47 protein-coding genes and 1 pseudogene (1 of these 48 running past the window's edge) are annotated in these 57671 nt (G+C 44.5%); 30 read left to right on the plus strand and 18 right to left on the minus strand.

Translation table 11 applies throughout. The features are described 5' to 3' along the window. Together C8N29_RS16780 and C8N29_RS14150 are read left to right on the plus strand one after the other, a co-directional pair. The coding region (locus C8N29_RS16780; protein ID WP_239987176.1) for a YDG domain-containing protein at nucleotides 1–2147 on the plus strand (2147 nt) is incomplete at its 5' end. Between the two features lie 63 nt (nucleotides 2148–2210). Beyond that, entirely contained in the window at nucleotides 2211–3884 is a 1674-nt protein-coding gene (locus C8N29_RS14150) for a ShlB/FhaC/HecB family hemolysin secretion/activation protein (RefSeq protein WP_107866725.1), read from the plus strand. Nucleotides 3885–3960: 76 nt separating this feature from the next. Here C8N29_RS14150 and C8N29_RS14155 read toward each other — a convergent pair whose 3' ends face one another. Together C8N29_RS14155 and C8N29_RS14160 are read right to left on the minus strand one after the other, a co-directional pair. Continuing rightward, on the minus strand, nucleotides 3961–6252 hold the full coding sequence (locus C8N29_RS14155; RefSeq protein WP_107866726.1) for a FecR family protein: 2292 nt from the start codon (nucleotides 6250–6252) through the stop codon (nucleotides 3961–3963). 94 nt (nucleotides 6253–6346) lie between these two features. Then, complete coding sequence (locus C8N29_RS14160) at nucleotides 6347–7660, minus strand: surface lipoprotein assembly modifier (protein ID WP_107866727.1); 1314 nt, start codon at nucleotides 7658–7660, stop codon at nucleotides 6347–6349. Nucleotides 7661–8072: 412 nt separating this feature from the next. Here C8N29_RS14160 and C8N29_RS14165 point away from each other — a divergent pair, with 412 nt between their 5' ends. From C8N29_RS14165 to C8N29_RS14180, 4 genes and pseudogenes are all read left to right on the plus strand, one after another. After that, nucleotides 8073–10388, plus strand: a complete 2316-nt coding sequence (locus C8N29_RS14165) for a putative bifunctional diguanylate cyclase/phosphodiesterase (RefSeq protein ID WP_107866728.1) — start codon at nucleotides 8073–8075, stop codon at nucleotides 10386–10388. Nucleotides 10389–10470: 82 nt separating this feature from the next. Continuing rightward, complete coding sequence (locus tag C8N29_RS14170) at nucleotides 10471–10932, plus strand: hypothetical protein (RefSeq protein WP_107866729.1); 462 nt, start codon at nucleotides 10471–10473, stop codon at nucleotides 10930–10932. Nucleotides 10933–11041: 109 nt separating this feature from the next. Beyond that, nucleotides 11042–11305 (plus strand): annotated as a pseudogene (locus tag C8N29_RS14175) (hypothetical protein); the annotation flags it as partial. 5 nt (nucleotides 11306–11310) lie between these two features. Next, a complete protein-coding gene (locus C8N29_RS14180; protein ID WP_107866731.1) occupies nucleotides 11311–11664 on the plus strand; it encodes a hypothetical protein in 354 nt (117 codons plus the stop codon). A 235-nt stretch (nucleotides 11665–11899) separates the two neighbouring features. On the opposite strand, the gene C8N29_RS14185 is transcribed toward C8N29_RS14180, so the two are convergent. The 3 genes from C8N29_RS14185 to ovoA all read right to left on the minus strand — a co-directional run bounded on the left by C8N29_RS14185 (nucleotide 11900) and on the right by ovoA (nucleotide 15911). Next, on the minus strand, nucleotides 11900–12424 hold the full coding sequence (locus tag C8N29_RS14185; protein WP_107866732.1) for an REP-associated tyrosine transposase: 525 nt from the start codon (nucleotides 12422–12424) through the stop codon (nucleotides 11900–11902). 212 nt (nucleotides 12425–12636) lie between these two features. After that, entirely contained in the window at nucleotides 12637–13800 is a 1164-nt protein-coding gene (locus tag C8N29_RS14190; protein WP_107866733.1) for a MalY/PatB family protein, read from the minus strand. Next, nucleotides 13797–15911, minus strand: coding sequence for a 5-histidylcysteine sulfoxide synthase (gene ovoA, locus C8N29_RS14195; RefSeq protein ID WP_239987177.1), 2115 nt, complete (start codon nucleotides 15909–15911; stop codon nucleotides 13797–13799). The genes C8N29_RS14190 and ovoA overlap by 4 nt, the downstream gene beginning before the upstream one ends. 153 nt (nucleotides 15912–16064) lie before the next feature. On the opposite strand from ovoA, the gene C8N29_RS14200 reads away from it, so the two are divergent. Next, on the plus strand, nucleotides 16065–16559 hold the full coding sequence (locus C8N29_RS14200; RefSeq protein WP_107866735.1) for a DNA-deoxyinosine glycosylase: 495 nt from the start codon (nucleotides 16065–16067) through the stop codon (nucleotides 16557–16559). On the opposite strand, the gene arsJ is transcribed toward C8N29_RS14200, so the two are convergent. The 6 genes from arsJ to C8N29_RS14230 form a co-directional block, all read right to left on the minus strand. Beyond that, on the minus strand, nucleotides 16543–17754 hold the full coding sequence (gene arsJ, locus C8N29_RS14205) for an organoarsenical effux MFS transporter ArsJ (protein WP_107866736.1): 1212 nt from the start codon (nucleotides 17752–17754) through the stop codon (nucleotides 16543–16545). The two genes, C8N29_RS14200 and arsJ, sit on opposite strands and share 17 nt — an antisense overlap. Nucleotides 17755–17756: 2 nt before the next feature. Then, nucleotides 17757–18761, minus strand: coding sequence for an ArsJ-associated glyceraldehyde-3-phosphate dehydrogenase (locus tag C8N29_RS14210; protein WP_107866737.1), 1005 nt, complete (start codon nucleotides 18759–18761; stop codon nucleotides 17757–17759). 14 nt (nucleotides 18762–18775) lie between these two features. Then, the gene (locus C8N29_RS14215) at nucleotides 18776–19099 is read right to left on the minus strand and encodes an ArsR/SmtB family transcription factor (protein WP_107866738.1); all 324 of its coding nucleotides are present in this window, start codon (nucleotides 19097–19099) and stop codon (nucleotides 18776–18778) included. A 159-nt stretch (nucleotides 19100–19258) separates the two neighbouring features. Beyond that, nucleotides 19259–22351, minus strand: coding sequence for an efflux RND transporter permease subunit (locus C8N29_RS14220; RefSeq protein WP_107866739.1), 3093 nt, complete (start codon nucleotides 22349–22351; stop codon nucleotides 19259–19261). A gap of 12 nt (nucleotides 22352–22363) precedes the next feature. After that, nucleotides 22364–23446: an efflux RND transporter periplasmic adaptor subunit gene (locus tag C8N29_RS14225; protein ID WP_107866740.1), complete on the minus strand. Its 1083-nt coding sequence runs from the start codon at nucleotides 23444–23446 to the stop codon at nucleotides 22364–22366. Next, nucleotides 23436–24119 (minus strand): TetR/AcrR family transcriptional regulator, encoded by a 684-nt coding sequence (locus C8N29_RS14230; protein ID WP_107866741.1) that lies wholly within the window; start codon nucleotides 24117–24119, stop codon nucleotides 23436–23438. The genes C8N29_RS14225 and C8N29_RS14230 overlap by 11 nt, the downstream gene beginning before the upstream one ends. 229 nt (nucleotides 24120–24348) lie before the next feature. Here C8N29_RS14230 and C8N29_RS14235 point away from each other — a divergent pair, with 229 nt between their 5' ends. Both C8N29_RS14235 and C8N29_RS14240 read left to right on the plus strand, forming a co-directional pair. Further along, nucleotides 24349–25746, plus strand: coding sequence for a WS/DGAT/MGAT family O-acyltransferase (locus C8N29_RS14235; RefSeq protein ID WP_107866742.1), 1398 nt, complete (start codon nucleotides 24349–24351; stop codon nucleotides 25744–25746). A gap of 211 nt (nucleotides 25747–25957) precedes the next feature. Next, complete coding sequence (locus C8N29_RS14240; RefSeq protein WP_107866743.1) at nucleotides 25958–26377, plus strand: BLUF domain-containing protein; 420 nt, start codon at nucleotides 25958–25960, stop codon at nucleotides 26375–26377. Between the two features lie 35 nt (nucleotides 26378–26412). On the opposite strand, the gene C8N29_RS14245 is transcribed toward C8N29_RS14240, so the two are convergent. From C8N29_RS14245 to C8N29_RS14255, 3 genes are all read right to left on the minus strand, one after another. Then, complete coding sequence (locus C8N29_RS14245) at nucleotides 26413–27210, minus strand: crotonase/enoyl-CoA hydratase family protein (protein WP_107866744.1); 798 nt, start codon at nucleotides 27208–27210, stop codon at nucleotides 26413–26415. 185 nt (nucleotides 27211–27395) lie between these two features. After that, nucleotides 27396–29057, minus strand: a complete 1662-nt coding sequence (gene ettA, locus C8N29_RS14250; protein ID WP_107866745.1) for an energy-dependent translational throttle protein EttA — start codon at nucleotides 29055–29057, stop codon at nucleotides 27396–27398. Between the two features lie 145 nt (nucleotides 29058–29202). Then, nucleotides 29203–30054 (minus strand): metal-dependent hydrolase, encoded by an 852-nt coding sequence (locus C8N29_RS14255; protein ID WP_107866746.1) that lies wholly within the window; start codon nucleotides 30052–30054, stop codon nucleotides 29203–29205. A 277-nt stretch (nucleotides 30055–30331) separates the two neighbouring features. On the opposite strand from C8N29_RS14255, the gene C8N29_RS14260 reads away from it, so the two are divergent. From C8N29_RS14260 to ribD, 5 genes are all read left to right on the plus strand, one after another. Then, nucleotides 30332–30853, plus strand: a complete 522-nt coding sequence (locus C8N29_RS14260) for a C40 family peptidase (protein ID WP_107866747.1) — start codon at nucleotides 30332–30334, stop codon at nucleotides 30851–30853. Between the two features lie 242 nt (nucleotides 30854–31095). Beyond that, nucleotides 31096–32349, plus strand: coding sequence for a serine hydroxymethyltransferase (gene glyA, locus C8N29_RS14265; RefSeq protein ID WP_107866748.1), 1254 nt, complete (start codon nucleotides 31096–31098; stop codon nucleotides 32347–32349). A gap of 128 nt (nucleotides 32350–32477) precedes the next feature. Beyond that, the gene (gene paeA, locus C8N29_RS14270) at nucleotides 32478–33770 is read left to right on the plus strand and encodes a polyamine export protein PaeA (protein ID WP_107866749.1); all 1293 of its coding nucleotides are present in this window, start codon (nucleotides 32478–32480) and stop codon (nucleotides 33768–33770) included. 2 nt (nucleotides 33771–33772) lie between these two features. Beyond that, nucleotides 33773–34237, plus strand: coding sequence for a transcriptional regulator NrdR (gene nrdR / locus C8N29_RS14275; RefSeq protein ID WP_107866750.1), 465 nt, complete (start codon nucleotides 33773–33775; stop codon nucleotides 34235–34237). Then, nucleotides 34234–35325: a bifunctional diaminohydroxyphosphoribosylaminopyrimidine deaminase/5-amino-6-(5-phosphoribosylamino)uracil reductase RibD gene (gene ribD / locus C8N29_RS14280; RefSeq protein WP_107866751.1), complete on the plus strand. Its 1092-nt coding sequence runs from the start codon at nucleotides 34234–34236 to the stop codon at nucleotides 35323–35325. Before nrdR ends, ribD begins: the two co-directional genes overlap by 4 nt. 42 nt (nucleotides 35326–35367) lie before the next feature. Here the strand turns inward: ribD and C8N29_RS14285 are convergent, their stop codons facing one another. Continuing rightward, on the minus strand, nucleotides 35368–36738 hold the full coding sequence (locus C8N29_RS14285; RefSeq protein WP_107866752.1) for a PA14 domain-containing protein: 1371 nt from the start codon (nucleotides 36736–36738) through the stop codon (nucleotides 35368–35370). 373 nt (nucleotides 36739–37111) lie between these two features. Between C8N29_RS14285 and C8N29_RS14290 the strand changes: the two genes are divergently transcribed. The 14 genes from C8N29_RS14290 to mutY all read left to right on the plus strand — a co-directional run bounded on the left by C8N29_RS14290 (nucleotide 37112) and on the right by mutY (nucleotide 50326). Continuing rightward, nucleotides 37112–37774, plus strand: a complete 663-nt coding sequence (locus C8N29_RS14290; protein ID WP_107866753.1) for a riboflavin synthase — start codon at nucleotides 37112–37114, stop codon at nucleotides 37772–37774. 154 nt (nucleotides 37775–37928) lie between these two features. Beyond that, entirely contained in the window at nucleotides 37929–38966 is a 1038-nt protein-coding gene (gene ribBA, locus C8N29_RS14295) for a bifunctional 3,4-dihydroxy-2-butanone-4-phosphate synthase/GTP cyclohydrolase II (RefSeq protein WP_420836674.1), read from the plus strand. Nucleotides 38967–39031: 65 nt separating this feature from the next. Further along, nucleotides 39032–39493, plus strand: a complete 462-nt coding sequence (ribH, locus tag C8N29_RS14300; protein WP_107866755.1) for a 6,7-dimethyl-8-ribityllumazine synthase — start codon at nucleotides 39032–39034, stop codon at nucleotides 39491–39493. Further along, nucleotides 39493–39942 (plus strand): transcription antitermination factor NusB, encoded by a 450-nt coding sequence (nusB, locus tag C8N29_RS14305; RefSeq protein WP_239987178.1) that lies wholly within the window; start codon nucleotides 39493–39495, stop codon nucleotides 39940–39942. Before ribH ends, nusB begins: the two co-directional genes overlap by 1 nt. A gap of 107 nt (nucleotides 39943–40049) precedes the next feature. Next, a complete protein-coding gene (gene thiL, locus C8N29_RS14310; protein ID WP_107866757.1) occupies nucleotides 40050–41000 on the plus strand; it encodes a thiamine-phosphate kinase in 951 nt (316 codons plus the stop codon). Nucleotides 41001–41148: 148 nt separating this feature from the next. Beyond that, a complete protein-coding gene (locus C8N29_RS14315; protein WP_107866758.1) occupies nucleotides 41149–41646 on the plus strand; it encodes a phosphatidylglycerophosphatase A family protein in 498 nt (165 codons plus the stop codon). Then, nucleotides 41610–42257: a retropepsin-like aspartic protease family protein gene (locus C8N29_RS14320; protein ID WP_107866759.1), complete on the plus strand. Its 648-nt coding sequence runs from the start codon at nucleotides 41610–41612 to the stop codon at nucleotides 42255–42257. Before C8N29_RS14315 ends, C8N29_RS14320 begins: the two co-directional genes overlap by 37 nt. A gap of 184 nt (nucleotides 42258–42441) precedes the next feature. Next, complete coding sequence (gene ribA, locus C8N29_RS14325) at nucleotides 42442–43032, plus strand: GTP cyclohydrolase II (RefSeq protein ID WP_107866760.1); 591 nt, start codon at nucleotides 42442–42444, stop codon at nucleotides 43030–43032. 227 nt (nucleotides 43033–43259) lie between these two features. Next, nucleotides 43260–43502, plus strand: coding sequence for a FeoA family protein (locus C8N29_RS14330; RefSeq protein ID WP_107866761.1), 243 nt, complete (start codon nucleotides 43260–43262; stop codon nucleotides 43500–43502). Beyond that, the gene (gene feoB / locus C8N29_RS14335; RefSeq protein WP_107866762.1) at nucleotides 43499–45334 is read left to right on the plus strand and encodes a ferrous iron transporter B; all 1836 of its coding nucleotides are present in this window, start codon (nucleotides 43499–43501) and stop codon (nucleotides 45332–45334) included. The genes C8N29_RS14330 and feoB overlap by 4 nt, the downstream gene beginning before the upstream one ends. After that, entirely contained in the window at nucleotides 45331–45609 is a 279-nt protein-coding gene (locus tag C8N29_RS14340; protein WP_107866763.1) for a DUF6587 family protein, read from the plus strand. Before feoB ends, C8N29_RS14340 begins: the two co-directional genes overlap by 4 nt. A gap of 168 nt (nucleotides 45610–45777) precedes the next feature. Continuing rightward, nucleotides 45778–48522 (plus strand): AsmA family protein, encoded by a 2745-nt coding sequence (locus C8N29_RS14345; protein ID WP_107866764.1) that lies wholly within the window; start codon nucleotides 45778–45780, stop codon nucleotides 48520–48522. 65 nt (nucleotides 48523–48587) lie between these two features. Continuing rightward, nucleotides 48588–49085: an Lcl C-terminal domain-containing protein gene (locus C8N29_RS14350; protein ID WP_107866765.1), complete on the plus strand. Its 498-nt coding sequence runs from the start codon at nucleotides 48588–48590 to the stop codon at nucleotides 49083–49085. A gap of 203 nt (nucleotides 49086–49288) precedes the next feature. Next, nucleotides 49289–50326: an A/G-specific adenine glycosylase gene (mutY, locus tag C8N29_RS14355; RefSeq protein WP_107866766.1), complete on the plus strand. Its 1038-nt coding sequence runs from the start codon at nucleotides 49289–49291 to the stop codon at nucleotides 50324–50326. On the opposite strand, the gene C8N29_RS14360 is transcribed toward mutY, so the two are convergent. The 3 genes from C8N29_RS14360 to C8N29_RS14370 form a co-directional block, all read right to left on the minus strand. Continuing rightward, the gene (locus C8N29_RS14360) at nucleotides 50283–51551 is read right to left on the minus strand and encodes a GGDEF domain-containing protein (RefSeq protein ID WP_107866767.1); all 1269 of its coding nucleotides are present in this window, start codon (nucleotides 51549–51551) and stop codon (nucleotides 50283–50285) included. The two genes, mutY and C8N29_RS14360, sit on opposite strands and share 44 nt — an antisense overlap. A 55-nt stretch (nucleotides 51552–51606) precedes the next feature. Then, nucleotides 51607–52893: a GGDEF domain-containing protein gene (locus C8N29_RS17340; RefSeq protein ID WP_107866768.1), complete on the minus strand. Its 1287-nt coding sequence runs from the start codon at nucleotides 52891–52893 to the stop codon at nucleotides 51607–51609. A 143-nt stretch (nucleotides 52894–53036) separates the two neighbouring features. Beyond that, the gene (locus tag C8N29_RS14370) at nucleotides 53037–54302 is read right to left on the minus strand and encodes a diguanylate cyclase (RefSeq protein ID WP_146164476.1); all 1266 of its coding nucleotides are present in this window, start codon (nucleotides 54300–54302) and stop codon (nucleotides 53037–53039) included. A gap of 409 nt (nucleotides 54303–54711) precedes the next feature. Between C8N29_RS14370 and C8N29_RS14375 the strand changes: the two genes are divergently transcribed. Next, a complete protein-coding gene (locus tag C8N29_RS14375) occupies nucleotides 54712–56949 on the plus strand; it encodes a YgiQ family radical SAM protein (protein ID WP_107866770.1) in 2238 nt (745 codons plus the stop codon). Between the two features lie 283 nt (nucleotides 56950–57232). Further along, on the plus strand, nucleotides 57233–57671 hold the 5' portion of the coding sequence (locus C8N29_RS14380; RefSeq protein WP_107866771.1) for a TonB-dependent receptor plug domain-containing protein. It continues 1745 nt past the right edge of the window; 439 of the gene's 2184 nt are visible here — the first part of the coding sequence; it begins with the start codon at nucleotides 57233–57235; its stop codon lies off the right edge, out of view.

Here is a 57671-nt window from a genome sequence, read left to right on the forward strand (position 1 = left end):
CGGGTCAGTTCAGTGATAAACAGGTTGGTCAAGGAAAAACGGTCACGTTAAGCAACAGCATTTCAGGGATAGATGCACAAAACTACAGCATCCAGTTAAATGACACGGCAACGGCCGACATCACGGTGAAAACGATTAGCGGGATGGTGACGGCAGAAAACAAAGTCTACGACGGAAAAACGAATGCCACGGTCAGCGGCAGTTTATTGGATGTGATTGCGGGTGATGACGTACAGCTAAGCAGTACGGGTCAGTTCAGTGATAAACAGGTTGGTCAAGGAAAAACGGTCACGTTAAGCAACAGCATTTCAGGGATAGATGCACAAAACTACAGCATCCAGTTAAATGACACGGCAACGGCCGACATCACGGTGAAAACGATTAGCGGGATGGTGACGGCAGACAACAAAGTCTACGACGGAAAAACGAATGCCACGGTCAGCGGCAGTTTATTGGATGTGATTGCGGGTGATGACGTACAGCTAAGCAGCACAGGTCAGTTTGCTACGAAGGATGTCGGAAGCAATAAAACGGTCACGTTGACGAATCAATTCAGCGGTGCCGACTTGAATAACTACAGCATCCAGCTAAATGACACGGCAACGGCCGACATCACGGTAAAAACGATTAGCGGGACGGTGACGGCAGAAAACAAAGTCTACGACGGAAAAACGAATGCCACGGTCAGCGGCAGCTTATTGGATGTGATTGCGGGTGATGACGTACAGCTAAGCAGCACAGGTCAGTTTGCTACGAAGGATGTCGGAAGCAATAAAACGGTCACGTTGACGAATCAACTCAGCGGTGCCGACTTGAATAACTACAGCATCCAGTTAAATGACACGGCAACGGCCGACATCACGGTAAAAACGATTAGCGGGATGGTGACGGCAGAAAACAAAGTCTATGACGGAAAAACGAATGCCACGGTCAGCGGCAGTTTATTGGATGTGATTGCGGGTGATGACGTACAGCTAAGCAGTACGGGTCAGTTTACTTCTAAGAATGTCGGGGTGGGTAAAAGTGTCAATCTCATCCATACCATTTCGGGTGCAGATGCTGGAAACTATGACATCACTATCAATCGTACAACCCGTGCTAACATCATAGCCAAAGAGATTAGTGTGCAATTACAAGCGCAAGATAAAATATATGATGGCAGTACGTCAGCACTGATTACGGGTAACTTAACCGATATTATTGCAGACGATAATGTCACTTTATCAACACGAGGTATATTTGACGATAGAAACGTTGGCCAAGATAAAACGGTTACGATTACGCGCGCCCGCCTGACTGGCGCAGATGCTACCAATTACAGGCTCGTTAACAACACGACAACTACGGCCAGTATTAGTCCCCTCGAATTGCGTGCGACGATTACTGCCGAAAATAAAATTTATGACGGCACGCAAAGCGTCATCTTAAGCGCGTCCTTAGATGGGGTGTTTAATGGCGATGAAGGACAGCCAGCAGATACTGTTTACTTACTGACACAAGGCGCTTTTGCCGATAAAAATGCGGGACAAAATAAAATAGTCAACGTATCTGGTGTGTTAGCGGGGCAGGATGCACATAATTATATCTTCCGTGTAGACGCCCCGACAACAGCCAATATTACGCCAGCCACCTTAGTGGTTGCCGTCAATAACAGTCAAAAACAACAAGGGCAAGCCAATCCTCGTTTTAGTAGCAGCCTCAATAATTTTGTTGTCACTGATAATCTGACAGGTTTGAGTGGGAATATCATTTTTGCTGCCGATGAAAATACCAATTTGGCCACTCTGATTGCAGACGTGAGTGGTCGTTTGATATTTAGCACCAATGCCAACGCTGACTCTACAGCAGGTGACTATACGGTGAGTCTGTCTGGCTTATCGTCAACTAACTATCAGTTTGCCTATCAAACGGGCATATTGACAGTTATTCCAGTGACAGGAACTGCCGAACAGCCATCGATTGATAGCATTCCATTACGAAATAACATGCCGAATAAACCAGAGCAAACGCATCCTTTAGTGGCTCAAAATACGGATATTCAAGATATGATGCTAAACCCCTTGGGCTTAGTGGTGATAGAGGGCGATGGTATGCAATTACCCAATACGGTGATGTCAGCCAATAACATAGATGATGATGTCAAATAACTACCTAGCGGGTCAGCGCATGTGCGCTACTCGCACCGTTAGCGAACAAAGGATTAACGTGTAATGAAAGTCTTGTCCCCTAAACTTTTGTGGTCGTGCTGTCTGCTGAGTATTTCCCTATCGTCTTTACATGCAGAGCCGATACAACCCGATGCGGGTCAGACCTTGCAAAATCTACAAAATATACCTGTGGTGACGCCTCAAGGAACAACACAATCGCCTGTCTTGATTGATGACAAACTCACGGCTGATAGTACATCGACACGTCATGATGTACGGTTTATGGTCAATAAAATCCATGTCAAAGGCAGTACGGTCTTTAGCGCCCAAACCTTAGAAGCCTTATTAGTGAGTTTACAGGGCAGTGAACAAAGTTTAGCCGAGCTCAATCATGCAGCGAAGTTGATTACTCGTTTTTATCGCCATCGAGGGTATTTGGTCGCACGTGCCTATTTACCCCCCCAAACAATTAAAGACGGTGAACTCACGATTGAAGTATTAGAGGGACGTTTAGGTAAAACAGTCATTAGCAACCACAGTGCTGTCAAAACATCCTTGATTGAAGCCATTTTGCAAGACCATTTACAAGTCGGCGAAGTGATGAATAATGAACGCTTAAATCAAGCCTTATTATTAATTGACGACCTAGCAGGTGTTGCGCAAATACAAGGCGCTTTGCAAGCAGGTGACGCTGTCGGCCTATCTAATTTGTTGGTTACTGTGCCTGCCGACCGACCTTACCGTAGTGCTGTTTTATTAGATAATGCGGGCGACCGTTATACAGGTCAGAATCGATTAGCTCTGTATACCGCCGTTAATAGTCCATTAAAGCGAGGTGATGAATTAAGTTTACAAATGGCCGTCAGTGATGAAGCCTTAGCCTATGCGCGTAGTGAGTGGGACATGCCTATAGGCTCAGCAGGCTTGCGCGCAGGGGCAAATCTGAGTTATAGCCGTTACCGTTTGGGTGATGTATTTGAAAGTTTAGATGCACACGGTACAGCTCAGTCAGTTGGTTTACAAACCAGTTATCCGTTGGTATTGACACTCAATCGTCGTATTACGGCCAATGCAGCTATCGAACAACGTGACTTAAAAGATTACTTAGATGCACTTAAGGTCGAAACAGAAAAAACAGTCCGTCGTCTACAAGTCAGTTTGGTAGCTAATGACATTGGGCAAGGGCGTCAAAGTCAATGGCGCGTAGAGGCTTGGTTAGGCAAGTTAGATATCAAAACACCGTCTGCACTCAGTAAAGACCAAAGCACCGCTCAGACCAATGGCCAATATGCCAAAGTGGTGTTTGCTGCGAATACTGTGCGTAGTCTAGGGGCAGATTGGAGTGTTTATTTGAATGTGATGGCGCAATTAGCGACCAATAATTTAGATTCCTCAGAAAAAATGAATTTAGGTGGTGCAACAACCGTTAGGGCGTATCCAACGGGCGAGCTACTTGCAGATGAAGCAATATTATTAAATGCGGAGTTACGTACGCGTTTATTAGCCAATTTGACGGGATTTATTTTTTATGACTATGCACAAGCCACGCTCAATCATGAAACCTTTAGTCCCGCAGATAACATACGTTCTATTGGCGGTGGTGGAGTGGGTGTCAGTGCCAGTGTGATAGATAACATGGGCTTAAAACTCAGTTTGGCATGGCGCGGCAGTGAGCTACCTCAAGCAGATAAAGACCAACAACCGCGCGTATGGCTAGAGGCCAGTTATCGCTTTTAAGTGTTCTGTATTAGCGAGGGGAGAGTGACTATCAATATCTACAAACTGGCATGATAACTCTCCCACCGTGTCTGATTTAAGGTTGTACAGGCGTCGGATGTGGATTAGCGAACAACATCACGCCGTGAATGCTGTCTGCGCTTTGTTGTACCAAAGGCACGCCTGTGAGTTGGTAACTTAAGGCCACGCCATCAGCATTCGTCCCCATGACAAAACCTTGAGCACTGCCTTGGCAATTGCCGCAAAACGTTTGATTATTATTGACGGTCGTGCCAATAAATAAATCATTAAAACTTAAATTACCCGCATTCAAACTACCATTACCTGACACGTCAACTTGTGCGACCTGATTGTTTTCTTGCACATTTAAGCCAAAACTTAAGCCCGTTGTTTGTCTGCCAAAGTCAATGTCAATCGCGCCATAACTTAGGCTGGCAGTACTGTTGCTACCCGCGTTAGCGATAATAACACTGGGGGTTGTACCGCCCACAAGGTTATAACTGAGTTGTGTCGTCGGAAAGTTAGCGGTGGTAGGGATACCCACTAGATAATGCACACTGTCTGCGTCTAAATTGAGTGTACTATCTTCATAAATCAGTTCCCCCTCTGCCCATTTTCCCCACGATAATTGACGATTGATGTGCGTGATTTCTGTATTATTGGCAGGATTCGTACTGGCGGCTTGATAGAGTTTATTGTCGCTATCAACCCCTTGTTGCCATGCGCCATTGCTGGCAAAGCTGACACTCATTTGTTCTTGTTGTTGACCGCGTGTGGCACTGACAAAAAGTGCTTTATAATCGCCCGTATTGGTATTAGGCAGTAACACATTCTCTGAGCTGGCATTAGTCAGACCACCCGCCAATGCCCCGCCAATTTGTTGACCATTATTGAGATTGATATTGTAAATCACGCCTAAGGCCTTGAGTTGCTCAGCTAAAAACACAGCCAAGGTGACAGGGCAACCACTGCTGATACAGGCTTGTCCTTCGGCGATTAACTCTGTGTTTTCAAGTTGAAAGCCTGTGAGTAAATTACTGCCTTGATTGTTGATGGCAATATTTTGTTGATTGATACGATAGGTGCCTGTTTGTTGCATACGTACCGTCATGTCCACATCGACCAACGCTACCGCAGACAGCGTTAATGCTAAATTAAACTGACTGACTGTGCCTGTGTCGCCTGCTGTACTACGGGCAGGGGTTGCGCCCATCAAACTGTAATTTAGGGTGATGCCTTGACCTTGACTATCCATCCCTAACACAGCACTGGCAGCACGGCCAATGGCATAAGGCTCAAATTCATTATTAGCAAGACTGATCGTATTATCACTCGTATCTAATGTGCCAATACTGGCGGTACCGTTGTGCCATTCACCAATGGATAGGCCACTAAAACTTTGTACATTATTCGTATGTAAACCCCCTAATTGACTGTTACCGCGATTAAATAGGGTATTGATGGTGTTATTACGGGTGACAGTGAGTTGATTCAAGCTACCAAGTTCGCTGCTATTTTGACGCTCAAAAAAACCACCGACATTGGTAATCAGCAGTTTGTTATCTGACTGTAAAAAGCGGCTGGCAAAACTATAATTGGGTTCGGGTGTGCCACTTTGCGGAGCATAAAAAGAATCTGTTAGGATGATGTTGTTGTTGGGAAGAGTTAAAGGGTTAATTTCACCCTCTAATAAGGCTAATGGAATGTGTATTTGACTCGGTGTATCGGTCTCGTTATCGCCCTCTGTGTTTAGCGTGGGACTTTGAGCCAAAGCTGCGGCATTGACGCCTGCTGGGGCAAATTTAGGCGCTTGGCCTGCTTCAACCTGAAAAGTTTGGCCTGCATTGACATTACTAGAACCAAACGGATTGCTCAAATTGACGATGCCTTTATCTACTGTCAACGTCAATAAGCCATTATGGAGCGTGGTTGCGTAACCTGTGCCGCGAATCCCAATGGTGGCCACAGGACTACGCACCGTGTAGTTGGCGCGATTGACTTTGCCAATCGCGCCTGTCACGGTTCTAAAACCACCGCGCAAAAAATTAAACTGTACACGGCCTTGTTCGGGTTTACTTTTATCAAACTGATAATCATCGACCTTAAAGCTGGTATCGGGTTGTAAAGAAACGATACTGCCGTCAGTAAAGCGAATTTGCAAACGGCCATTGCCTGTATCAAGCCGCTCACCACGATACACCAAGTCGCCTTTGTTTAATGTCCGTTCAGAACCGTCCGCTTCAATGGCTTGTACCTTGCCACTGACAAAATTGACACGTCCTGCCATGTCCGCAGCGATGCTATAGCCTGCCGATAAACAAGACACCATGAAGGCTAAAAATTGACGAGGCTGAAAAATTGCAATCATGGTCAGTGCTCCATTTGCTAAGAGACGGGCGGCCACACGAAGGGATTAACGTGGCGTAGGTCTTAAACAATCTATCAAAAATTAAACGGCTAGCTTAAAAGTCAAAACGTATATCAACAGCGACAATATGGCGCTCATAATCGGTCAGAACAATCGTCGACTGATTACGGATAAGACTGTAGTTAGGTTGTACACGCGTCGCTTCGTTGAGTTGCCATGTCATACCGATATTCAGGTTGAGTTCTTGGTCTTCGCGTGTTTGCTGAAATAACGGAAAAACATCCCCAAACTGTCTATCTTCGTAGTTAAGTCCCGCATTGACTTGTAGCTTAGGCGCAATAGTTAACGAACCGCCTGTCCGTATACCCCAAAAGTCATAGCTATAGGCATCAAAACTATCATCATCGGTTTGGTCTTGGCCTACATAGACACCACTATAAAACACGGGCTGATATGCCCTCGCAAACGCTTGGGCATAAGCCACCCCCGTGCTCAGACGCTGGCTGTCACGGGTTGTTACTTCGTAGTTGAGTTGGCTCAGTTGCGTATAAGCCGTGAACTGTGTGCCTTTATTGGGCATGAATTGATATTGGGCTAAGCCACCGATGACGTCTCGATACGTGTCGCCGCCCAACCATGTTTTTTGTAATTGCACTTTGGTTGCCCACTGTTGACGGGGCATTTTTTTCATGAGGCCTAAGTCCAGATTCAGCGTTTGATAGCTGTATTCGCTATGGTCCTGATAGTCATGAAAATGGAGTTCTGTATTGACTTGTGCCAGCCATGTCTTAGCTAGCGGGTGTAGGTAATTGGCTGCGATTTGCCCTTGTAATGCTAAACCATCTTGTTGTTGTGAATTAGGATTGACGTTTAGACTGATGGGCAAGCTAGGTAAGGCAATTTGACGCTGGTCAGTCGCACTGTTGATGTTGCTATCATAAGCTACACCAAATTGGAGATAGGCTTGGCTACGTGCAGTAGGGTCTGGTTTGGCAAGTGCATACAAATCTGCCCCTAAATATTTTTGTATTAACTGTTGAACAGCAGCAGGGGGATTGTAGGCTTGAAGAATATATAACTCTTTACGGCCATTTTCATACTCACGCATGGCAAAGTGTGTACGTGCCATTTGTACACGGCATGGGCCATGATTGGGGTCGGTGGCTAAACACCGTTCAAACGCAAAGGTAGCGAGAGTGGTTTCGTTGAGGTTGAGATACGCCAAACCTAACAAATAATCGTATGCTGGCTCACCTGCACGGTCGTCTTCGACAGGCGCAAGTAGCGCAAGTGCTTCCTTAAATTGTTGTTGCTGTAAATGGTTCTCTGCTTGCGTTAACAAGGAGTCTGCATAAACGGGTAAGGCAGATAATAAACCGAGCAAAGCAACAGCAAGAATTGGGCGCATAAGGTCGTTCCCTGATTTAGCTAAACAATACGTGATTAATCATAGCATCTTCCATTGTAATACGCCTGCATAAAACGATAGTCAACTTCCAGAGGACGCGGATTATTTCTCTGTTGCATAGGGTGTATTCTTTTGTCTACAGGTCGCTGGTCAAAAGTGGGAATTTGCTAACTCACACCGTCTATCACACCATCATGGCGTAAAACTTGCTTGGTTTTAGTCTAAGGTCTGTTGAGTGGTGAGTCTGTGCCTGTTTATGGTTTGGTGATTCATCCTTATTCTTGTCGTCAATCAGCAACTTAGATGCTGTAAGGTTTACTCCGCTTCACCGCTAAATCCTGACAGTACTGCCTCATACACTTAGGACGATTGATGGGGTAAATAACCGCTATTACTTAAAGGTTGGACGATTATGGAGCATACATCCTCGTTAACAACTCGACTGACAACGCAACACAGCGTTGAACTTGTCCCTGCGTTAGCTATGGCAATGACACAAGCACATTTAGTCGATGCGGTAGAGCAAGCTGCCGCCTTTGGTCGTTGGTGGTTTGATATTGACAGTCAGCAATTAGTCTTATCGCGTGGGGCAGCCTTATTATTAGATGTGCATACAGGCTTGCACGATATGGCGACAGGTTTTATGCAGGTCTTGGCCGAAGATAGCCCGATGTTAGAAGCGGCATTAAACAATCAAAGTCAGCAACTGATTGAATGTGAGTTTCGTATTATTAACGAACTCGACGGGTTACGCTGGTTACGTTTGGTGCCCTTACCACAGATGTTAAGTCAACCTACAGTCAAAGCGGGGGTATTAGTCGATATTACCGCCGCTAAACATGCCGAAATGCGCGAGCGCTTTAGTTTGGCTTCTACTCAGTTGCTAGTAGGGGCAAACTCTTTGGGTAAAGCGATTATTAAAGTCATTCAATTAGTGTGTGAGAACTTAGGTTGGGAGTGGGGGGCGTATTGGGCCGTAGAACAAGAAACAATGGGTGCGCACAAATTAGCGTGTAAATACTATTGGCATGACCCTGAATATCCGATGAGTGCTTTTACCCAAGAAAGTACCACCATACGTATGGGGGCAGGAGAGGGCTTAGTCGGGGGAGTGTGGCACACCGCACAAGCGAGCTGGGTTGAAGATATTCCACACGACCGTCATTTTTTACGTAGAAAAGGGGCAATGTTGTGTGGCCTGCAATCAGGTTATGCCTTTCCTGTATCGTATATGACAGCCGATGGTCGTCGCCATAGTCCCGGTGTGATGGAGTTTTTTAGTAAATTATCACGGCAAAAAGAAGCACAATTACCTGCCTTATCGTCTGCCATTGGCACCTTAGTGGCGCAAACTGTGCAACGTATGGAGCAACAGGAAAGCATTCGCCAATTGGCACAAATTGACGATTTGACAGGTTTATCCAATCGTAATCATTTTAATAATTTACTCGATGCGGCTTGCCTTAACGCCACCTCATCTGCCATCTCTTTTGCGGTGTTGTTTATAGATTTAGACCGATTCAAACCCATTAACGACGCCTTTGGTCATGATGCAGGCAATGTGGTGTTACGGGAGTTTGCCCATCGTTTACAAGCCATTGCCGTTGATGGAGGGGCTGTTGGACGTTTAGGCGGCGATGAATTTGCCTTATTAACCAAACCTGCAATGACACAGGTACAACTCAAAGCCCTAGCCGAGCGCGTATTGCTGGCGGCACGCACCCCCTTTTTTTGGGGGGAGCAAGAATTGACGGTATCGGCGAGTGTCGGGATTGCTTTATTTCCCGATAATGGTTGGACGGGTGCAGAGTTAGTACGTAATGCCGACATCGCCATGTATCGCAGTAAACAGCAAGGACGCAACGCCATTAGTTTTATTTCTGAGCAAACCAGTGCCGACCTTGCACAAGAGCAATCTAGCCTTGTTCAGCAATTAACGATGGAAGCCGAGCTACATCATGCCTTAATCAATCATGATTTCTTTTTAGAATATCAACCCCTTTATGATTTTTCGCGGGGTGGCCAAAAAATGATTGCCATTGAAGCCTTAATTCGCTGGCGACGTAAAAATGGCGATTTAGTCCCGCCTGATGTCTTTATTCCTATTGCCGAACAAAGTCGCCTAATTGTCCAAATAGGACGTTGGGTATTAGGCCAAGCCTGCCGTGACCTAGCCAAACTACAGCAAGCAGGCTGGGGCGACTTGCAAATGCATATCAACATGGCAGCACCTGAGTTTATTAACGCCAAATTACCCACCGAATTATTGGGTTTAATGGAGGCCTACAATTTATCGCCTAAGTTTTTATGTTTAGAAATGACCGAAGGCATGGTCATGAAACAACCCGACAAACTGATTCCTGTGATGAGCTCCTTACGGCAGTTGGGCTTCAAGATTAGTTTGGATGATTTTGGCATGGGGCATTCCTCCTTATCTAGACTCAAAAAGCTGCCGATTTCTTACCTAAAAATAGACCGTTCCTTTATTTATGGGCTGCCACAAGATAAAGGCGATAAGGCGATTGTGCGTACCATTTTAGATTTAGGTCGGCACATGAATGTGTCAGTGATTGCTGAAGGCGTAGAAAACGATGCCCAATTTGCCTTTTTGCGTCAATTTGGTTGTAGTTTGATTCAGGGCTTTGTCTTGAGTCGCCCTAAGTCACTTGCCGAACTCATGGCAATGTCCTTAGACCGACGTTATCAGTCTAAAGTGGTGTTGGGTTAGTGTATTCGCAAAGAGCCTGAGCGATGAAGTCGATTAAATGACATGGATTGACACTCACTTGCGTTATTAGCAACATAGGGAGATGAATAACGCAGTGCTGACACAAATGATGAAAAAACGATTAACGCTCTTGGTTTGTCTGCTCTTGGCCAGTGGTTCGACAGTGCTTTACGCAGAAGATACCGTCCCTAAATCGTCACTCTCGATTAATACCCAAGACCTTGCTACTTATTTGCTAGGGACTTGGGCACCTGCCGAAAATACGGACACATACTCCTTAACGACGTTTAATAGCGATGGGACATGGTATGGGGGCTATTATCCTGACGCGAGTTTGTCTGCTGAGCCGACCGTGCGTTTTGCAGGGACGTATGCCATTGACCAAGACGTGATTACCGAAACTGCAACCCACATAGAACCCAATTTATTGCATCTGACCTTGCCTTATTCGGGTAAGTTTAAGATGACAGACATTAGCCCTGATGAGCATACCAGTGTGGATTTGACGACGGGTCAGCGTTTGCGTTTTAAGCGGGTGAAATAACCGAACGAGACGATATCCTATGTGACGTTTAACGTAACATAAGCAAGTGTAGCCCGTATGGAGCATCGCGAAATACGGGATTAAATGACGCCAAAACAATGGCTTATCTTTTAACGCTACCGTAACCCCTACGCTTGCTAAGATGGATGATAACATTAATAGATTAAATCAGTTCTATGAAAAAAATATGACCGTTTTGAATCCAAAATCAAATGTCATTGAGGGTATTGAGCAAATTAAAGAACATGTGCAAAAGTCTGATTTTGTGCCTGTTGACTTTAGAATATTAAATTCTAAAAATCAGCAGATATTTATGAATTTTGTTAAGACCTTGCCAAAATCAGCACAGGAAAAATTCATTATTATGAGGTAAAAAATATGGGAATTACTGTCTTTGTGGGCATTGCTACCGATGTTAAAACACAAAATATTCAATCGCTTTTTATTACGTTAGGTGGGACAGACTCTGCTTTACTTGAGGTTTTGATTGATAATGCACTAGGTCATAAATTTTCTGATATTCTCGATAAAATTAGAGAATTCGATGTTTTAGCTCAATTACATTTTAGTGAGTTAAGTTCTGAGGAATTTAAGGATGCTATTCTCGCTATTCGTGCTTATTTAGGAGAAATAAATCTTTCTTCTGATTGGCAGCGGGATGCTAAAGAACTGTGGCTGTCTAAATTTGAGCCTCTTATTACTCAAGATGATCGATATGCTATGGCGTGTTAAATATCTTCAAAAACAACTCCCTATTTCCTTAACACTGCCGTAATCCCGTGTTACGTTGCACTTCACACGGGCTACTCGCTGATTTTTTAGGCTTAGAGTGCCGTAGCCCGTAATGGAGCATCGCGAAATACGGGATTAAATGCCGCCAAAACAATGGTTTATCTTTTAACACTGTCGTAATCCCGTGTTCCGTTTCACTTCACACGGGCTACCAAAATGTGATTTTTACAACTTATTACTCACCCCAATCACCTAGGGTTTTTACATTTTCACTGCCCCAATTTTCGGCCAACCGTCCTTCTTTTACGGCACGATGAAATGACGAAAACGGCCAATCTTTTACCTGCGTAACTAAACCATGTTTCACGGGATTAAAATGCACATAATCCACACAACGCTGTAAATCTTCTTCATTTTTAATGGTATGCTCCCAAAATCGCCGTTGCCATATCTCATATTCACCGCGTGTGTTTGGGTGTAATGCTAATTTTTTGGCTAATCGCTGACTAAATAACGACTTTATTAACCGTACTCTGTGGCTAAAATTCCCCTCGTTGGTTGGCAACTGCATCACAATATGCAAATGTTCGGGCAATACACAAATGGCAATCAGGTCAAAAGGCGAACGCTGACGGGCTGTTTGAATGGCATTTCTTAATTCATTAATATAACGGCATAACCAATCGGACTGCCTATTTTTTAAGGTGATAGTTAAAAACACGGTACTGCCTAAAATATATTCGCGCCGATAATTGACCATGATATTATTCCCTTTTGTGGATAACTCCCACTTTTGCCAATTAAAGACGAGATGGTACAAGATATTAGAAATTATTCAGCTTGGATAAATCAATTAAATACTAAAAGAACTGAATTTCAACAGACAATTAACTATAGATAACATCATAACTTATGCAAAGTACGACATCATAAAAGAAGACTTTTCCAAATCGTAGCCAACTTATTAGAAAGTTAGCCAATAACTCCCTCAATCCTCCTCAAAGCCTCCGCCAACTGCACTCTAGGCAAGGCAAAATTTAACCGCATAAAACCACTACCAATCTCACCAAAGGTGTCACCTGCATTGAGTGCGACTTTGGCTTGATGGGTAAATAATTGCCGTAACTGCTGATTATTTAAGCCTAATTGTTGACAATTGAGCCATAATAAATATGTGCCTTGTGGTGAAATTGCGCTTAAACGTGGGCAATGTTGTGCTATAAAATCTAGGGCAAAATCACGATTGGCTTGCAAATAGCCTAATACGGCATTAAGCCAATCAGCCCCATGTGCATAAGCTGCCTCAAAAGCAACAATACTAAAAGGGTTAGAATTGCCTAAATGTAAACCGTGTAACACCTGATTGATAGCGTGTTGGCTTGGTGCATGGCTCACCACCAAACTAGACAACATTAAACCTGCAATATTAAAACTTTTACTGGGTGCAATCGCGGTAACAAGCACATCATCTTTATGCGCTAAAGTCGCTAAGGGAATATGTTGATGCGGTTGATAGACTAAATCGGCATGAATTTCGTCACTTAAAATAATCAGTTGATAACGGCGTGTTATGCTTAACAGTTGCTCCAACTCGGCTTTTGTCCATACTCGCCCCACAGGGTTGTGAGGCGAGCAAAAAATTAACATTTTTGCGCCTTGCTTAGCACAATATTCTAAATGCTCAAAATCTATAACATAATCATTATCTTGATAACGTAAAGGATTGAGCAAGAGTTGCCGTTGGCACGTGGTGACGCTCGAAAAAAACGGGGGATAAACAGGTGGTTGAATAATAATTTTATCGCCAATTTGTGTCAGTGCTTGAATGACCGCATGAATCGCCGTCACCACACCATTGGTCATCATGATTTGTTGGCGGTTAATCTGCCAGCCATGACGTTGACTAAACCAGTTAATCAACGCCTGATACATCGTTTCGGGATAAAAGGTATAACCAAAAATCGGATATTGGCTGCGCTGTTGAATCGCTTGGCTAATCGCAGGTGCAACGGCAAAATCCATATCTGCCACCCACAACGGCAACACATCGTCTGTGCCAAAAAATTGGCGATTGGCATTGTGCTTAATGCTATTTTGCTGATGGTGATTTAAGATGTGGTCAAAATTATAACTCATTGAATACGTTCCCAAAAACTCACTTCCGACATACTATGTTGAAATTTACGTTTGGTTTCTCTAATCACAAACGGCACAGCTTGCGGTTCGCTCATTAATCTAAAGTGTTTGCTAAGTATCGCGCTTAAACCATCAAAGGTGCTAAAACTTTCGCCATCTTTTTTGAAGCCGCCTAGCCAGTTGGCGCGTGGTGTATGTTCTTCTAACCATGTATAAGGCGAGGCTATCATTAATACACCACCCATATTTAAGCGTTGATGAATCGTGCTTAAAAATTTGGCGGGGTCATATAAACGGTCAATTAAATTGGCGGCAAAAATGAGGTCATAGTCGGTAAATTGGGCTTTGAGATTACAGGCATCACCTTGATAAAAACTGACTTTATGGCGCACTTGATGCAAGTCTACATCGCGTAATTGGCGTTCTTTATAGCTAACCAATTCGCCTTCTTCACATATCGCATAACGTAAAACCCCGTGTTCGGCCAATTGTACGCCTTGTTGAATAAAACGTGCCGAAAAATCAATGCCAGTGACTTGCTGAAAATGTTTGGCTAATTCAAAACTGGCACGACCAGAGGCGCAACCTAAATCAAGGGCATGGTGAGCAGGGCGATTGCCCATTTGTGCAATGGCCAGTTGGGCAAGGCTTTGGCTAAAGTTGGCAACACCAAAATAGCTATCACCATAATGAAATTCGGCATATTCGGACATTAATTTGTCGGTTTCATAACGCGAGCTGATAGTTAATGGTTGATGGTCAGCCACAATGTATCTAAAGCCTGCATGTTGAAAAAAATGACGGCGGAAGGCATAACGTGAGCTGTGATGGCTTTCGTTGCCACAAGAAATCCATGAACCACCTTTGATTAGGTTATGACGGTCGTCAAAGGTGGGGGTGGTAAAGTCGTCATAAATCGGATGTACATCAAAACCTGTAAACGGATAAGTCGGTGTTTCTGTCCATTGCCACACATTACCCACCACATCAAACAATTCGCCATGCTGAAACTGCGTGACAGGACAAGCCGACGCTGCATAATCTAAATGTAAATTTGCTTCACAGCGTTGAGAGGCAGAAGGATGGTCAAGTTGAGCATATTGGTACAGGCGTTGCCATTCGTCTTCACTGGGTAAACGGATGTTTTGTTGCTGTTGTTGGCTTAACCACTGACAAAAGGCTTTGGCCTCATGATAATTCACTTCGACAGGCCAATCCCAAGGCATGGGGACTTCTTCGGTCATTAAGCGTAATTGCCAATCGTGACCTTGTTTGCGCCAAAAAGTCGGATATTGCGCTTGGGCAAACTCACGCCATGCCCAACCTTCTTCGCTCCAATAAGCCGCTTGTTGATAACCATTATCGGCAACAAAGGCTAAAAATTCCTGATTACTGACTAAATAACGACTGGCTTGAAAGCTAGCGACATCGGCATGATGTTGGCCATATTCATTATCCCAACCATAATAGGCATCGTCTTTTTGTTTGCCCAACGTGACTTGGCCTGCTGGAATGGTGACTAACTCATTGTTGGGTGCTTGGCCAGTTTGGTGGTGTGCTGTCCATGCAGGGTGTGGTTTAACATAAGCCAGTTGATGTTGGCGAATTAATACCGAGGAGGTTTCGAGATGAATACGTTCGTGTTCTATCCCCATGACAATTGCCCACCACGGGTTTTGCCAGTTAATGGGTAAGGTGAGTGGCGCTTCTTGAATCAGGTGACTGACGAGGTTGCGTATTTTTTGACGATAGGCTTTAACCTCACTCACGCTTGGCCAGTCATAATGGGCATCGTTAAGGTCGTCCCAGCTCATTTCATCCACACCGACGGCAAACATCGACTCAAAACGTGGGTTAATGCGTTGGTCAATTAAATGCACTAATAACAGTTTGTTGACAAAAAAAGTCGCGGTGTGGCCTAAATAAAAAATTAAGGGATGACGTAGGCTAATCGGTTTTTTGTAGTAGGCTTCTTCGTTGGCCAAGCACTCAAACAGTGATTCATAACGGTTAAACGTGTCTAAGAAGTAGTGCAAAATTTCTTGGCGTGTGGCTTCAATATCGTGACCTGTTAATAACGGTGTGCGTGAGAATAAAATGCTGTTATCCATGAAGTGTTGCTCTTTTTTGTGCTGAGGGGCTATTGATAATGTGCGCATCAGCGACAAGCACATGAACACATCAACAGTTTGTCTATAACATAGCGTGTTTTATACATTGGACAAACTAACACAAGACTAGGACAAAAACGCGGTTTGTAGATTATGAGACCATTATACGGCTTTTCACCAATTGCGAGTGCCCATAGTCACGTGTTGATTTTGGGCAGTATGCCCAGTGTCGCTTCCTTACAAGCACAACAGTATTATGCCCATCCACGTAATGCCTTTTGGCCAATTCAGCAAGCGTTATGGGGTATAGCCGATCAAGCGTCTTATGCGGAACGTGTGCAAATTTTGCAAGCAAAAGGCGTGGCGGTGTGGGATGTGCTGGCCTCTTGTAAACGTGAAGGCAGTTTGGATAGTGCAATTGAAGGTGATTCGGTAGTAGTTAATAATTTTGAAAGCTTTTTTGCTGAATATCAGCAGATAAAAGCGATATTTTTTAATGGCGCAACCGCCGAAAATTATTTTAAAAAATATGTGTTGCTTAAGCCGTCCTTTGTTTTTTATCGTTTGCCATCAACCAGTCCTGCGCATGCGAGTTTGTCGTTTGAGCAAAAACTGGCTAAATGGCAACAGATTAAGCATTATGTTTAGGCAAACCCAAAGAAAGCAACGCAGCAAAAGCAATAAATAGCGTGGAAATCCATAAACAAGCCGCTAAACCATACTGTTGATAGAGCCAACCTGATAATAATGTGCCTAATAATCTGCCCATTGCATTAGACATATAATAAAAACCAACATCTAACGATACGCCATCAGCTTGTGCATAAGAAACAATTAAATAGCTATGTAAGGAGGAGTTAACGGCAAACAACACACCAAAAGCCAATAAACCCCAAACGACCACAGCTAATGCTGGCAATTGCCAGTTTAATGCTAAGGCAATCGCGGCTGGCAACAAACATAAAGCACTCGCCCACAAGCAAGCGACTTTGCCATCAGGTACACGCCCTTGTTTTTTGCCTGTGAGATGTGGGGCAAAGGATTGCACACCTCCATACATAATTGTCCATAATGCTAAAAAGCCGCCCACCCACCAAAAGTCCCAATTAAATTGATGGCTTAAATAAACGGGCAGGGCAATGACAAACCAAACGTCACGCGCGGCAAATAAAAATAAACGTGCAGCCGATAAAAAGTTAATGGCTCTACTTTTTGATAATAATTCTCGAAATTTCGGCTTGGCTTTCTTTTTGCCTAAGTCCTCTTTGAGTAACACTAAACTGGCAAGCCAAATCAGGGCTAAAAGACAAGCTAACATCAATAATGAGCCACTAAAGCCAAACACGGATAATAAGACACCCCCTAAAAAGAAGCCCAAGCCTTTTAGGGCATTTTTTGAGCCTGTTAACACAGCAACCCATTGATAAAGTTTGCTTTGTTGGTTGTCAGGCACTAACAGTTTAATAGAGCTTTTGGCACTCATTTTGTTGAGGTCTTTGGCGATACCAGATAAGGCTTGTGCGCTCATTACCCACAACATTGTTAGCCATTCGGCTGGCACAGTCAGCATTAACAAGGCAAAGACTTGCATGCCTAAGCCAATATTCATGGTACGGTTTAGTCCCCAACGTGCGCCTAAATATCCGCCAATTAAATTGGTGACTACACCAAAAAACTCATAAAACAAAAACAAACTGGCAATGGCAAACGGTGAAAACCCTAATCCATAAAAGTGCAAAACGACTAACATGCGTAATGCACCATCGGTAAGGGTAAACGCCCAATAATTGCCTGTGACAATCAGGTATTGTTTGAGCTGTGGGGTGAGGACGATTGGAGTCATGGCTACTTAGCCAAACCCACCAAACGCGCCAATTCTACCGTGCGATTGGCATAGCCCCATTCATTATCATACCAAGCATACAATTTGACTTGTGTGCCATTGATAACCATGGTCGATAAGGCATCGATAATCGAAGAGCGCGGGTCGGTGCGATAATCAATGGATACCAAAGGACGGCTTTCGTAACCTAAAATACCTTTTAAGTCATTTTCTGAGGCATCTTTTAACAGTTGGTTAACTTCGTCAATGGTGGTGGCGCGTTCAACTTCAAACACACAATCGGTTAATGAGGCATTGGCTAAGGGCACACGTACTGCATGACCATTTAATTTACCACGTAGCTCAGGAAAAATTTCGGCAATGGCGGTGGCTGAACCTGTGGTTGTTGGAATTAGGCTCATGCCACAAGCCCGAGCACGGCGCAGGTCTTTATGGGCTTGGTCTAAAATGCTTTGGGTGTTGGTTAGGTCGTGGATGGTGGTGATTGAACCATGACGAATGCCTAAATGTTGATGAATCACTTTAATCACAGGTGCAATACAGTTGGTGGTACATGAAGCCGCAGTCACAATACGGTGTTGTGCAGGATCGTATAAATGCTGATTAACGCCCATGACCACATTTAATGCCCCTTGCTCTTTGACGGGTGCACTAACGACGACGCGTTTTACGCCTTGAGCGATATAGGCTTGCAACACAGCAACGGTTTTATTTTTGCCACTCGCTTCGATGACAAGATCACAGCCAGACCAATCGGTATCGCTAATGGTTTTGTGTTGGGTGACTTTTATTTTTTTAGCACCAATGAGGATATGTTGCTCATCGCTCTCGGCTTGATGCTGCCAACGGCCATGTACCGAATCAAAATTGAGTAAATGTGCATGGGTGGCGGCATCACCCGCAGGGTCGTTAATTTGTACAAAGTCAAATTCTGGCCAGTCCCATGCCGCACGTAATGCTAAACGGCCAATACGTCCAAAACCATTAATACCTATTTTAATAGACATGATTTATCTCCTCATTAGCAACAATTTGGTGGCGGTGTTAATGCACAAGGCTGACCTTGGCAGCAGTTATCGGTTAAAAAATCCATTAAGTTTTTCATTTGCGATAGATTGGCTTTATAAAAAATAAAGCGGCCTTGTTGTTGTGCTTCGATAAGACCTGCATGACTGAGTTCTTTAAGATGAAAGGATAAGGTCGCGCCAGCCATACCGCCTAAAGCCTCGCTGATTTTACTGACAGGCAAACCTGTTGCGCCTTGCTGTACTAATAAGCGAAAGATTGTTAATCGAGAGTCTTGAGCGAGTGCCGCAAGCAACTGAACGGCTGATTTGTTTTCCATGGAGTTTGCCAATGCCAAAATCTTGGCAAATATTATCATATTTCTAGAAATATGGAAATGTTGATGGCAGATATGGCAAAAAGATCATTAAGCGATGTGGATTAAGATGAAAACACACTCAAAAAAGGATGAGCCTTTACGACTCATCCTTTTAGTTGGTTAAGCGACCTTTTTCACTTTAAAGAAAATGGCATACATTGCGGGTAAACTGAGCAAGGTTAATGCCGTTGCTACAATCAACCCGCCCATAATTGCTACAGCCATTGGCCCCCAGAAGGTGCTGTGCATTAACGGAATCATCGCTAATACCGCAGCAGCAGCCGTTAAAATAATGGGTCTAAAACGACGTACCGCCGCTTCAACCACGGCTTGCCATCTATCGACACCATTGGCAATATCTTGCTCAATTTGGTCAATCAAAATCACCGAGTTACGAATAATCATACCGTTAAGAGCAATAATTCCTAAAGTCGCGACAAAACCCATGGGACGGTTGAGTGCTAACATCATTAATGCCGCACCAATTACCCCTAAAGGTCCAGTTAAAAACACTAATAATGCGCGTGGAAAACTGCGTAATTGCAACATCAATAAGGTAAAGATAATAAATAACATCAACGGCACATTGGCTTGAATGGACGATGTACCTTTTTGTGATTCAGCGACTGTGCCTGCAATTTCAATTTGATAACCAACATCTAACTTGCTGCGTAAGCCTTCCAGTTTGTCATTGATGCGTAAGGCAACGGTGGCAGGTTGAATGCCATCAGCCACATCTCCTTGTACGGTAATCGAAAATTGACGATTTTGCCGCCATACTACGCCATATTCCCACTGCAAATTAGGACGCGCAATTTGTGCTAAAGGAATAGACTGGCCGCTACCTGTGGGCAAATAAGTACCTGTTAAGGCCGTCATGCTGTCACGTTCTTCTTTAGGTTGACGCAAAATAATCGGGATTTGGTCGTTTTCTTCACGATAAATACCAATGCTTTGTCCGGATAAAATGGTTTCGCTAGCGGTGGCAATATCAGAACTGGTCACAGCCAAGGCACGCGCCCGTTGTTGGTCAATATCTAAGTGTAAAGATTTGACTTCTTCCGACCAGTTATCGTTAACACCACGCATCGCAGAGTCTGCACGGACAATGGTTTTAACTTCATCGGCAATAGCACGTAACTTATCAGGATTATCACCAATCACTCTAAACATCACAGGATAGGGCACAGGTGGGCCATTGGGTAATAAGCGCGCACGGCCACGAATCTCTGGAAATTCCTCTTGTAAGATGACAGGTAATTGATGACGAATTTTTTCCCGCGCTGCTAAAGAGGGCGGCATAATCACCAATTGGGCGACGTTATTTTGTGGAAAGATTTGGTCTAAGGATAAGTAAAAACGAGGTGCGCCTTGACCAACAAACGACGTCACCGAACCCGCTTCGGGAATGGCTAATAAACGCTGTTCAACTCGTTTGACGATACTTTCGGTATTGGTTAACGAAGAACCTTCGGGCAACCATAAATCAATCACCATTTCGGGGCGGTTGGAGTCGGGGAAAAACTGCTTTTCAACCAATTTCATGCCCATAATGCCTGCACCCAATGCCGCAAGTGTCGCAATCAAAGTAATCCAACGGTGATTGACACACCATGCCACGGTATTACGTACCGCATTATAAAAAGGCGAGTCAAAGACTTCGTGATGTTCGGCTGAACCTGCATGATGGGTTTTTAATAAACGATAGCCCAAAAACGGCACAAAATACACCGACACAAACCACGAGACAATTAAGGCTGTCGTCGTTACCGCAAAAATGGCAAAGGTGTATTCACCTACCGCAGAATTGGCTAAACCAATCGGTAAAAAGCCTGCGGCAGTAATTAATGTACCTGTTAACATGGGCATGGCGGTGGTTTGATAGGCATAAATACTCGCGCTTAAACGGTCATAACCTTCTTCGAGTTTACGCACCATCATCTCGACAATAATAATCGCATCATCAACCAACAAGCCAAGGGCAATAATCAGCGAGCCGAGCGAGATTTTGTGTAAATCAATGCCCCATCTGTCCATGATTAAAAAGGTAATCGCTAATACCAAAGGAATCGATAAACCGACCACTAAACCCGGCCGCATATCGACTCTTAACGGTTTGGTGTGTAAGCCTAATGCCAAAAAGCTAACTACTAAAACAATAATTAAGGCTTCGGCTAAGGTTTTAACAAATTCTTGCACCGAACGATTAACGGAGCTAGGTTGGTCTTGTACTTGTTGTAGCTCGATGCCTGCGGGTAAGGATTCGCGTAGCTTTTGACTGGCATGTTGTAAGTCTTTACCCAAGGTGATGATGTCCCCGCCTTTGGTCATGGAAATGCCTAAACCAATGACTTCATGGCCATTTAAACGCATTTTGGGGGCAGCAGGGTCTTGATAACCACGTTGAATGGTGGCGATGTCACCTAATAAAAAACTGCGATTATTAAAGCGTAAAGGGAGTTTTTTTAGGTCATCAACGGCGGTAAATTGGCCAGTTAAACGGATTTGAATATCGTCTAAAGGTGTGCGTAAGGTGCCTGCATATTCTACCGCATTTTGTTGGTTAAGGGCGTTGATAACTTGGTGCATATCAATACCCATTCTTGCGAGTTTCTTTTGCGAGACTTCAACAAAGACACGTTCTTCTTGCACGCCATATTGCTCAACTTTGGCAACATTCGGCACTCTTAATAATTCATTACGCACTTGGTCGGCGTATTTTTTTAGTTCGGCATACGAAAAACCATCCGCAGACAGCGCGTAAATCACGCCATACACATCACCAAATTCATCATTAAAGAAGGGGCCTTGTACGCCTTGGGGTAAGGTGTGGCGTTTGTCGTTGATTTTTTTACGAATGGTGTACCAAATATGTTGAATTTCTTTGGCAGTAACGGACTCCTTGACTTCAATAAAAATCGTGGTTTCGCCTGCTTTGGAGTAACTACGAATTTTATCGACATGAGGGGCTTCTTGGAGAATTTCTTCCAATTTATCGGTGAGTTGTTCAGACACTTGCAGTGCGGTTGCACCTGGCCAAAAAGCACGCACCACCATCGCTCTAAAGGTAAACGGTGGGTCTTCGTCTTGACCTAATTGAAAAAACGAGGCAATCCCCGCCAACATCAAAACAATGAGCAAATAAGTGGTAATGGCAGGATTTTGAATGGCAATCCGCGATAGATTAAAACGTTCGGCTGATGAATTACTCATGGTTTACCCCCCTTATTGTTTAGCCAATAAGGGACGTACAACTTGTCCTTCATGAACCACATGCACGCCAGCCACGACCACCTGTTGACCTTGTTGTAGACCAGCCACAATCACTTCATTACCATCCACTCCTGCCACTTGTACCGCTTGGCTTTGCAGTTTTTGGCTTTGTGGATTAAACACAAATACCGTCGTTTGTTGACCTTTGCCGACTAAAGCACTGGTGGGCAATTTAATCAGACCACGTTGACCTTGTAAGTTAAGGTGTAAGGTTGCCGATTGGCCTAAAGCCAAGGCATTGCTAGGTGCTTGAATGCTATAGCGTGCGCGGAAAGTACGAGTCACAGGGTCGGCTACCGCTGATAACTCGCGTAATTGGGCAGGATACTTGGCTTGTGGTTGCGCCCATAACGACACTTGCGCTTGGGGATATTGTGCAGCAATGGTACGGCGGTCTTCGGGAAACTCGACCACAATTTCGCGTGCACCTTGTTGGGCAACGGTGACAATCGGCTGACCTGCACTGACCACCATGCCCACATCGGCTTGTACTTGGCTGACCACACCCTCACTGTCAGCACGTAAAATGGTATCAGCAATGCGGTTATTATCTAAAGACACATTACTTTCTAAACTTTTTAAGCGTGCGGCGGCAGCAGACACCGCCACCCGTTTGCGGTCTAAATCTAACTCCGAGACAAACTGTTTGGTTTGTAACTCTTGAAAACGTTTGTATTCGGCTTCAGCTAAAGCTAAATCCGATTTAGCCGCCGTTAATTGTGAAGTACTCGCGGTTTTGGCGAGTTCGTAATCACGCGGGTCAAGTTCGGCTAAGGCTTGGCCTTTTTTCACGGTTTGGCCTGTTTCTACCAAACGGCGGACAATTTTGCCACTGACTCTAAAGCCTAAAGGCGATTCAACCCGTGCTTTAATTTCGCCTGCTAAATCAAGGCTTTGTTGGCTGTCGCTGGTTTGTACGCTCATCAATTTGACTAAACGAGGCTTGTCGGCAGCCACAGGTGGTTTTTCACATGCGCTAAGCAGTAGGCTACTGGTAATGACTAAAGACAATAGATAGAGATTTTTATTGAACATGAGTGGTCGCTCCTAAAAGCGGTGGCGAGGATTGGCTAAAACCATGTAATAACAACAGGGCAATATGGTCTATCAAAGCATGGGTTTGCTCTGGACTGCTTAAATGCGGGGCAAGTTCGTCTTGTAAATGGGCAGGAATGACCATTGAGCGCAAAAAGCCCATAATCAACACATGACGAGCGGCAGGAGGAATTGGGCGAAAATCGCCATCTAACACCGCTTGATTAAATAAGGCATCTAAACGATTAAGATAGGGACGCATATAACGTTGGCGTAAATAGTCAGAACGCTCATTGTTTTGGTCGCCTTCTCGAAAAATAAAGGCTAAGGCGGCCGTGTTGCTGACCATATTTTTTAAGGATTGCGGTAAGTTTTGCCGCAAGGCTTGTGCAGGACGGTCGTTAGCGGCTAAGGTTTCTAAGTTAGTCGTTAAGGTAGCCATTAACGGGGCAATATAGTTGTCTGCCGCTTCTTGCCACAGTTGCTGTTTAGAACCAAAGTGATGATGTAACAAGCTATCGCTAATACCACACTCTTTGGCGAGGGCGCGTAAAGACACCTGTTCGTAAGTTTGTTCGGCAAAGGCAACAAAGGCACGTTCAATAATTTGTTCGCGTGATAAAGCCGCTTGTTGACAGCGTGGTCTTCCACGGCTACGAGGACAAAAGTTCATAGTAAACTATTTAATTGGTCGATTGACCAATTAAATAGCACAAGTTTTGGGCTTTGTCAGCTTTACAGCGTCAAGATTAACAAATTTTTTTACAAAATACACTGTGGTTGGCAAAAAATATCGCTACAGTTAAGGCTTAGTCTCTTTTTCCTTGATTTTTTGTGATAGGAAAAGTGCCGTATGTTAAAAAACGCACTATTTTTCTGATTGATGACATAAGGATAATCATATGGCCGTTGGAAAACGTTTAAATAGTTTAGATTGGTCGTTTTTGGCAGGTGAAACCCGTGAATCAATGATGCATGTCGGTGGCCTAATGACCTTTAGTCCCCCTGCGGATGAGCAGCCCGATTTTTTAAGAAGGCTCATGGACGAAGTACGTAATCAAACTAAAGTCTATAGCCCGTGGAATCTTAAATTACGCCATCCTGAGTTTTTGGCACATCCTCTACAAGCATGGGTTGAAGATAAACAATTTGATGTCGAATATCATATTCGCCGTTCGGCGTTGCCCTCACCCGGTGATGAGCGCGAATTAGGCATTTTAGTTTCACGGTTACATAGTCATAATATTGATTTTCATCGTCCACCGTGGGAGGTGCATTTTATTGAGGGTTTAGAAGATGGGCGTTTTGCCATTTATTTTAAGGTACATCATGCCTTAATTGATGGTTATACAGGCATCAAGATTTTATCACGCAGTTTTTCTACCAATCCTGATGAGCGAGATACGCCGTTATTTTTTGTCTTACCACCCATCCCACGAGCGCCTAAACAACATGACGAGCAAGCCCCGACCCTCGAACATTTGTGGCAAGGTGTGCAATCACAATTAGATGCGACACGTGGCGCAGGCCGTGCATTAGCGGAAGTGATTAAAGCCGCGCGCCAAGATAAACGCGAACTGGTTGTGCCCATGCAAGCACCCAAATCGCCGTTAAACCAAAAAATTAGTCGCAATCGTCGTTTTGCTACCCAACAATTTGCCACCGAGCGCTTAAAGGCGGTTGCCAAAGCAGCACATGGTACACTTAATGATGTGGTGTTAGCCATTTGTGCAGGTGCGTTACGTCGCTTTTTGCAGGAACAAGCCAATTTACCCCAAGAGCCATTAACCGTCATGTTGCCTGTCAACATTCGACCTAAAGATGACCCTGGTGGCGGTAATGCAGTTGGGGCAATTTTGGCCTCGTTGGCAACCGATATTGCCGACCCGTTAACACGTATACAAATGATTATCCATTCAACGACGAAAGCCAAGGAACAACTGCAAGGCATGTCTAAATCAGCGATTATGCAGTTTAGTAGTATGTTAATGGCACCCATGTTGTTGTCACAAATTCCCGGTGCGGCAGGGCGCGTGCGTCCAGCTTTTAATTTAGCGATATCTAATGTACCCGGCCCTGATAAAGCCTTGTATTTTAGAGGTTATCGTTTGGATTCTTATTATCCTGTCTCGATTCCATTTTTGGGTTATGGCCTCAATATTACCGTTGTGACTTATGTGGATACGCTAAATTTTGGTTTTATTGGTTGTCGAGATACTGTGCCGCATCTTCAGCGTTTAGCTGTCTATAGTCGTGATGCATTGGAGGAGTTGGAGCGGGTCTGTGCTATCACAGCGTAGCATGTGATTACAAACGGAGTGATGCCTACGGCCTCACTCTGTCAATGTTGCGTAGCTCAGTCGGTAAATCGTCGGCAAAAGATCTATTTTCTGCGCGAGACGCATAAATTTATCTTTTTATCTCTACAAGACTAAGATTTGTCTAATCCACAGTGCTCATTATTATGGCTACACTGAAAAAGTTGTTAGCTAGAATTAGAGTATTCACGGTATGCCACTCATTCGCTTAGTCTATGCCAGTCAATTTGCCTCGCCCATTAGCGAGCAAGATGCCCAAGATATTATTGAAATATCAACGGTCAATAACCGCAAACATGATATTACAGGCGTATTATGCGACAGTAATTTTTACTATCTACAATGTTTAGAGGGTGGACGAGATGAAGTGAATCATCTATATCAGAAAATTGCGATGGATAAGCGCCATGTCCGTCCCGTTATTTTAATGTATCAAGAAATACTACATCGTGAATTTGATGATTGGTATATGGGGCGTATTCCTGCTATCAATATCAGTGGCGCGATGGTACTAAAATACTCGCGTGAGCGTGAGTTCAACCCTTACACGATGACACCAGAGTCGGCATATCAATTTTTATTCGAGTTATCACGCTTAAATGCGGTGTTATAACTCCCTCCCCTTAAGGGAGAGAGTGCCACGCGAGTTTAATCAAACTCGCGCTGTACATAATCAATCTCGGGTGTTTTGGCGCGTTTGCCCGCAATCTTGAAGTTTTTCCCCAATAGTAAACGGCGTTGCCAGCGCTTTTCTAGGGCAAGACCATCGGATTCAGGTAAGGAAACCATGGCATTGAGTACACGTTTGGCGGCTAAGACGGCATCAGGCGAGCGTGTCGCAATTTCTGCTGCTAACTCAAGCGCTTTATTGAGTGGCTCTTCGGCAACGTGGCTAATTAAGCCGATGCTTTTAGCTTGTGTGCCACTGATAATACGCGCAGTCATCGTCAATTCTTTGGCCACATCTAAGCCAATTAAACCGCGTAAGGTGGCAGTAATTGCCATATCTGGGACTAAGCCCCAACGGGCTTCCATAATGGCTAGCTGTGCATCGGGCGTGGCAATTCTAAAGTCAGCGCCTAAGACCAATTGCATGCCCGCGCCAAAACAATGACCATGAATAGCAGCAATCACAGGCACAGGCAAATCACGCCAAACCAAAAACACGCGTTGAAATAGATTCGGGCCTGGTCTAGACAATTCCCAAAGTGCGGTCACGGCATTTTTGGGGCTTTGTAAATCAGTTAAGTCGATACCTGCACTAAATGACGACCCCTCGCCCGTCAGCAATACGGCACGAATATCCCGTTGTTCTTTGAGTTCTTCGCCAATTTTGAGTAATTCTCGTAAGAGCGCAAAACTCATGGCATTACGTTTATCAGGGCGATTAAGACGTACTTCGATGATGTTATTCGGATGATTAATTAATTGGACGAGATTAGACATTTTGCGTTCCTCATTGCTGTAGCCCGTATACTAACACGGGAGAAAATGGCGGTTTAATCCAACTTTGCCCATATTTCGCTACGCTGCATACAGGCTACACATCTCGGCTTCGACTCACTTCGGCTTCGCTCAGTAACCACCGCTCAGCCAACATAACGCGCCCTGAGCGGAGTCGAAGGGGAATTTTACCCACCAATCTTCTTATATTTCAAACGGGTAGGGGCAGCATGATTACCTAACTTTTTGCGGCGGTAAGCCTCAAAGTCGGTATAGTTGCCTTCATACCATTCTACTTCATCCCCTTCAAAGGCTAAGATATGTGTAGCAATACGGTCTAAGAACCAACGGTCGTGGGAAACCACCATCACCACACCAGGGAAGGTGAGAATCGCATCTTCCAAGGCACGTAAGGTCTCGATATCCAAATCGTTAGACGGTTCGTCGAGTAAAATGACGTTGGCACCTTGTTGCAAAATTTTGGCTAATTGCAAACGGTTGCGCTCACCACCCGATAACTCGCCGACGCGTTTTTGTTGGTCAGAACCCTTAAAGTTAAAACGGCCAATGTAGGCGCGTGAGGGCATTTCAAAATCGCCGACTTTAAGAATATCTAAACCGCCAGAGACTTCTTCCCAAACGGTTTTGCTGTTATCTAAGGTGTCACGAATTTGGCCAATGTAGGCAATGCTGGCACTTTCACCTACCACGACTTCGCCAGTGGTGGGTTTGTCTTTGCCTGTAATCATGTTGAATAAGGTGGTTTTACCCGCACCGTTGGGGCCAACGATACCCACAATCGCGCCTTTAGGTACAGTAAAGCTCAAGTTTTCATATAATAAACGGTCGCCAAAGGCTTTACTGATATTACGTACTTCTACCACTTGGTCGCCTAAACGGGGGCCTGGTGGAATGTACAATTCTTGGGTTTCGTTACGTTTTTGGAATTCTTTGCTGGCTAATTCTTCATAAGCACTCAAACGTGCTTTGCTTTTGGCTTGGCGAGCTTTGGGGTTTTGTTGTACCCATTCCGATTCGCGTTTTAAGGCTTTATAGTGGGCTTCTTCTTGACGCTGTTCGCTCTCTAAGCGGGCTTCTTTTTGTTCTAACCAAGAAGAGTAGTTACCTTGGTAAGGAATACCATGGCCACGGTCAAGTTCTAAAATCCATTCTGCCACATTGTCTAAAAAGTAGCGGTCGTGGGTAATTGCCACAATCGTACCACTAAACTCTTTTAAGAAGCGTTCTAACCACGCCACAGATTCGGCATCTAAATGGTTGGTGGGTTCGTCTAATAACAACATATCAGGTTTAGACAATAACAAACGACACAAGGCTACACGGCGACGTTCACCCCCTGACAGTTTGGTAACGTCGGCATCCCATGCAGGCAAGCGTAAGGCATCGGCGGCTTGTTCGAGTTGATTATCTAAATTGTGGGCATCCCATGCTTGAATAATGCCTTCTAGTTTTTCTTGTTCAGCCGCAAGTTTATCAAAATCGGCATCTTCCATGGCGTATTCTGCAAAGACTTCATCTAAACGGCGTAAAGCATCAACTGCTTCGCGTACCCCGTCTTCCACATTGCCGCGTACATCTTTGGTCGGGTCGAGTTGTGGTTCTTGCGCCAAATAACCGACTTTAATACCTGCTTGGGCGCGTGCTTCGCCCTGAAACTCTTTGTCTACGCCTGCCATAATGCGTAAGAGTGTGGATTTACCCGCACCGTTTAAGCCAAGTACGCCAATTTTGGCACCAGGAAAAAAGGAGAGGGATATATCTTTGAGAATTTCACGTTTCGGAGGAACAATCTTCGAAACGCGATTCATGGTGTAAATATATTGCGCCATAATGTCATAATCATAGGAGTCTAAGATGGCGGCGATTATAGCGTAGTTTACTTTAAACAATATGAACTATGATGAAAAAGAAGAAGGGCTTGTGTGATATGTACTCGCGTCTTCACAGTAACATGAAGACGCTATTGCAGACTATTTAGGCCGCTAACTTTTGTTGTGCAGCTAAAAAGTCATCAATTTGTGCTAAATATTGACGATTATCATGGTCCCAAGGGTGAAAGTTTGGACGGAAATAATCCATATAGTTAGCGAGTTGAATACGTAACAAGCCAATATCACCCATCGTAAAACGATAAAATTTACGCCAGCCATCCCAGTCAGTGAGTTTTCCTTCGGTACGTAATACCTGAACAAACACAGGAATCACTAAGCCCCAAAAAATAACGGTCGCTAATACTAGTCCAAGAGCACGTAAACCATAGGCTTTAACTCCTCGTCCCATGACTTTATCCCACACATCAAAAGCCACGCCTTTATGCTCGGTTTCTTCCAGTGCATGCCAACGCCATAAGGCGGCATAGTGCGGTTCTGCTCCTTCAGAAATGAGCGGCTCACGCAATACGCTATCGCCTAGAAGGGCTGTAAAATGTTCAAGCGCGATGGTGGCACTTAAACAAAAGGGTTTAGGCGCATGTTTAGTGAGTCCTTTCAAAATACCCGATACCAATTTTTCAAATTTAGGCGCTATAGGCACTTGGCTAAACAGCGCCGCATTGTACTCTTCATGCTCACGACCGTGCATGGCTTCTTGGCCAATAAACGCGGTAATCGCTTTTTTCAGTTCGGGGTCAGTAATTTGGTCGCGGTAGGCACGAACGCTGTCAATAAAAAAACGCTCACCGACAGGTAAAACAATCGAAAAGGTATTCAAGAACGCCGTAAAAATAGAGCCACCTGTATAATGCCAGTTTGTAATTTGGTCGGCAGGTAAGTTAAAGCGAACATCACGGCGAGTAGGCAACAAAGGATTGGGAATGGGATAGTGCATAATAAGGTCTCGCGAGTTGTTTTTGTGAGAATGACCAAAGCAGCACTAGGAGATATTCGCTTCGATCAAGGCGTGGTTATGATCTCCGTATCATTTGATTGTAGAGGGCAATATAGAGTTTGTACAGTCGTACAACAAGTGAAAAGTAAGGAACGTGATAGCCAATAAAAACCAGAAGCTCAGGCCGAATTTTGTATCGCTTATGTTGAGCAGAAGACTATCACCAAGCGGCAGATAGTAATATCCACACATCAAATAAACCAACGACTTAGACTTTATGATTCATACTGGGATTGCGGGCTTGATAGCGGCTATTTTGACAATACAGAGCGCCTCTGCCGATGATTTGGGCGACTTTATCGCGCAACTTGCGCCTAAAGACCCCACCCCTGTGGCACTTAAACCCATTGCCAAGTTACAAGAAGCGGCGATGGCTGCGATTAGTTTTGTCGGTAAACCCTATTCCTTTGGTGGGAGTAATCCTGATACAGGTTTTGATTGCAGTGGTTTGGTACAATATGTGTTAGACCAGTCGGGTATCAAAAAACTACCACGCACCTCTCGCGAAATGTATCAGTACAGCCGTCCTGTGGATAACGACAGTTTAGTGGTTGGCGATTTATTATTTTTTCAAACTAATAATAGTGAGCAAGTCAATCATGTGGGGATTTATGTCGGCGAAGGGCGATTTATTCATTCACCATCGACAGGCAATGTCATTCGTTTAGACCGTTTAGACCAATCTTATTGGCAAAAAGCTTTTGTGGGGGCGAGGCGGGTGTTAGATTTAGGAGAGTAAGGATAACAGACCCTAGTTATAAAAAAGGCATTATTGTCGAGTTTCGGATATTTTGTGCCACCGTAGAGGGCTGTTCAAATCCTGTTCATGCCAAAGATGATAGAAAATCATTATGCTCGAGCAATAACCATGTTAAAATAGATGCCTGTTTTTAAGACTGGCCTGTAAACTTAAGGTATTTAACGACTGAACCGTTTACAGCCTGTCATAACACTCTCTCCTTAACGTCTTGAGACTCCGTGATGTTTAGCAATATCAATCTTGCCCAATTTGACCCCGATTTAGCCCAAGCGATTAGCCAAGAAGATGCACGCCAAGAAGCGCACATCGAGTTAATTGCTTCCGAAAACTACTGCTCACCCTTAGTCATGGCCGCTCAAGGGTCTAAATTAACCAACAAATACGCCGAAGGTTATCCTAGTAAGCGTTATTATGGCGGTTGTGAGTATGTTGATATTGTTGAAAGTTTAGCCATTGAACGTGCCAAAAAATTGTTTGGTGCTGACTATGCTAACGTACAACCACACTCAGGCTCTCAAGCTAATGGTGCCGTATTTTTAGCTTTATTAAATGCGGGTGACACCGTATTGGGTATGAGCTTGGCACATGGTGGTCACTTAACCCACGGTGCAAAAGTGAACTTCTCTGGTAAGTCCTATAACGCGGTTCAGTATGGTTTAAATCCAGAAACTGGCGAAGTTGATTATGATGAAGTCGAACGTTTAGCCTTAGAACATAAGCCAAAAATGATTATTGCAGGTTTCTCTGCGTATTCTCGTATTATGGATTGGCAGCGTTTCCGTGACATCGCCGATAAAGTGGGTGCGTATTTAATGGTCGATATGGCACACGTTGCTGGTTTGGTTGCTGCGGGTGTTTATCCAAACCCAGTGCAAATTGCTGACGTAACGACCACAACAACCCACAAAACCTTACGTGGTCCACGTTCTGGTTTGATTTTGGCGCGTAAAAACGAAGAAATCGAAAAGAAATTAAACTCTGCGGTGTTTCCAGGTAATCAAGGTGGCCCGTTAATGCACGTGATTGCTGCGAAAGCGGTGTGTTTCTTAGAAGCGATGCAACCTTCATTTGTTGATTACCAAAAACAAGTGGTTAAAAATGCCCAAACCATGGCCGCAATCTTTATTGAGCGGGGTTATGACGTGGTGTCTAACGGCACAGACAATCACTTATTTTTAGTATCCTTAGTAGGTAAAGAGTTGACAGGTAAAGAGGCTGATGCGGCTTTAGGCAAAGCTGGCATTACTGTTAACAAAAACGCTGTGCCAAACGACCCACGTTCACCGTTTGTGACCTCGGGTATTCGTGTGGGTACACCTGCTGTGACTACGCGTGGTTTTGGTGAAGCCGAAGTGGCTGCTTTAGCTAACTGGATGTGTGATATTTTAGACAACGCCACAGACGAAGCGGTGATTGCGCGTGTGGCCAAACAAGTTCACACCATTTGCCAACAGTTCCCTGTGTACAACGGCTAAGTTCTGACACAGTACACTGCTAAAAAGGCGACTTCGGTCGCCTTTTTCATCACACGCGCTTTTTTGCCTATTTACAAGGCGAAGCGTATAGTAAGCACACCGCTTGCTAAGCGCATGATTCACACGTTATGACTTTTTTTCAACATTTACTGATTATTATTGGCCTTATCGCCGCCAGTGCTTTTTTTTCCTGTGCCGAAATAGCACTCGCCTCAGCACGTAAAATTCGCTTGCAACAATTAGTGGAGACGGGCAATGCCCGTGCACAACAGGTACTGAACTTACAAAATCAACCTGGTAATTTTTTTACCGTGATTCAAGTCGCCTTAAATGCGATTGCGATTATGGGGGGGATTTTGGGTGAGCAAGCCATTTCGCCGTATATTGAATCGGCGCTCAGCCATATTTTTGGTCAGCGCGCTGGCTTAGACCAAATCAGTTTTATCATTTCCTTTGTCAGTGTGACCTCCTTATTTATTCTATTCGCCGATTTAATGCCCAAACGTCTGGCCATGACCTATCCTGAGCAAGTGGCGATGTGGATTGTTCGGCCAATTTTGGTGTGTTTGGCCTTATTAAAACCCATAGTTGTGATGTATGACGGTATTGCGAGTGCCTTATTTAAGTTGCTCAATATTCAAACCACACGCGAAGACGCAATTACGTTTGATGATGTGTCCGCCATTGTCGATGCAGGCGCAGCATCGGGGGCTTTACATCGGCAAGAGCAACATCTGATTGAAAATGTCTTTGAGCTCGATACCCGTACCGTCACCTTTGCCATGACGCCCCGTGAAAATATTATTTATTTGCGTTTACAAGACGATGAAGACACGCTCAAAGCCAAAATTACCGAATTTCCACATAGTCGTTTTTTGGTGTGTGATGATTTAATTGACCAAGTGATTGGTTATGTAGAGTCCAAAGATATTCTTAAACGTACGTTGAATCATCAACCGATTTCACTACACAGAGAGCTACAAGTCAAAAATGTCTTGGCCATTCCTGATACCTTAACCCTGTCAGAGTTATTAGAGCGTTTTAAGGTCACCAATCAAGACTTAGCCTTTATTTTGAATGAGTATGCACTGGTTGTTGGCATTGTGACCTTGAATGATGTGATGAAAACGTTGATGGGCGATTTGGTCAGTCCCTTTATTGAGGAGCAAATTGTCAAACGAGACGATTGTTCGTGGTTAGTTGATGGCGTCACGCCCATAGAAGATGTACGTCGCGCCTTAGCGATAGACCAATTCCCTCATGAGGCCAACTATGAAACCATTGCAGGCTTTATGATGTATCAACTCAAACGTATTCCCAAACGTACCGACTGGGTAGAGTTTGCGGGCTACAAGTTTGAAGTGGTTGATATTGATAATTACCGTATCGACCAACTCTTAGTTTCTAAACTGTCGAGCTAATTATGCATTGTCCGTTTTGTCGCGCACCAGATACGAAAGTCATTGACTCCCGTTTAGTGGGAGAAGGGGAACAAGTACGTCGTCGGCGCGAGTGTGTGGTGTGTGGTGAGCGGTTTACTACCTTTGAAGGTGCAGAATTAGTGACTCCGCGTGTGATTAAGTCTGATGGCAGCCGCGAGCCCTTTGACGACAATAAATTACGTAAAAGTATGATGCATGCTTTACAAAAAAGACCTGTCAGTATTGAAAAAATAGACCACGCCCTGACCCGTATTCAGCGGCAACTACGCGCAACAGGCGAACGGGAAGTGAAGTCTATTTTGATTGGCGAATTAGTGATGACGGAGTTAGCCAAACTGGACAAAGTGGCTTATGTGCGTTTTGCCTCGGTATATCGAGACTTTCAAGATGTGGATGCCTTTAATGCCGAAATTGAAAAGCTCAAACAACATGAGTCCAATCCATGAACGATAGACAATATATGGCACGGGCGATTCAACTCGCACAAGAAGGCATATATACCACACAGCCTAATCCGCGCGTGGGCTGTGTTGTCGTCAACGATGGGATAATTGTTGGTGAAGGGTTTCATGCCCGTGCAGGTTTTGGCCATGCGGAAGTACATGCCTTACAACAAGCGGGTAGTTTGGCGCACGGAGCAACAGCGTATGTCACCTTAGAGCCGTGCGCCCATTATGGCCGTACACCGCCGTGTGCTAATGCGTTGATTGCCGCAGGCGTCGCTCGTGTGGTGATGGCAAGTCTAGACAGTAACCCGTTAGTCGCAGGTAAAGGCCAAGCCATGTTAGAGGCGCAAGGTATTGTTACCTCTGTGGGCGTCTTAGAGGATGAAGCTAAAGCCTTAAATAAAGGCTTTTTTCGGCGTATGCAGGGCGGTTTGCCATGGGTTCGTCTAAAAATGGCGGGCAGTTTAGATGGCCGTACTGCTATGGCGTCAGGTGAGTCTAAATGGATTACGGGCGTAGATGCACGACGTGATGTACAAAAATTGCGTGCACAAAGTGGTGCGATTATTACAGGGATTGGGACGGTATTGGCAGATAATCCTAGCTTAAATGTCCGTCCCCAAGAGTGGTTAGATTGGCATTATGGCGAGCCTGTACAGCCCTTAAGGGTGGTACTAGACCGCGAATTGCGTATGCCGTTAGAGGCACAATTACTCAATCAGACGGGCGTGATTATAGTGACCCAACAAACGGCTCAGCACTGTAATGTACAGGCTTTGAACGCCAAAGGAGCAGAAATTTGGCACCTCAGTGATACCCAACACCTAGAAACCGTATTAGCGAAACTGGCTGAACGTGGCATAAACGAGGTCTTGGTAGAGGCGGGTGCGACCTTAGCGGGCGCATTTGTACGTGCAAATTTGGTAGATGAGTGTATCTTTTATTTGGCACCTACTTTATTAGGCAGTGATGCACGCCCCTTATTGACCTTAGCATTCACAGACATGGCACAACAACGGCGTTTGGTGTACCAAGATATGCGCATGATAGGTCAAGATGTGCGTATTGTGGCTCGTTTGAGTGTCTAAGCGCACCGATGAGTACGCTTCATAATAAAACCTTATATAGACTTATTCCAACATGGGCGTGAGTAGTTGTTTGGGTGTACCCACCTTATAACCAAATAGTTGTAAGGCGACTTGATAACGTGGGCCTTGGAAATATTCAACCCGCAAGGTGTGTACCCCTTTGGTCAGTTGCATGGTATTGCCAACCGAATAAGGGGCATGCGTATAGTCATTATCAATGACGAGCTGATTATCAATATAGAGCTTAGAGCCATCGTCACTGCGTAATTCAAATTGATAACTGCCATCGGCTTTGACGGTCAGTGGGCCTTGATAACGTACGCCAAACCATTCAAAACGATTACTCGGTACACCGGGAAAGGGCGCATCAAAACTTTGTTCGGGTACATTGATTTGCTCGGTGAAAAGGGTACCAATCGCGCTCAATTGACTAAAGTCAGGTAATTTAGGAGTGCCTTCGGCCAATAAAAAAATCTCACCTTTCCACGGCTTTTTATCCTCCCCACCAAAAACGCCATCGCCATCAACAATTTCTCCGTTAATGACGTCTTTCACATCTACGTTGTTAATCACTTGTGTCGTAAGGGCTTGCTGTACGGCGTTATTGGCAAGACTATTGACGATATCCTGCATCGCCAGTTGCCATGAGGCGGCAAAAACGGATGCTAATTCGGCATAAGGTATGTCACTTAAGGGACTTGAACCCGTCTTACCATCTAATAAGCCATCACTCAGGTCTTTGGCCAGTTTATCTAATAACGCTAAGGCAGGGGTGTTGCCACTCACTTTATCAGAGGCTGCTTTGACGAGGGCAGCCAGTTGTAAGGCATAACGACTGGCGGCATCGTCTTGTAGTTGTTGATAGTCTGTGTCGCTACCAATAAGCGTCGGGGCTTGGGTAATGTTACTCATGCCAAGCGCTTGTCCGACTTCGGTGTTTGCTTGGTTAATGTTGCTTACTTGGCTTAAACCATCAGGGAGTGATTCTGCGCGTTGTACGGCGGCTTCAGTCAAAATACTCACCCCAAGATGGGTATTGGTAACGACTGAACTGGCGGCACGCAGTGTCACATTGGACGGGAAATTTTGTACACCTTTGGCTTCGTCAAAATACTGAGCACTGCTATTACCAGACACCTCAACGACAATCGTATCAACGGTTTTAGGAATATTAAAAACCACAAATCCCGAACTGCCCGTATTGCCTTTGCCAATTTCTGCACCACTGCGGGCATTCCGTAAAATGACATTGGCGTTGGTAATTTTGCCTAAAGAAGGCGTGACGGTAATTTGTTGCGTGGCGATGGATGCGCTGGTATTTTTACTACTTAAGCCAGCATCATGGTTGTTGTTACAGGCACACAATATTAAGGTGCTACTTAATACTGTCCATGAAAAACGGGTTACTGTCATGGTCTATTCTCCTTAATAGTCAGTCATCTCAAAATGGCTGTTAGGCTGTCTACAGTTTAGACTATAACCGTTGGTGCATCATTTTTTTTGTGCTGGTGTGGAGCTCCATAAAAAGTCGTTGCCCAAAGCTGTGTGACGCACGACTTTTAGCGGCTTTTTCGTTATTCTTGCCGCTCATACAATACTGAAGTCTGTTATAAGTGCGTGCACGAGACGAAACACAGCGTAGTCACCTATAATGCCATCGCTGACAGTGCATAATCTCCTTGTCATAGGAGACTTAAGCCCCATTAAACGGTCATTTTGTGCGGCGACACATTCACGTCGTATCGTGCTCGTGACAATTTTCCTTCCTCCTTGAATAGAACGTATTATGTTTACTGGAATTATTGAAGCCGTTGGTCGTGTGCAACACATTAATCCTCGTAGTGGGGATGTACGTTTAAGCATTGCAACGGGAAAATTAGATTTAACCGACGTGAAATTAGGCGACTCCATCGCCACTAATGGTATTTGTTTGACCGTCATCGAGTTGACGGGGCAAGGTTTTGTTGCTGACGTGTCTAATGAAACCCTACGTCGTACGTGCTTACAAACGTGGAAAGTTGGTACTGCCGTCAATTTGGAAAAAGCCTTAATGCCTACCAGTCGTTTGGGTGGCCACATTGTCAGTGGTCATGTGGATGGTATTGGGCATATTATCAGTGTTAAGCCAGATGCCCGCTCTATTCAATATCAAGTACAAGCCCCCGCAGAATTAGCAAAATATATCTCAGAAAAAGGCTCGATTACCGTAGATGGCGTTAGCTTGACCGTCAATGCTATTGAGGGTGCCGTCTTTAGTTTGAACATTGTTCCGCACACTGCCCAAGAAACCAATGTCATTAATTGGCAAGCAGGGAGCATAGTGAACTTAGAAGTTGACGTCTTAGCACGTTATATCGAACGTCTACTCTTGGGTGAAAAAGCAGCACAAGCCACGCCCAAAAGCGACATTAGTCTAGAATTTTTGGCAAAACACGGTTTTATGCGCTAAATCTTAAACGCACGCGTGATAAAGATGCGCAACTTCGTGCTTTTGGTTACAATGCGTGCCCTTGTTCCTCCTATCCACATGAGAAGCTGTTATGCCCTTAAACACTGTAGAAGAGTTAATTAACGATATTCGTTTAGGCAAAATGGTCATTTTGATGGATGACGAAGACCGTGAAAACGAAGGTGATATCGTCATGGCGGCGACACATGTGCGTCCTGAAGATATTAACTTTATGGCCAAGCATGCCCGTGGCCTCATTTGTTTAACCCTCACTCGTCAGCGTTGCCAACAATTGGATTTGCCCTTAATGGTGACACGTAACGGCGCAAGTCACGGTACAAATTTTACCTTATCCATTGAAGCAGCTAGCGGCGTGACGACAGGTATTTCTGCACATGACCGTGCGCATACCGTACAGGTCGCTGTTGCCCGTGATGCCAAACCTGCGGATATTGTCCAACCAGGTCATATTTTTCCGTTAATGGCACAAGCAGGCGGCGTCTTGCATCGTGCTGGTCACACCGAAGCGGGTTGTGATTTGGCTCGTTTAGCAGGTTTAGAACCTGCGGCAGTCATTGTCGAAATTATGAACGAAGACGGTACGATGGCACGCCGTCCTGATTTGGAAAAGTTTGCCGAACAGCATAACCTCAAAATGGGTACTATTGCCGACCTTATTCATTACCGTATGGTGCATGAACAAACCGTCAAACGTACCACCGAAAATATATTACCGACCGAATACGGCGATTTTCGTCTGATTTCTTATCAAGAGCACGCAGGCAGTGATGTCCATATTGCCTTAATTAAGGGCGAATTGACGAAAAATGTGCCTGTCGTCAGAGTACATGCAGTTAACCCCTTGCGCGATTTACTGCATGCCAAATATCAAGGACGGACAGGTTGGAATTTGCAGAAAAGTTTGGCCGAAATCGCCAAACACGAGGCAGGTGTCTTGGTGTTATTGGGACAAAACTACGCCTCTGCCGATTTAATTGACCATATACAAGGCTTTTTTGGCCAGCGTGCGCGTGCTAATGACGGTGCAGGTATGTATCGTACTATTGGGATAGGCTCACAAATTCTGCGTGATTTAGGCGTTAGTAAAATGCGTTTATTAAGTTCTCCTATGCGTTTTAATGCCTTGTCTGGTTTTGGTTTGGAAATTGTTGAATATTTAGGCACTGATTAATGGCGTCATAGGCGGCATTATCCGCAACGTTCAGTGTCCATATTTTGTCTTTTGGGAGCGTTAACATGAAAGTGATTGAAGGTACTTTTCAAAATGTCGATGGCAAATATGCCATCATCGTCGGTCGTTTTAATAGTTTTGTCGTTGAAGCCTTGTTACAGGGTTCTTTGGATGCCTTAAAGCGTCACGGTGTCAGCGATGACAACATTACCGTGATTCGTGTACCAGGCGCATGGGAATTACCCTTAGCCGCCAAAAAACTTGCGGAGAAAAAACAATTTGATGCCATTATTGCCTTAGGTGCGGTGATTCGCGGCGGTACCCCTCATTTTGATTACGTGGCTGGCGAGTGTGCTAAAGGTTTAGGCGTTGTTGGTTTAGACGCAGGCATGCCAGTCGTATTTGGGGTATTAACGACCGACAGCATCGAGCAAGCTATTGAGCGCTCGGGTACAAAAGCAGGCAATAAAGGTGCAGATGCCGCAATGACAGCAATGGAAATGGTTTCTTTATTGAAGGCCATATAATGCAGAAAGCTCAAGCAAAAAACACCCCTGCAGCACGCCATAAAGCGCGTAAATTTGCCTTGCAGGGACTCTATGAGTGGCAGTTATCGGGTAATCCGCCGTTTGAAATTGAGGCGCGGTATCGGGTAGAAAATGCCATGCACAAAGTAGACTTAGCCTACTTCCATGAGCTACTGCATCAAGTCGTAGGGCGTGTGCACGAATTAGACCCCGTCTTTGAGCCATTATTAGACCGTAAGTTGCAACAACTCGACCCGATTGAGCGTAACATTATCCGTATGGGGTGTTATGAGTTAAAACATCACATTGAAATTCCCTATCGTGTGGTGCTGAACGAAGCCGTCGAGTTAGCTAAAGAGTTTGGGGCAACCGACTCGTATAAATTCGTCAACAGTATTTTGGACGAAGTGGCAAAAAGCGTACGTTCGGTAGAAAGACAAGCCGAATAAGTGTAACTTGTTTCTTTAATAGGCGGGATTGTTATGTAAATAACGGTAATCCCGCTTGTCTCTTTTGCAACCATCCCAATACGCAGATTGCATCAACAGCCTCTACTATGCCTTCAGAATTTGAGCTGATTAACCGCTATTTCAAGCGTCAAACCACGACCCAACAGGATGTTATCTTGGGTATAGGCGATGATGCAGCGCTCATGGCCATTCCAGCAGGCGAGTTATTAGTCGCTACCGCAGATACCTTAGTGGCTGGCCGCCATTTCCCCATAGACACGCCACCGCATGCCATTGCGTATAAAGCCTTAGCCGTTAATTTGTCCGATTTGGCGGCAATGGGGGCTACTCCACGTTGGTTTTTGCTCGCGCTGACCTTGGAGGAAAGTGACGATACCTTCTTGTCGTCCTTTGCCGAAGGCTTATTTCAGCTTGCAGATGCCCATCAAATTGCCTTAGTCGGCGGTGATACGACCAAAGGACATTTAGCGATGACCATTACAGCGCTGGGTACAGTCCCACTTGGCCAAGCCTTATGTCGTCAGGGCGCGCAAGTAGGCGATGGTATTTATGTATCAGGTACTGTTGGTGATGCAGGTGTTGGTTTAGCAACCGTCTTACAACAGCAAAACTTGGGTTTGACAACAGCACAACAAGTGTTTTGCCGACAGCGTTTAGATTATCCTACGCCACGCTTAGGCTTAGGACAGGCTTTGCGTGGTTTGGCCAGTGCTTGTTTAGACATCTCTGATGGCTTGGCGCAAGATTTAGGACATATTCTTAAGGCCTCACAGGTGGGCGCTGATATTGAATTATCCGTCTTACCCTTATCGTCTGCGTTACAACAACTGCCACCTAGGCAAGCATGGCACTACGCGCTAACGGCAGGGGATGATTATGAGTTGTGTTTTTGTTTGCCAGATAGCCATTATGCTACCCTCATGTCACAAGGCTGGCCGATTACACGTATTGGTACAGTGAGTGCACACACAGGTCTACGATGCTGGTATCAGGGACAACCATATCAAATGGCCTACGCAGGTTATCAACATTTCTAAAAATATTGAATAAAATCAATAATTCACGCTCACATATTATACCACAACAGACGCTAAACAAATACGCTGTTAAAGTTAAACGATGGTGCAATGTCCTCAGCGCTCAGTGCTATACTGCACTGACAGCGTGCTATATTGAGAGCGAATCATGACCCATTATCCTATCAAACATCCTGTTATTTTTTTGGCCTTTGGTTTAGGGTCGGGTTTAGCTCCCAAAGCACCGGGTACAGCAGGCTCTGCCTTGGCCTTAGTTTTTTTACCTCTGTTAGCCTGTTTAGGTTGGTGGGGGAGTGCTATTTTTATTGTGGTGGCGGCTATCTTTGGCGTTTGGTTATGTGGTCAGGCTGCACACATCTTGGGGGTACATGACCATGCTTCGATTGTATGGGATGAATTTGTTGGACAATGGTTGGCCTTATTCCCAATCGTCGGTATTGCAGCGATTAATGCAGAGACTGTCGTTGCGACTCTATTGGCTTTTGCTTTATTTAGACTGTTTGATATTAAAAAACCTTGGCCAATTTCGTGGTGTGACCAACACTTAGAAGGCGGTTTGGGTATTATGTTAGATGATATTATTGCGGGTTTGGTAGCAGGTGGTGTGTTATGGGGCATCATGGTCAGCGGCTTTTGGCCTTTTTAATCAGTGTATTGCTGGCTGGCGTCAGTTATGGGCAAGACCTTAGTGTATTGGGTTTATTTGCTGACCGAGCCATTCTAAAAATTGACGGCGAAACTAAACTCTTAAAAGTGGGAGAAACCTATAACGATATCAAATTGGTTGCGGTTAATGCGCAAGAAGCACGTCTTAAAATTGGCAATAAAGAACATACGTTGGGCTTAGGACAAGACCGTGGCGGGATTCAAACCCAACAAAGTGAAAAAGCCTTTGTTGAGCTGAGTCCTAACGCGTTTAATCAGTACCGTGTGAATGGTGTAATCAATGGCAATATTGTCGAATTTTTGGTTGATACAGGTGCTAACACCGTATCGATGTCGCGTAATCAGGCCAAACGATTAGGCATCGATTTTCGGCGCATTGGTCAAGAAGGTGCAAGCCGTACAGCCAGTGGTGTCATTAAAAGTTGGCGTGTGTTATTAAACAAAATCAAAGTCGGCGGCATTACCGTACAGGCAGTAGAAGCGACGGTCAGAGATTTAGACTCAGATGAGCCGATTTTGTTAGGCATGAGTTTTTTGGGGCAAGTCCGTTTAGAGCATGAAGAAAATCGCTTACGAATGAGTGCCAAATAAAGTGCCTTCCCCTAGTAATTTGCTCTGATGCCCCCATATGGTAGACATCCATTATGGTGGATGATATCCCGAGCAGTACGGTTTTACCGTCATGCCCCGACAACATATCAGCAACACGCTGTTCATAACCTCCGTGTTTTGAGACAGTGTGTGATGTCTTGATGCTATTTAGAGAGAGTCTTGCGTGTCTATCGTCTTTATTGCGAGTTCAAAATTGCCTACCCGTCATGGTGACTTTTTGATTCATGCCTTTGAAGAAAGTGAATCAGGTCAAGAGCATATTGCCTTAACGATGGGCACCATTGCCGATGGGCAACCTGTTTTAGCGCGTGTGCATTCTGAATGCTTAACGGGTGATGGCTTTGGCTCGTTGCGTTGTGATTGTGGGCCACAGCTAGAAGCCGCCATGACCTTGATTGCACAAGTTGGGCGTGGTGTGATTTTATATTTACGTCAAGAAGGGCGGGGTATCGGTCTAGTGAATAAGGTACGTGCTTATGCCTTACAAGATACGGGGGCAGATACCGTCGAGGCCAATGAGCAATTAGGTTTTGCGCCCGATTTACGTGAATACAGTATGTGTGAGTTTATGTTGGCGCATTTAGGCGTACAACAGGTGAAGTTGATGACTAATAATCCACTCAAAGTCGCCGCGTTACAGCAGCATGGCATACAAGTAGTTGAACGTGTCCCCTTACTGACGGGGCGTAATCCACATAACGACCAGTATTTAGATACTAAAGAAGAAAAAATGGGACACTTGTTGAATCACTAAGAGTTGAAGAAAACGCCTGTAGGCGCTTATTCAATAACGATAGAGCGCCAATCAACCAACAATCCTCCCCAAAAAATATGAAGCGGTATTTCAACAAATAGAATCCATGGGATACAAACACCACAGTGTCTCAAAAAGGGTCACTATTTAACGAATAGGATTTGACAGTTACCGCATTAACGGCAAAAATAAGAATGATTCTTATTTATATTTGAGATGATAGAACCGTGCGTCTTTCTCAGTTAGCTAAAAATACGCCCGCGCGGGTGTTGTCGGTACAACAGCATCATGAGGCCGACCCGATAGCCAAACGTTTAACAGAATTAGGTTTTGTCAGTGGCGAAACGATTCGTTTAATTACCCGTGCGCCGTTTGGTGGAGACCCTATTTTAGTACAAGTGGGTTTTACCCGTTTTGCGTTAAGGCTCAGCGAAGCCGAGCGTATTTTAGTACAAGAGCTGCGAGCATGAGTCACATTCAACACGTTGCCCTTGTGGGTAATCCTAACTGTGGTAAAACGTCTTTATTTAACCAACTGACGGGCGCACGCCAAAAAGTCGCCAACTATGCAGGGGTGACTGTTGAGCGCAAAGAAGGCTTTGTTAACTTACGCTCAGGCCGTCGGGTGCGTATTTTAGACTTACCAGGCGCTTACAGCTTAGAAGCCACGAGTCCCGATGAAGCCATTACCCGTGCTATTTGTTTGGGGGAATTTGCTGACGAAACCCCGCCCGATGTTTTAGTCTGTGTGGTTGATGCGACCAATTTGCGTTTGCACTTGCGTTTTGTGTTGGAAGTAAAAGCCTTAGGTCGTCCCATGTTATTAGTCTTAAACATGATGGATGATGCAAAACGACGCGCTATTCAAATTGATACAGCCAAATTAGCCCAATTATTGGGGGTTAATATCATTGAGACAGCCGCCGTTAAACGCCAAGGCATAGACCAACTCCTTGCTCATTTAGACCAACACGTCCCGCCAATTGCGACCCCCATGCGCGATAAAAATGTAGATATCCACCAACACGTGCGTGATATCTTGGCACAAACACTGGTGATGCCCAGAGATACAGACCAACGGGATGATTTTTTAGACAGTATCTTGTTGCATCCTGTCGCAGGGTTGGCCATTTTAGCCGTACTCATGTTTTTTATTTTTCAGGCCGTTTTTGCGTGGGCTGCCCCGTTTATGGACGGCATAGAGTGGCTAGTGACATGGCTTAGCGAGGGCATTGGTCAACACATGGCCGATGGCTTATTAAAAGGCCTATTGATTGATGCAGTGCTGGCGGGTGTAGGTGGTGTATTGGTCTTTTTGCCACAAATTCTGATTTTATTCTTTTTTATTTTAGCGCTAGAAGAATCGGGGTATTTACCACGCGCTGCTTTTTTATTAGACCGTTTAATGTTTAAGGCAGGTTTAACAGGACGAGCCTTTATTCCTTTACTGTCGAGCTTTGCCTGTGCCGTACCAGGTATTATGGCGACACGCAGTATTAGCGATACCCGCGACCGTCTCACCACGATTATGGTCGCACCACTGATGACCTGTTCGGCACGCTTGCCTGTGTATGCCTTATTGATTGGTGCATTTGTGCCTGCACAAACCGTTGCTGGCTTATTTAATTTACAAGGTTTGGTATTGTTTGGCCTGTATTTTGGTGGCATTTTTAGTGCGTTATTAGTCGCCACCATTATCAAATGGTTTCGCAAAGATAAAAGCGAGCATGCTCTGTTATTGGAGTTACCGAGTTATCGTTTCCCCGACTGGCATAATATTTTATTAGGTTTATATGAGCGTGCTGGCATATTTATCAAACGCGTAGGGGGGATTATTTTAGCGCTCACGATTTTATTGTGGGTGTTATTAACCTTTCCACAAGCCCCAGCAGATGCCACCATGCCTGCGATTGATTACAGTTTTGCAGGACGTATTGGCCATGCCTTAGCCGTCGTGTTTGAACCTATCGGCTTTACATGGCAAATTTGTATTGCCTTGATTCCTGCGATGGCTGCGCGTGAAGTTGTGGTCTCGGCATTGGGTACAGTGTATGCGATTGCAGGGGACGATGAGGTTATTAGTCAACAATTAGGGACGGTGATTACTGACCAATGGTCTTTAGCCACCGCATTGTCTTTGTTGGTATGGTTTGTTTTTGCACCTCAATGTATTGCAACACTCGCAACCGTCAAGCGTGAAACAGCCTCATGGCGGACAGTGGCTATCATGGCTGTTTATTTATTTGCAACGGCGTATTTAGCGTCCTTGATTACCTATCGTATGGTGTTGGCTTTCTCATGAATGAATGGATACAAAGCAGCGTCGTCATATTATTGGTGCTTTGGAGTGTGTGGCTCAGTGGGCGCCGTTATTTTCCGCAAGCTATCTATCGTTGCCAACAAGCGATTGCTAGGTATTTACGCCAACATCAGTATGTGATGTTGGCGAATTATATCTTGCCCTCAGCGCCCCAAAAAACGGGTTGTGATAGTGGTTGTGGCGGCTGTTCACAGGCGTGCCCAAGTACACAAACAAGCACACAGCCCGTAAAGTTTATTCATAAAGCTACCCCTTAATACCGACATCTAGGTGACTCTTCCTTTTAGATGTCAACGGTCATATCGCAACAAACGGCATACGCTAGTTGCACTTTTAGTACCACAAAATCCACGCTAGGCAGATGTTATCATCGCTAAATATGCTATCTTTCAGAATGCAATGAATTATTGACAAGGTTTGTCCGTATGTCTCAAGTAAGTAAAATCGCTCTTTGGAGTGTGGGTAGCACCGTTGCTGTGGTGGTCGGTTTGGCAGCATTTGTCGTAGCCGTGGTTGACCCCAATGATTACAAACAAGAAATTTATCGGATTGTCAAAGATAAGACCGACATGGATTTAGCCATCAATGACCCGATTGAATGGCAATTATGGCCAGAAATTGGCTTAAAACTCGGTAAAACCACATTGGCAGATAATGCCTCACAGCACACCTTAGTGGCTATTAATCAAGCATCCGTGAGTATTCAAGTGATGCCTCTGTTGAGTAAACAAATTGCCATTGATGCGGTGAGTTTAGATGGCGCACAAGTCAACTTTATTCAGTATGCCAATGGCACAACCAGTTGGGATAAAATGCTGAATAAACTGAAGAGTCAGCCCGAAGAAAAGTCAGAAAAAATAGCATTTAATATTCAATTATTAGACATTAATAACAGTGCTTTGCATGTGAAAGATGAAAAAACAAACATGGAAGCACAGCTCGACAAACTGCTGGTACACGCCACGAATATTGATTTAGACAAAGCCTTTCCTGTACGACTGAAATTTAGTTATCAGCAAAAAGACGGCCAAGGCAAAACGCTGATTGCAGATAATGATTTGAATGCCACCGTACAACTCGATACAGAAGCACAACGTTATGAGTTGAAAGGGTTAATGGTGCGTAGTCATTTAGAAGGCACTTTGTTACCAGCACCGATTATTGCCGATTTGCAAGCCGATATCCGTGCCGATGTGAAGCAACAAAAACATCAGGTTGACGGCATGAAATTAGTGGTCGACTACCAAGACCCAAGCCTCAAAAGCCCTGCACGTATGGAAATGCAAGCCAATATTGCCGCCGATTTAGCACAGCAAGCGGTGACTATGAAGGGCTTACAAGTATCGGCAAGCTATCCACAAGTTGGGTTATCCGCCCCTGCGACACTGAAACTGGTAGCAAATGACGTACAAACACAACTCAACAGCCAACAACTGAGCCTACCTACGGTACAAATTGAGGCCAGTTATCCTGCGGCAAATCTCAAGTCACCTGCCACGCTAAAATTAAACACCGCAGTCAATGCCGACTTAAAACAACAAATTGTCCGCCTCAGTGCCATTAGTGCAGATGCAAACTATCCAGACCCTGCGCGACCCGCCCCAATCACAGCGCGATTAACGGGCATGATTGAAGCGAATTTGGCAACGGGCGCATTAAATTTTAGTCCACTTGACCTCGTGGCCTCCCTCAGTGATAAAGCCTTCCCCAAGGTCATGCCTATTCACTTAACCGCCCCAATTACCGCCAATTGGAAAGAAGGCAAAGTTGCGTTGAATGGGTTTAATTTGGATGCTTTAAGTATCAATAGCAAAGGACAATTAGCGATTGCACTCCCTGCCTTAGCCTCAACGGCTGCCGTTAAGCCTGCCATGACACAAGGCATGAGTGTAACAGGCCAAATTAGCACGTCCAGTTTTGATGCCCGACAACTGATGCAAACCTTAGGTATGGCAGCACCTGCCATGACTGACAGCAATACCCTCAAGCGCGTCAGTGTCAGTACGCAGCTTACAGGTACCGATAATAGTATGTTACTCAAAGGCATGAAGTTACAGTTAGATGAGAGTACCTTAACAGGTGATGCAGGCCTGAGTGATATTAAACAGAAAAAAGTCTATGCCCGACTCACGGTGGATAAAATCAATGTTGACCGTTATCTACCGCCCGCAGACCCCAATGCCAAACCATCGACAGCAGGCTTATTGCCTGTAGACCTGCTTAAACAGCAAAACTTAGATGTTGCCTTAACGATTGGCCAACTGACAGCAGTAAAGTATCCGATTAAGCAATTTCAAGTGGCCAGTACGGCACAGGGTGGTGTGGTACAAGTGAGTAAGTTATCAGGCTCTATTTATAATGGCAGTTTTAATTTACCAACCACAATCGATGTGCGTGGTAAAGAGCCTGTTTTAAGCGTCAGTCCGAGCTTACAACAAATTGATATCGCCAATATCATTCAGCAATTCACCAAGAAAGACGTATTTGCAGGCAAAGCCTCATATCAAGGCAAATTAAACCTTGTCGGAAACTCGACACAGGCATGGCTGAACTCTGTGAATGGTAATAGCTCACTCAAGTTTGAGAACGGTATTCTAAAGGGCGTCAATATGATGCAATTAGTCATGACGGAAATGGGAAAGTATCAGGCCTTATTGCCGATGGTGACGGGTAAAGATGCAAATACCCTTGTCAGCAAACAAAACGACACCGAAATTGCAACCTTTTTAGGTGAGGCAGACATTAAAAATGGTACCGTACAAACCAATGCTCTGAATGCTGACTTAAAAAAAGCCAAAATGGAGGGGAATGGCAGCTTTAATTTAGCGACGATGGAGGCAGACTACAGCTTTAAGTTCAATTTAGATAAAGCCGCAGTCGGCGAAAAATATGCCAAATATCCCATTCCCATTCGTTGTAAAGGCAAACTGACTAGCCCAGCCAGTTTATGCTCGGTAGACAGTAAGGCCGTGCGTGATATGGCGACGACCGCGTTATTAGAAAGCGAAAAAGTACAAAAGCTAAAATCGGAGGCAGAGGCCAAAGCCAAACAAAAAATCGATGAAGCGGCACAAAAAGCAAACGTCAAGCTCAGTGAGGAAGGTCAAAAAGCGACGGAGCAGCTAAATAATAAGCTGAATGAACAATTACAAAAATTATTTAAACCGTAAAATGTTGCGCTCAACCCGCCTCGCCTTAAACAAGGCGAGGACAGCTATTTATTGAGTATAACAATATGAAAAATATCTTGCTTGCTTTGGCACTGATGGTTGCGACTAGCCAAACTATCGCGGCTCAAATTTGTAATCCAGCCATTAGCAAAACAACGGAGCAAACACGATACCAACTGTTAAATGACGGTGCAGAAGTCAAAGACCAAAAAACAGGCCTTATTTGGCAGCGTTGTACGGTAGGACAAACGCTAACAGCGAATAGTTGTACGGGCGAAGCGGCGTTATATACATGGCAAGAAGCGCAAGACTATGCCAAAAAGCAGGCGAATCAATGGCGCGTACCCACGATTGACGAGTTAAAAACCTTACATGAAGCGGCGTGTATTGGCCCTGCTATTAACGAAGCGACCTTTGTCGATACGCCCTTAAATAATGAAACATGGTCAGCGTCGGCTGAAGGTGCAGATTATGGCATCATGTTATCTTTTTATAATGGTGAAGTCAGTAGTAATGATAAATTGAATACCTTATATGTGCGTTTAGTCAAAACCGCTCCCTAATCATAGTGTATCAAATACTAACGATGATGCTTAGGCATTGCATAAAGGCACAGGTCTGTTGTCGTCTACTCGCGAATAGCGACCTAAAACGTCAGATTGAGGTGTGTTGTGTGCCGTGTCTGAGTGAATGTTTATTCAGCAGCGCAGCTCACACACAACACCTTAATCGTCATTAATATCTTCACCCAATAGGTCTACGGTTCATGTCTGATGCTTTTACCAATGCCGTCTTAGCATGGTTTTATGAACATGGTCGCCATGATTTACCTTGGCAACAAAATCCCACGCCCTATCGCGTATGGGTGTCGGAAATTATGTTGCAGCAAACTCAAGTAGCCACCGTGATTCCCTATTATCAGCGCTTTATGACTACGTTTCCGACGGTAGAAGCCTTAGCGGCTGCTCCTGAAGAGGTGGTATTACAGCATTGGGCAGGATTAGGTTATTATGCACGCGCCCGAAACTTACATGATGCGGCTCAACAAGTCATGGCTTTGGGTGGCGAGTTTCCAGATAATTTGGCTGATTTAATGGCCTTAAAAGGGATAGGGCGTTCGACGGCTGGCGCAATTTTGTCCTTAGCATGGCAAAAGCGTGGTGTGATTATGGATGGAAATGTCAAACGTGTACTCAGCCGACACTTTGCGATTGCAGGTGATAGTAGTAGTGCCGCCATACAAGCCATCCTATGGCAGTTAGCGGATAGCCATACCCCGAATCAACAAAATCGCGCCTATACGCAAGCGATGATGGATTTAGGCGCGACATTATGTACCCGTAGCAAGCCCTTGTGTTTGTATTGTCCCGTACAACACACCTGTCAGGCCTATAGGCTCGGTACACCCACCGCTTTTCCACAAAAAAAGCCTAGTAAAAGCATACCGACTAAAGAAGCCTATTTTTTGTTGTTAGAAAATGAAAAAGGGCAGTTGTTATGGGTCAAACGGCCACCTACAGGTATTTGGGGAGGGTTATGGTGCTTGCCAGAGTTGCCTGTCGCTATAGATTTAGCCCAAGAATTAAAGACACGTTATGGCCTCATTGATGCTCATATAGAAGCTAGAGCCAGTTTTAAGCATACTTTTAGCCATTATCATTTGTGGCTTAAACCGTTATATGTGCGCGGTACTATGTTGATGGTGAATGATGAACTCAGTCAGTGGTGCGATAAAGAGCAAGCACTGACTTTAGGCCTGCCTAAGCCGATGTTGACGTTGTTAGCAGCTCTGGATGATACATGACATATTGGTGCCGACCCCGTTCTTTAGCGGCGTATAGTGCTAAATCAGCTTGTTGAATCATATCAGTCACCGATAAATGGCTACTGGGCATGATGTTGGTAATGCCAATACTGACGGTGACATGTGGGGCAATATCAGATTGACTATGAACCATCTTGAGTGCATCGACCGCTTGAATAATCCGTTCAGCCACACTGACGCCACCGCTCGCTTTGGTATTAGGTAACAATAAAATAAATTCTTCACCCCCGTAACGCGCCACCATATCTGAGGCGCGTAGTGTGCTATGGCTGAGGGTTTGTGCAATCATTTTTAGACAATCATCACCTGCACTGTGGCCATAATAGTCATTAAAGCGTTTGAAAAAATCAACGTCCAGTAGCAGTACGGTTAAGGGTTGTTGGTCGCGTAATGCGCGTTCCCATTCTTTATAGGCGATATCATCAAAATAACGTCGATTAGCAATGCCCGTCAGGGCATCTTGATGTGCCATCAAATCTAATTGTTGATTAAGTCGGGTTAATTCATGGGTTTGGTGGTCAAGTAAAATGCTTTGTAAAAACGCTAAACGCTCATGCCATTCGGTAATGGCCGCTAAAATCACCACAACGGCACTATATAAAATATAATAATTGCTAAATTTGATGTAATTAAATGGTAGATGATGACTTTCAATATATAAGTAGGCGAGTAGACCACTCGCACATAAAATGCCTACAAAATACAGGGTACTAAACCGTAAGCCAAACGCCATTAAGATAATCGCAACCATCAAATGATAAACGACAAACTCACTATAATCCCCTGTGTGCGCGAGAGCTAGCGCGGTAATCACATATAAAATAAACACGCATAGTGGTGCCATCACATGATAAAAATGCGCCTGCACCCATCTGAGACGAGATCCATATAAAATGCAAGAAATAGCCACAGTGAGGGGACTATAGACGTATTTGACAATAAAAAAATCATTGGCTGCCGCAGTATCAGGATAATAGGCAATCACATTAATGATAATTAGCACAAACATAATCAACAAAAAGTAATGGCCAGCCGCAATAAAAGCTAAACTGTCCTGAATACGTTTGGCAACAAAGCGTTCTTCTAAGGCGGCAAACGGGAAGTGAAAAACAGGGTTACGGTGTTTGAGGCAATTCTCAATGAATGTCAGCAAGGCAGGGCTATAGCAAACTTGCTTATCCGCAGGTGATTCTGTTGACCGCATACGTGCCCCAAAACAATGGTTTAGAACTGAACTCAGTACAAGCGGTATCTCAGCTCTAGCTATTTTTGAATTTCACCGACATAGGCTCGAAATAGTGTTTATAGCCATGTCTTCCTGCTGCTTTTGCTTTATAGAGTGCCGCATCGGCATTAGCCACTAAGGCACTTAACTGGTTTTGTTCGTTGGGCATCATACTACAAATACCAATACTAACGGTAATATGGTGTGTGACTAAGGAGCGTTTATGAGGAATCGCTAAACGGTCTATCGCATCTAAAATACGATGTGCGACTTCTTCTGCTCCCATGCTGTCGGTATTAGGTAATAAAACCACAAATTCTTCGCCACCATAACGTGCGACTAAATCGGCAGGACGTAAGAGCGCATCATGCATGGTGCGTGCAACTTGCTGTAAACATTTGTCACCTGCGGCGTGACCATAGTTGTCGTTATAAAGTTTGAAGTGGTCTATATCAATAAACAATAAGGCTAAGGGTTGCTCTTCCCGCCGCGCACGTTCCCATTCAATGGTCAGGTAATCATCAAAAGCACGCCGATTAGCCACACCTGATAAGGCATCTTCCCGTGCAATGGTTGCTAAATGTTGATTCATTTGTTCGAGTTCATGCGATTTGATGGCGACTAACACTTCATGCAAAAAACCCAGACGTTCTCGTCGTTCAACAAAAAAAGCAATATTGAGCAAGACGACGATGACTAAGACAAAGCTGTGTAAAACTTGTAAGGTAGGCACAAACCAATGGTTAACAAAGACTGTCGCACCCGCCATCAGTGTGCCGCACAAAATGATTAACGCACTTTTGAGACATAAAAAGCGTAGGGTATGAGTAATGATAATAAGACAGATAATGATGTTATAAGAGGCGTAGATATTGTGTTCGCCATCAGGATAGGCGAGTGCGCCAATCAGCAATTGATAGAGCAATAAGGTCATACTTGGTGCAAGTAAATAATGATAAATCAGCTCATGGCTATGCGGGAGGTAGGCACAGATATTCAAGACGATAATGAGGAAGCCTGTTGAAATTAAACAGCCTTGCCAGATGAGATAATGACTTTCCGTCAGTAGTTGTGGAAAAAAAATAGTCGTTCCACACAAGATAACGAGATATAACACTAGCCATAAGCCAGCAGCAATCTTAAAGATTTGGCTAAACTCTTGACTGCGCTTGACTAAAAAACATTGTTCTAAATCGGAACGAAAGTGAATGAAGAGGGGTTTTTGTTGTAGTAATTGTTGCACATAATGGTTCATTGAACTGTCTTGAGCCAGCTCAGTCAGTAGGTGTGGCAATGTCGGGCTAAGTTTAATATCGGCCATAAACTGTAATTATTTTATTATGGTATAGGGTCTGTGGATGTTTTACGTGTGACCCACAATCACAACGTCAACAGCCCCCAGAAACACAGATATTAATCACCAAAAGTGCCAGATAGCCGTCACAAATATCGCGTATATGTGTTTTAGCTATCAAATTGATATTGGTGGCGGCCATGTTCTTTAGCTTTATATAATGCTGCATCTGCTTTGGCTAGAAATTCGGTTAACGTCGATGAAGCACGGGGAATATTGTGTGTTACCCCAATACTCAAGGTGACATGAGGCGCTGCTTTAGAACGGCTATGCGGTAAGGCTAAGGCATCAATGTGTTTAATAATACGTTGTGCCACATCTATTGCCCCCTCAACATTGGTATTGGGTAATAAAACAACAAATTCTTCGCCACCATAACGTGCCGCTAAATCGGCAGGGCGTCTGAGGGCTTGTTTAATGGTTTGTCCTACACGGCGTAAACACACGTCACCAATATTATGGCCATAAGTATCATTGTAGAGTTTGAAGAAGTCCACGTCCATATACAGTAAGGCAATACTTTGCTGGTCGCGTTTAGCACGCTCCCATTCTTTTTGTAAGGTTTCATCAAAGGCGCGTCGATTGGCTAAGCCGGTTAACGGGTCTTCACGAGAGATACGGTCTAGGGCTTTATTTAAGCGGTCTAATTCGACGGTTTGATGGGCAACGATAATTTCTTGTAAAAATGCAAAACGTTCTTGTCGTTCAATCAGACCGACAATCATGAGGGTAATAAATGAGCCTAAACCGTAGTAATGGGAAAACTTAAACCAATCAATTTTCCAATTTAGGCTAATCGTCGTCAGAATAGTCAGAATACCAGCGAGGCAAATAATTAATACACACACAGGAAATAATACCCGTAAACCAAAGCTGATAATGGTTACAATAATGATGACATCATAGGCTGCGTGTTGTGCAAAATCACTGTCTATGGTGCTGACACTGGCCATCATGATACAAAATAAAATTAAGGTACTAACGGGCGTAGATAGCCACTGATAATTCGTTCGAAAAAAGGGTTTTTCTGCAACCAATAACACCAGAATTAACAGTGCACCAATAGGAATTAACACAAATTTTAGAATAAAGAGGTCGTCTGCGGTAATCACGTTGGGGAAGGCCAACATCGCAATCGCTGCGATAATGCCATACAGCACAAAAAATAATAATTTACCTACCGACAATAAACGACGATATTCTTCGGCACGTTTGGCATAAAAGCGAGACTCAATATCATTCTCAAAGAAAAAGAATAATGGGCGTTCTTTTAAAAGTTGATGAATATATGCCAACGTTTTTGCGGAAATGAGTTGAGGTTGTCCCTCAGCCGCAGTACTTGGTTGTTCACTTTTGGTATTCGTCTCTGTCGACACAATAGACACCTACAATCACGTCCTAGCGTTTATGTTTTTCATTTCTTCAGACTTTCAGCTAGCTATTCGGCCATACTGTGTCTATATAGGTGGACACCTATCCGATAAGTGGTAGAGAATCGGCGATTATTATACAGATGTTGCTCATAAATAAAGCATATTTTTTTTGCTTGCCTAGTTAACGTGACTTGGCTCTCAATTTTTCATGTCAATACAGTCCTTTATCAGCAATCAAGGCAGGCGACTATTGACGATATTTCAATCTTTTTTAGAGAGACTAAGGTACAATACACGGACTTCTTTTCTACAGAGCAACCCATAAGCAAGCTACCCATGACCTACGTCAGGTCTGCGTTTTTTGTTGCGGCATCGCTTTGTATTTTTGTTGTTCATAAGAGTTTTGTTTACCATGCCTGTGTCTTCTGCATCATCAACTGCCAAACCGTTATTCGCCTACGATAAATACTGGGCAGAGTGTTTTGGAGCTGCCCCATTTTTGCCGATGAGTCGTGCTGAAATGGATAGTTTGGGCTGGGATGCTTGCGACATTATTTTAGTGACAGGTGATGCCTATGTTGACCATCCCAGTTTTGGTATGGCCATTATTGGTCGTTTATTAGAAGCGCAAGGATTTAGGGTAGGTATTATTGCGCAGCCCGATTGGAATTCTGCCCAAGATTTCAAAAAGCTCGGTGAGCCAACACTCTTTTTTGGTGTCACCGCAGGCAATATGGATTCGATGATTAACCGTTATACGGCCGACCGTAAAATTCGCTCGGATGATGCCTATTCTCCGCATGGTGAGGGTGGCAAACGTCCTGACCGTTGTTCTTTAGTCTATGCCCAACGCACCCGTGAAGCCTATTCCCATGTTCCGATTGTGATGGGTGGGATTGAAGCCAGTTTACGGCGTATTGCCCACTATGATTATTGGCAAGATAAAGTGCGCCGTTCGTTGCTATTAGATGCGAAAGCCGATTTATTGGTGTTTGGTAATGCCGAACGTGCCATTGTTGATATTGCGCATCGTTTAGCCAAAGGCGATAACATTCGCAGTATTACTGATATTCGTGGTACGGCGTTTATGCGCCGAGATACGCCAGAAGGCTGGTTTGAATTAGACTCCACCAATGTTGATGAAGTGGGGCGTGTTGACCCTATTATCAATCCTTATGTGAATACGCAAGACTTAGCCGTTTGTGAGGTTGAAAAAGAAAAAGGCTTAACCGAAACTGATGTGCAAGTGGTGACCCTGCAACCCAGTAAAGCATTAAAGCATCGCTTGCCAGCACGTGATAAAACCGTGATTCGTTTGCCTGCTTATGAACAAGTCAAAAATGACCCTGTCATGTATGCTCATGCCAATCGTGTTTTACATTTAGAAACTAACCCTGGCAATGCCCGTGCTTTAGTGCAACGTCACGGTGAGCAAGAAGTGTGGCTCAATCCACCGCCGATTCCGTTAAGCACTGAAGAAATGGACTATGTCTTTGATTTGCCTTATGCCCGCGTGCCACACCCAGCGTATGGCGATGCCAGAATTCCTGCCTATGAGATGATTCGTTTCTCGGTCAATATTATGCGGGGCTGTTTTGGCGGCTGTACCTTCTGTTCGATTACCGAACATGAAGGTCGGATTATTCAAAATCGTTCCGAAGACAGCATTATTCGTGAAATCGAAAAAATGCGTGACGTACCCGGTTTTACGGGCGTGGTGTCTGATTTAGGGGGGCCTACCGCTAATATGTATCGGTTGGCCTGTAAATCACCCAAAATTGAAGCCGCTTGCCGTAAGCCCTCGTGTGTGTATCCTGATATTTGTGAAAACCTGAATACAGACCATTCACATCTCATTCAATTGTATCGTCGCGCGCGTAGTTTGAAAGGCGTGAAGAAGATTTTAATTGGCTCAGGTTTACGTTATGACTTAGCGGTGCGTTCACCTGAATATGTGCGTGAGTTAGTGACCCATCATGTCGGTGGCTACTTAAAAATTGCGCCCGAACATACCGAAGAAGGGGTTTTATCAAAAATGATGAAACCGGGTATTGGCGCATATGACAAATTCAAGCAACTATTTGAGCGTTTTTCTAAAGAAGCTGGCAAAGAACAATATCTGATTCCCTACTTTATTGCCGCCCACCCAGGCACACGCGATGAAGATATGATGAATTTGGCGATTTGGCTCAAGAAAAATGGCTTTAGAGCTGACCAAGTACAAACCTTTTATCCTTCACCCATGGCAACCGCTACTGCGATGTATCATTCGGGTAAAAATCCACTCAAAAAAGTCACTCGTAAAAGTGAAGCAGTTGAGATTGTGAAAGGTGAGCGTCGTCGTCGTTTGCATAAGGCCTTCTTGCGTTACCATGACCCGAATAACTGGCCGATGTTACGTGAAGCCTTAAAAGAAATGGGACGAGCGGATTTAATTGGTAATGGTAAGCATCATTTAATTCCTAATTATCAACCGCAAACCGATGGTACGTATCAAAGCGCACGCAAGAAAAACTCTTCTACTGAACAAGGGGTTTCTCAGAAAGTCACTGCGAAAAAAGGCCGTATTTTAACTCAGCATACAGGCTTGCCACCGCGTGAAGGTGTGGATAAAAACAAGGTAAAACGACCTGTTAAAAAACGGGGTTGAGAGACAAAATCTATCATTTACTCGCCAGTGGATGAGTCACAGCACCAGGCTCATCCAGTCAATCACTCATTTGTTGAGAATTTATCCACCTTAGCCAAGTGCGTAATCTATCGCTAGATCTATTAAATCTACGCCACATAACACGAATTTCTCAGCAGAAGCCTTAGAAGCTGTCTATATTGTATACAGGATGTTGCTGATATCGCTACAGCGTCTCACCATGACCTATCAGCGTGCTATTCCCACGATAATAATTCGAAAATGGTTTTAAGGAAGGTGTGGTGTGCCCAAATTGTTTGTTGCACTCAGCGTATTGTCATGTGCTTTTAGTGTGCATGCGGCATCTGTCGTACATTCGTTGACAGAGTTTGATAGCTTACTCACCCTGAATTTAGAGCAATTAGCACGGATTCCTGTCACCACTGCCGCTCGCAGCCCACAGGCATGGAAGGATGTGCAGGGTTCTTTATGGGTAGTCACCGAACAAGAAATTAAACAACGTGGTTATCGTCATCTGGCCGATTTATTACGCGATTTACCCAGTGTCGATGTGCAAGGGCCATATAGCACCTCTAGCCGTATATCTATACGTGGCGTGACAGGTAATACCAAGTTATTGATATTGCAAGATGGTGTTAGGATTGGTGCGCCTGCAGGAGAGCTAGTCCCGATTAGTATTAATTATCCTTTGTATATGGCCAAACAAGTCGAGGTCTTATTGA

Source organism: Agitococcus lubricus, from assembly GCF_003051055.1.
Classification (GTDB): Bacteria; Pseudomonadota; Gammaproteobacteria; order Pseudomonadales; family Moraxellaceae; genus Agitococcus; species Agitococcus lubricus.

Bases quoted from the DNA above. Each gene is read 5' to 3' on its own strand.
- C8N29_RS14150 (WP_107866725.1), top strand. From the start codon at position 2,211: ATGAAAGTCTTGTCCCCTAAACTTTTGTGGTCGTGCTGTCTGCTGAGT.
- C8N29_RS14155 (WP_107866726.1), bottom strand. From the start codon at position 6,252: ATGATTGCAATTTTTCAGCCTCGTCAATTTTTAGCCTTCATGGTGTCT.
- C8N29_RS14160 (WP_107866727.1), bottom strand. From the start codon at position 7,660: ATGCGCCCAATTCTTGCTGTTGCTTTGCTCGGTTTATTATCTGCCTTA.
- C8N29_RS14165 (WP_107866728.1), top strand. From the start codon at position 8,073: ATGGAGCATACATCCTCGTTAACAACTCGACTGACAACGCAACACAGC.
- C8N29_RS14170 (WP_107866729.1), top strand. From the start codon at position 10,471: ATGAATAACGCAGTGCTGACACAAATGATGAAAAAACGATTAACGCTC.
- C8N29_RS14180 (WP_107866731.1), top strand. From the start codon at position 11,311: ATGGGAATTACTGTCTTTGTGGGCATTGCTACCGATGTTAAAACACAA.
- C8N29_RS14185 (WP_107866732.1), bottom strand. From the start codon at position 12,424: ATGGTCAATTATCGGCGCGAATATATTTTAGGCAGTACCGTGTTTTTA.
- C8N29_RS14190 (WP_107866733.1), bottom strand. From the start codon at position 13,800: ATGAGTTATAATTTTGACCACATCTTAAATCACCATCAGCAAAATAGC.
- ovoA (WP_239987177.1), bottom strand. From the start codon at position 15,911: ATGGATAACAGCATTTTATTCTCACGCACACCGTTATTAACAGGTCAC.
- C8N29_RS14200 (WP_107866735.1), top strand. From the start codon at position 16,065: ATGAGACCATTATACGGCTTTTCACCAATTGCGAGTGCCCATAGTCAC.
- arsJ (WP_107866736.1), bottom strand. From the start codon at position 17,754: ATGACTCCAATCGTCCTCACCCCACAGCTCAAACAATACCTGATTGTC.
- C8N29_RS14210 (WP_107866737.1), bottom strand. From the start codon at position 18,761: ATGTCTATTAAAATAGGTATTAATGGTTTTGGACGTATTGGCCGTTTA.
- C8N29_RS14215 (WP_107866738.1), bottom strand. From the start codon at position 19,099: ATGGAAAACAAATCAGCCGTTCAGTTGCTTGCGGCACTCGCTCAAGAC.
- C8N29_RS14220 (WP_107866739.1), bottom strand. From the start codon at position 22,351: ATGAGTAATTCATCAGCCGAACGTTTTAATCTATCGCGGATTGCCATT.
- C8N29_RS14225 (WP_107866740.1), bottom strand. From the start codon at position 23,446: ATGTTCAATAAAAATCTCTATCTATTGTCTTTAGTCATTACCAGTAGC.
- C8N29_RS14230 (WP_107866741.1), bottom strand. From the start codon at position 24,119: ATGAACTTTTGTCCTCGTAGCCGTGGAAGACCACGCTGTCAACAAGCG.
- C8N29_RS14235 (WP_107866742.1), top strand. From the start codon at position 24,349: ATGGCCGTTGGAAAACGTTTAAATAGTTTAGATTGGTCGTTTTTGGCA.
- C8N29_RS14240 (WP_107866743.1), top strand. From the start codon at position 25,958: ATGCCACTCATTCGCTTAGTCTATGCCAGTCAATTTGCCTCGCCCATT.
- C8N29_RS14245 (WP_107866744.1), bottom strand. From the start codon at position 27,210: ATGTCTAATCTCGTCCAATTAATTAATCATCCGAATAACATCATCGAA.
- ettA (WP_107866745.1), bottom strand. From the start codon at position 29,057: ATGGCGCAATATATTTACACCATGAATCGCGTTTCGAAGATTGTTCCT.
- C8N29_RS14255 (WP_107866746.1), bottom strand. From the start codon at position 30,054: ATGCACTATCCCATTCCCAATCCTTTGTTGCCTACTCGCCGTGATGTT.
- C8N29_RS14260 (WP_107866747.1), top strand. From the start codon at position 30,332: ATGATTCATACTGGGATTGCGGGCTTGATAGCGGCTATTTTGACAATA.
- glyA (WP_107866748.1), top strand. From the start codon at position 31,096: ATGTTTAGCAATATCAATCTTGCCCAATTTGACCCCGATTTAGCCCAA.
- paeA (WP_107866749.1), top strand. From the start codon at position 32,478: ATGACTTTTTTTCAACATTTACTGATTATTATTGGCCTTATCGCCGCC.
- nrdR (WP_107866750.1), top strand. From the start codon at position 33,773: ATGCATTGTCCGTTTTGTCGCGCACCAGATACGAAAGTCATTGACTCC.
- ribD (WP_107866751.1), top strand. From the start codon at position 34,234: ATGAACGATAGACAATATATGGCACGGGCGATTCAACTCGCACAAGAA.
- C8N29_RS14285 (WP_107866752.1), bottom strand. From the start codon at position 36,738: ATGACAGTAACCCGTTTTTCATGGACAGTATTAAGTAGCACCTTAATA.
- C8N29_RS14290 (WP_107866753.1), top strand. From the start codon at position 37,112: ATGTTTACTGGAATTATTGAAGCCGTTGGTCGTGTGCAACACATTAAT.
- ribBA (WP_420836674.1), top strand. From the start codon at position 37,929: ATGGATGACGAAGACCGTGAAAACGAAGGTGATATCGTCATGGCGGCG.
- ribH (WP_107866755.1), top strand. From the start codon at position 39,032: ATGAAAGTGATTGAAGGTACTTTTCAAAATGTCGATGGCAAATATGCC.
- nusB (WP_239987178.1), top strand. From the start codon at position 39,493: ATGCAGAAAGCTCAAGCAAAAAACACCCCTGCAGCACGCCATAAAGCG.
- thiL (WP_107866757.1), top strand. From the start codon at position 40,050: ATGCCTTCAGAATTTGAGCTGATTAACCGCTATTTCAAGCGTCAAACC.
- C8N29_RS14315 (WP_107866758.1), top strand. From the start codon at position 41,149: ATGACCCATTATCCTATCAAACATCCTGTTATTTTTTTGGCCTTTGGT.
- C8N29_RS14320 (WP_107866759.1), top strand. From the start codon at position 41,610: ATGGGGCATCATGGTCAGCGGCTTTTGGCCTTTTTAATCAGTGTATTG.
- feoB (WP_107866762.1), top strand. From the start codon at position 43,499: ATGAGTCACATTCAACACGTTGCCCTTGTGGGTAATCCTAACTGTGGT.
- C8N29_RS14340 (WP_107866763.1), top strand. From the start codon at position 45,331: ATGAATGAATGGATACAAAGCAGCGTCGTCATATTATTGGTGCTTTGG.
- C8N29_RS14345 (WP_107866764.1), top strand. From the start codon at position 45,778: ATGTCTCAAGTAAGTAAAATCGCTCTTTGGAGTGTGGGTAGCACCGTT.
- C8N29_RS14350 (WP_107866765.1), top strand. From the start codon at position 48,588: ATGAAAAATATCTTGCTTGCTTTGGCACTGATGGTTGCGACTAGCCAA.
- mutY (WP_107866766.1), top strand. From the start codon at position 49,289: ATGTCTGATGCTTTTACCAATGCCGTCTTAGCATGGTTTTATGAACAT.
- C8N29_RS14360 (WP_107866767.1), bottom strand. From the start codon at position 51,551: ATGCGGTCAACAGAATCACCTGCGGATAAGCAAGTTTGCTATAGCCCT.
- C8N29_RS17340 (WP_107866768.1), bottom strand. From the start codon at position 52,893: ATGGCCGATATTAAACTTAGCCCGACATTGCCACACCTACTGACTGAG.
- C8N29_RS14375 (WP_107866770.1), top strand. From the start codon at position 54,712: ATGCCTGTGTCTTCTGCATCATCAACTGCCAAACCGTTATTCGCCTAC.